This window comes from Bradyrhizobium sp. CCBAU 53338 (assembly GCF_015291665.1).
Lineage (GTDB): Bacteria > Pseudomonadota > Alphaproteobacteria > Rhizobiales > Xanthobacteraceae > Bradyrhizobium.
Genome location: NZ_CP030048.1, coordinates 4,356,469 through 4,409,823 on the forward strand (window position 1 = coordinate 4,356,469; position 53,355 = coordinate 4,409,823).

The following is a 53,355-nucleotide window of genomic DNA, read 5'->3' on the forward strand; positions in this document are numbered from 1 at the left end:
CGCGCCCGCAGGCGAGGCCTGGCGCGTGCGCTATTTCGCGCCTGCCATGGAGGTGCCGTTCTGCGGCCACGCCACCATCGCGCTCGGCGCGGCGCTCGCGCACCGGTTCGGCGACCGCAGTTTCGAGCTGCATCTGAACGCTTCGGTCATTTCCGTCTCGGGGCGGCACGACGGCAACACCATCGCAGCCGCGCTGCAATCGCCGCCGACGCGCAGCGCGCCGCTCGATCCCTCGCTGCGGGACGCCCTGCTGGATCTGTTCGGCTACACAAGCGCCGATCTCGACCCCGAGCTGCCGCCGGCGAAAATCCACGGCGGCGCCGATCACGCCCTGCTTGCGCTGACGTCGCGCGAGGCGCTCGCGGGCATGGCCTATGATTTCGAGCGCGGCCGCGCCCTGATGGCGCGCGAAAACCTCGTCACCATCGCGCTGGTGACGGCGGAGACACCGCGGCTGTTTCACGTGCGCAATGCCTTTGCCGCCGGCGGCGTGGTCGAGGATCCGGCCACGGGCGCGGCCGCCGCCGCGTTCGCCGGCTATTTGCGCGACATCGACTGGCCGCATGGCGGCGCCATCGACATCGTCCAGGGCGAGGACATGGGCGCGCGCTCGCTGATCCGGGCCGAGATCGGTGCGGCCAAGGGCGGCTCGATCCGGGTATCGGGCGCGGCGCGCTTCATGGACGATTGAGGCAGCCCCCCCGGCGTTCGACGCCGTCAATTGCGCTGCAGGCTCAGGATGTACTCCGAGAGCACGTCGGCCTGACCGGGGGCGATCACGAGGTTCGGCATGTCCTGGTGGCTGGTTCGCCAGAACACCTTGAGCGAGAGCGCAGTGGTGCCCCTGCGGTCGGCAATGGCCTGGAAGCTCGGAGCCAGGTCGAAGAAACCGGCCATGCCGGGCTCGACGGCGTGGCACGTCTGGCACCAGGCCTGCGCGAGGCGATGCCCTTCGGTTATCCTGCGCAACGATGGCCTGGTTGCGCCGGCGGCGGTGTGGACGACGCTGAAGAGAAACAGCACCGACAACGGGATCAGGATGGCGAGGCCGATGTAAATTCGAACGCTGCGCGACATCGCTTTGACCTCGCCTTCGCTTCGTTGACTCGGTAAGCGTAGGTCGGCGCGCATGAAGAACGATTGATCTGCGTCAAGCGGCCGGCGCGATGCGCGTAGCAAGAGATGCAGCGCAATTTTGGGAGGGATCACCATGAACGGCAACCGCTATTACGGCGTCCGCGTCGAGGGCGCGAAATACGGCGTCGGCTTCGGCTCGGCGCTCGCCATCGCGATCTCCTACACCAACAACCACTCGATCCTGTGGGCGATCATCCACGGAATCCTGGGCTGGCTCTACGTGGTCTTCGTCGCGTTGTTCCGGTAAACACGCGCCGCCTGCTCCTGCTTCTCCTGCATCGCTTCAAGATCGAGGCTCGACATGACCGACGCCACCAGATGCCCCGCCTGCCAGTCGGAGCACGCCTATCAGGACCGCGATCTCTGGATCTGCCCGGAATGCGGCCATGAATGGAGCGCCGCGTCGAGCGCCGCCGCGGAGGCGCCGGCGGATACGGGCGTGCGCGACGCCCACGGCAACGTGCTCAACGATGGTGACAGCGTCATCGTGATGAAGGACCTCAAGGTCAAGGGCTCGTCCTCGGTCGTCAAGGGCGGCACCAAGGTCCGCAACATCCGTCTCCAGGACGCAAGCGACGGTCACAACATCGCCTGCAAGATCGACGGCATCGGCGCCATGAACCTGAAGTCGGAGTTCGTGAAGAAGGCGTGAGGCGCGGGGTGGATGCAGCGCGGCCGACGACGTCCGTGCCGATCCCGCGCAATCGCCCACCTTGGCATCATGCGCCTGTTTTGCCCGACGAGGCTGGGCAAGAACGGGATTTTTTGAGAGTTGATGTAGGATTCGTCTTATGGCGAATCGCATATTTAAGACCGGCGAGAGCCGGGAGCAACCCAGTCTTCTGCCAGCGCGGATTGAGGACTATGTCGGGCCGGACAATCCGGTGCGAGCGATCGATGGCTTCGTTTGCGCGCTCGATCTTGCAAAGCTTGGCTTCGGCCACGCGGATCGTGGCGCGGAAGAAGTCGGGCAGCCGCCGTACGATCCTGCCGATCTGCTGAAGCTCTATCTTTACGGCTACATCAACCAGGTCAGGTCGTCGCGCCGGCTAGAGCGGGAAGCTGGCCGCAATCTGGAGCTGATCTGGCTGCTGAAGGGGCTGAAGCCGGGTTATCGGACGATTGCCAACTTCCGCAAGGAGAACTGGAAGGCGCTGAAGGCCACGAACCGGAGCTTCGTGCTGCTGGCTCGGGAGCTTGGGCTTGTCGGCGGCACGATCGTAGCGATTGATGGTTCCCTGTTCCAGGGCGACGCCAGCAAGGCTTCCATCTTCACGCGCAGGCGGCTTGGCGAGCAGATCGCAAGGCTGGACCAGGAGATCGAGGCTTACCGCAAGTCTCTTGAAGACAATGATGCAACAGAGGCCAAGAAGCCGGGGACGGATCGCGCGGGCGGTGATGGCCGAGGAGATGGCGGCGATATCGGTGCGAAGGTCGCGGCGTTGATGGCGAAGCGTTCGCGTGCCGAGGCCGATGTGGCTCGGCTGGAAGAGAGTGGCGAGACACAAATGTCGCTGACGGATCCGGATGCCCGGCTTCTGGTCAAGAACGGTCAGGGCATTGCAGGCTACAATGTGCAGACCGCGGTTGACGACAAGCACAAGCTCATTGTCGCGAGTGAGGTGGTCAACGACAGCAGTGATGTTCGACAGCTCTCTGCGATGGCCAAGGCGGCCAAAGAGGCCCTTGGAGCCGAGACACTGCAGGCGCTGGCCGATGAGGGCTATTACAGCAGTGTCGAACTGAAGGCCTGCGAGGACGAGGGCATCATCGCCTATGTGCCGCTGCCCGAAGCTAACGCGCGGCTCGAGAAGCAAGGCCGCTTCGCGCTCAAGGACTTCAACTATGACGGCGCAATCGACGCCTATCGCTGTCCCGCGGGCCAGCTGCTGCATCCGTTCAAGAGCAGGCAAAAGAACGTCAGTGGCCGCGTCGAGATCCGCTACGCGGCCCGCGGAGTGACCTGCAGGAGCTGCCCGCTCAAGGTCCGCTGTCTCTCACCAACCACCACCTACCGCACCATTGGTCGCTGGGAGCATGAAGATGTTCTCGAACGCCACCGCGCACGGATGCAGGGCGCGGGCGAGCTGATGCGCCGTCGTTCGGGGATTGTCGAGCATCCGTTTGGCACGCTCAAATGCCGTGCCGGCTATCGTCATTTTCTGGTCCGCGGCTTCGACAAGGTCCGCGGCGAATGGAGCCTGATGGCGCTCTGCTACAATTTCACCCGTGCGCTCAACATCCTTGGATTTGACGGGTTCCTGGCTGCGCTCGCAAAGACGCTTGTCATTTGCCGAGGTATCCTCGCAGCCCTCCTGCAGCACATCCAGGTCACTCCAGAGGCACTTTGGACCAATATCCGGCCGCCGCTCCCAATTGGCCGCTTCGTTCCAGCCTGAAGCCGCCAACGCCCAATTCTTGCCCAGCCTCGACGGGTCAACAATAATTCGGGATCGCCGAAATCTGCAATTCGTCGGGACTTCTACTGTGCATGGGGTTGTTTTCGCGTTTTCCGGTCCAGCCGGTCGCTGCCGTTTCTCAGCCGGGGGATCTGGTGCTAGGCTCACTGGAGCGGCCGTCCCCCCTCACGTCATGGAGGCGTGAGAGGCTCGAGGCTCGGCCGATGGAGGAGCGCGTGATGAGGCACCTTCCACGATTCCTGCTGGCCCTCGCCGGGTCAGCGCTCCTGCTCGGCGCGGGGTCCGTCGCCAACGCCGATATCATCTGCGGTCCCGGCTGCCATCCCACCATTGCCGGCGTCTGCGTGGTCGACGGCTGGGGCACCGGTGCGCGGGTCCGGAATGAATGCCCGGCCACGTCGCGTCCGCGCCCGCCCTGCGGCGGCTCGGACTATGTCTGGAGCCAGCGCAAGCAGGCATGCTTCCCGAAGGCGAAGGACTGGATCTGAGGCGCGATACCGAGGGGCTGGTCGCGCCGCGCTAGCTCTGCCTCTGTGCCAGATAAAATCCGCACAGCACCGTCACGAGGCCGGCCGCCTGCAACGCCGTCGGCGGCTCGCCGAGCAGCAGCCATCCCGTGAGGACCGTCAGCGCCGGCACGCAGGCCGGAAACACCGCCGCGCGCGCGACGCCGAGGCGCTGCACGGAGACGGCGAACAGATATAGCGCGGCCGGCCCCGCGAGCACGCCCTGCGCCAGCGCCTGGATCGCATTTTCAGTGAGGCCGATCGCGGCGATGTGGGCAAGACCCACGGTCGCGAGGTAGATCGGCAGCAGCAGCAGCGACAGCACGTTGATGACGAGCGCGGCCGACACCGCCGAGACGCGCCAGTGCCGCAGCAGCGCGCCGAAGCCTGCGAACATCAAACCGGTCAGCACGAAGATCAGATCGCCCTGCACGCCGTCGATGCCGATATGCCCGATCGATTCCGCGCCGATCACGCCGAGCCCGCCGACGATGACGATCGCGCCGGTCAGGCGCGAGGCGGAGATCCGCTCCTTCAGGAACGCAGCGGCCAGCAACAGCCCGCCGAGCGTCGCGCAGGACGGCTGGATCACGCTGCCATGGCCGAGCGGCACGAACAGAAACCCGGTGTAGGAGATCAGCGACATCACCGGCCCGCCGAGCACCATCAGCGCAAGGCCCCTCGCCCAGCCGATGCCGCACAGATCCGAGATGCCGGCGCGCAGGACCAGCGGCAGGAAGGCGATGCCCGACCAGACATAGCGATGCACCAGCAGATCGACCGGCGTGAAGCCGACTTTCAGGCCGTGCCGCGTCCCGGCAAAGCCGAGCGCCCAGAACAGCGCAGCCGACAGCCCGCAGACGACGCCGAGCAGCGCCTGCGTCGCGTCGTTGTTTTGAGTGAGAGCGCCAGCGCCGCTCGTCCGCTGATCCATGGACCAAGCGGTACGTCAGCGGACGTTGCCGCTCAACCCACGCAGCTGCAAGGCTGGCGCGCGGAAGGAGCGCGGATGAGAGTCTGCTCAGAAGAAGCCGGGGCTGAGATCGAGCCCGTAGCTCAGGCTCAGCACGAACACGAACAGCGCGGCGGCTGCGAACGTCGCGAGATGCCGAACGATGAATTCGCGCGGCGAGGTGGCGGCAACAACGGCTTTTTGCGCAATGGGCATGACGGACTCCGTTATGAAAACGATTCTTGGCCGCCAATATGCGGCGCCCGCATCAAGCGCCGCGATCCGCAAAACAACTATTAAGGAGATCACACTCGGTTTGAACCGCCGTCCACAGCTCGCACGATGCGCGGCCCTTTCTTGCCGACCGCGGCATATCGATCGTGCGAAAAAGAAACGGCCGGGACAAGCCCGGCCATGATGTCGGCCGCTTCGGTTCCGTCACGATCGCGAGGCGGTGATGCGACTATTTCAACGCAGTCGCCAGCGACTGCAGTTTCGCGACAAGATCGGTGCCGAGCGCATAGATGACTTCGATGATCGCAAGCGCGATCCCCGCTGCGATCAGGCCATATTCGATCGCGGTGGCGCCGGATTCATCGGCCGCAAATTCAATCAAGAGGCATTTCAATTTCACAAGCATGTCCTTCCCAGAATCTACCGGACGTTGCCGGCACGACAGCAATGCACCACTGCAATCCAAGATTGAGTAAATCCGGATCATTCAATTTTATCGGCAAAAGCTGCCGATTCTGTCTGTTTCCCCGTGGGGAACCGGCGTTGCATTCGGGACACACCGGCCTGAAAAGCCGATTATGGGAGGATTTACGCCATTGCACTGCCACATGGTCCTCCGAACAATTGACGTGCCGCGTGCTTGGCTGTGCAATCTGGTTCGCTCTCGAACCTCGGAGGCAGGGATCATGAATGATCGGCGGTCTCTTCTCGTGGCTGTTGCGTGCCCCTCGGCCGTGATGGTCGGCTGGCTGGCGCTCTCCCTGTCCGCCCACGCCCCTGCCTTGATCGAGAACAGCGGCGCCAACGCAGCGGCTGTCTCCCGCGCGAAAGATCTCAGCCGTCTCGAGCTTGCCGACATCCCGCGTGCCGCGACGATCGACGATGGCATCGCCCTGACAGCCGACATCGCCGCAGCGGCGGCTGCCACGCCGAGCATGGCTGCGGTCGAAGCGCCGCCGCCCGAGACACCCGCCCCCACCGTCCAGCTCGCGTCGGCCGATCCCTCCGACATCGTATCGGCTGCCACACCGCCTGACTCTCGGATCGCGCCTGAACCCGCGCCTGTCGCAAGTGAAGCCGTTGAACCTGCGCCCGTCGCGAGCGAAGCCGCGGCCCAGCCCGCGCCGGAGCCCACCGTCAAGCTTGCCTCCGCCGATCCCGGCGATGTCGTGCCAGAGGACGCGCTGTCATCCGCCGCCATCGCGAGCGGACCTGTGGCCGAGAGCAAGCCGTCGCCCCCCGCGGACACCGTGGCGGTGCTCGACGAATGCTTCTCCATGGACGCTTGCGTCGATCGCTATCTCTGGGCGCTCTATCAGCGCACGCCGAAGGAAGACTCGATCAAGGTCGAGGACCGCCGTGCCGTCACCATCAGGCGCAAGGGCAAGATGGTCACGGTGATGCGCAGCTTCACGAAACTCGTCGACGAGGATTTTGCCTGGAAGGATCCGAAGGCGGCCGAACACGCCAACATGCCGCTGATGGACTACGTCATCGGCGGGATGGATAGGAGCTTCAAGCAGAAGCTGTTTCGCATGCTGCTCGCGGCGGAAGCCGCCGGCCTTTCGCCGGGCATCACCAGCGCGTTCCGGGACGACTACCGCCAGGAGATCGCGAGCGGCCTGAAGGCGGCCTCCAACCGCTCCTATCATGGCGGAAGTCTGCGCGGCGGCTACGGCCACGGCATGGCCGCCGACATCGTCAGCACCCAGGGCAACAATCGCGCACAACGCTGGGCCTCGACGGAAGTGCTGTGGAAATGGGTCGATGCCAACGGCAAGGCGCTCGGGATCGGCCGGCCCTATCTCGGCCGCGACCCGCCGCATGTCGGCCCGATCGACGGTGCGGAATATATCTCGAAGCGCGGCGGTGCGACGGATCGCAAGGAAGCAGCCAACGTCAAATCGAAGAAGGCGCGCGCCATGGCCAGCGCCAGGCCGCCGAAGGCCCAGGCCGCGCGCGAGCAGAAGAGCCCGGCAAAGCCGCAGAAATCAGCGCAATCCGCCACGAAGCGGACGACTTAGCCTCGGTCTTGCGTGCCAGACGCCGGCAACGGCACGAGACGCATCTCGGCCGATCCTGCCTGCTGGGTGCGAACGAGCACGGCAAAGATGGTCTCGACCGCAAGCCGCACCGCCGCCTCGATCGCCGTGCCCTTGGCAAGGTGCGCTGCGATCAGGCCGGTGAGGAGATCGCCGGTGCCGTAGGGACGAATCGGCAGGCGAGGCGTCGCAAAGCGTGACAATTGCCCGTCCGCGCACAGGATCGTCTCCACCTGCCCCGCCGGCGTGTCGACAAGCGTGCAGCCGGTGGCGACGACGTCGATGCGGCGATGCCCCGCAAGTGCCGTTGCCGCGGCGCGCAGGCCCTCTGTGTCCGCGATCTTGACGCCGGAAAGCAGCTCCAGCTCGAACTGGTTCGGCGTGATCAGGTGTGCAGCCGGCAACAGGCGGTGTCGCAGCACGTCCAAGATGCCGTCGGCGACATAGACGCGGCCATCGTCCCCGATGACGGGGTCGCAGAGATAGACGAGCTTCGAATTGCGCGACAGCGCACGCTCGATGAAATCGGCGATGACGGCCGCGTTGTCGGACGAACCGAGATAACCGGTGACGAGCACGGCGGCCTCGTCGACGAGGCCCCGCTCCTCGACGCCTCTCAGCAGATCGGCCACCAACTCGACGTCGAGCACCCGGCCGCGCACTGTCTTGTAGCGCGGATGGTTCGACAGCAACGTCGTCGGCACGGCGGCGACGTTGACGCCCTCCGCCTGCATGGCGTGGACCGCCGCGCTGTTGCCGACATGGCCGTGGACCACCTGGCTTTGTATGGAGATGACGAGCATGGGCAGGTCCGTAAAAGCAATCGCGCCGCGGCGCAAGCGTGGCTCTGATATGGACCAGCACGATCATGCGTCCGTCGCGCTCTGTCAGCACGAACGGCACATGCGAGGCTAGCGATTCGTCGCGGGTTCGTCACGTCCGGGTGATATGCCGTCTCAGCATGGCCAGCCCACCGAAAAACCACGACCCCTCGGTTGAACATACCTACCGCGCGGTATCTTTCGAGCGCCACATCTCGACCAGCTCATGACGTCCGCCCTCGCCTCCCATGCAGCGCTTGCCCTCGCCATCGTGTTCGAGGTGACGGCCTCAGCCTTTTTGCAGCAATCCGCGCAATTCACGCGACCATTGCCGACGCTGGCGATGGTGCTGTTCTACGTTGCCTCGTTCTACGCGCTGTCGGTCGCGATCCGGGTGATCCCCTTGAGCATCGCCTATGCGATCTGGGGCGGGGTCGGCATCATCCTGACGGCCACCGTCTCTTTCGTGCTGTTCCGCCAGATGCTGGACGCCGCAGCCTTTCTCGGCATCGGCCTGATCGTGTCGGGCGTCGTCGTCATCAACCTGTTTTCGCGGACGGCGGCGCACTGATGCCGGCGAGCGCGGCTTTGCCACCCTCTGGGCGGCGCTGAGCATGGTCGTCGTCACAGATCCGTCGCGACGCAGATTTTGGAACGACTGGATGAAGGCGCGCCTGAAGCGCCATCGCGCCACCGACACCGCGCCGGAGCTTCAGATCGTGCGTCTCGCCGCCGACGGCGCCTGGCTGTCCTTCGTCATGACGGGACAGACCCGTATGAATGCGAACTTGCGCGCGGTGCATGATCGGCTGATCGCGCAGACCTATCGACGCGGTTAGTCAGGCGACTGTCAGTTCTGCACAGGCTTGGGCGTACGCGGCTTGGATTTCGCTGATTTACGCCCAGGCTTTGCCGCAGCACCCGGCGGCGGGGTATCGACCGACACCAGATAGGCCGCGAGCGCCTTGGCGGTGTCGGGGCCGGCCGAATAATGGTCCTGGAGAAACCAGGACAGCGTCAGGCTGTAGCGCCCTTTTGCAAGCCCCCGCGGGCTGCGATGGCAGGTGGCGCAGCCGTCGGCGAAGAGCTTTTCGGGCGATTTGCCCGCGTCGAGATTTTGCGCGGAGGCGATCGGCGCCGCCAGCACCACAGCAATGGTCCCGAGAATCACCAGAGGCGCGATGACGTCGCGCCCCGGTCGAATGAGCGGTCTCAATGTCGTCCCCCGGCCCGTCCTGCGATCATGCCGCCAGCAACCGATCGAACTCCGGCGGCGCATAGGCCTTGCCGTCCTGATCCGTGATGACGACCTGCCAGCCCTCGCTTGCCCAAACCCTTGCTTTCGCCACGATGAGCAACCGGCTCTCGCGAGCGAAACTGTACTTCTCATTGTCGCGTTCTGCGATCATTTTGTAGGCCAATTCGCATCCCCTTGCGTCGCCCTGCACCCGTCCTCGTGGTGGCAGCGGGCTTTGGCGGCAATTCGCCGGGAGCATGGCAATTTGGTGCCGTCCGCGGCAGCATTGTGCACCGACGCCGGTCCTTTCGGAGCAAAGGGAGCCACGTCATACGCCGCATCTTGAATGTGATTCTGCTTGTCGGGATCTGGTTCGCTGCCTGACCTAAGGCCGGACAGGGGCAGAGCCGTCAGCCGGGTTCCGGCCCATCGCCGCCGCGACGGAACCGATTGGACCCGGAATCCGCTCAGTGTACGCGGATCACATGTGGCCGGCCGAGATCAATCAAACCCTGCACGGCCGACAGACGGTCGTCCAGGGCAGCAATGGTGAGCAACAAATTGTTGCGACGCTCGTCGAGCATGCCCATCTCGGCGCCGGTGAGCTTCGTGCTCGCCCGTTCCTTGTGGATGCCGTCGAGGGATTTGCGCAAGCCTGCAATCAGGCCGGCCAGTTGCTTGGCCTCTTTGGTCATCGACCGCTTCGCGACATTTTGGCGGCGCGACTCCGCCTGGTTCTGTCTCATCATCATCCTCCCGTAGCCCCGCTGCCCCGGAGTGGATGCTTACAGCTTTGAGTAGACATATTACGATCGATGAAATCTGCCGGCGAAGAACTTTCTCAAATTGTACGTGCACGGAACCCGCAGCACACCAGCAGAAAGCCCGGCGCAAGGGCCGGGCTTTCGTTGGCAAATGCTAGTGCTTCTCGTGACCGCCGCCGGGGCCGCCACCGTGCGGAGCGGCATTGACGTGCGGCGCGCCACCGCCACCGCCCGGATGCGGCATCGCGGGGGCGGGCGCGGCCGCACGCGGTGCCGGCATCTGTGCATGCGCATTCATCGGCGGCCCATGGCTGACATTTGGCTGAGCCATGTGTGGCATCGCAGGCCGGGCAGCGGGCGCAGCGGACATCCGCGGCGCTTCATGTGCACGGGCCATCGGTTGCGCCCGCACAGCGGTCCGGGCAGCGTTCGGCTCGTGCATCATGCGCGCCTGCGCATCACGGGGGTTGCGCACCTGCACCGCAGCGCGCTCATGCGCGATGCGCTCGCTCCGCCCGGCGCCGGCACGGTCGGCTGTCACGGCAGCATCGCGCTTCGTGATCGCAGCGTCGTGCCGTGCCGTTGCAGCATCACGCCCGGAGATCGCCGCGGCGCCGTTGACATGGCCCTTGCCGTGGATGCCTTCCCGTCCCAGCGCGACCGCAGCGTCACGCGTTGCCGCGCGGCCGATACGCGCGGCGCGCGGATCGATCGTCATCCGCGTCGCGAAACGCTCATGCGAGGTCCAGTAACTATTCCAGTAGGCGTGACGGCGATACCAGGGACGTCCCTCGTAATAGCTCGACCAGTACGAGCTCAGCACGAACGGAACGACGGGTACGTCGACCTCGTCGACATAATCAGGCAGATAGACGTAGTGATTGCGGTAGAGATATTCGAGATATTGCGACGACACCCAGCCGCGGTCGTCGGAGAAGCTCACGTCACACCAGGCATTGCCGCGCAGGCAACCATGGATGTTGACGCGGGCGCCCTCGGGGACCCGATCGACCAGGGGAAAGCCCGCCCCGGGACCGGCGCGCAGGCCGGTGGAGACGGTGACGACACCGGGCGCGGCCAGTGCAGCCGTCGGTGCAAGCAGCAATGCTGCAACTAAAGCGGTTCTCAGTCTCATGGCGTAATCCTCCTTTGAAAGGCGGAACGCGCGAGCAGATTAAAGCGTTCCGCTCGCGATCGCCGCATCAGCCAAAAGATTGAGATGCACGCCGTGCACAGAGTTCGATATTCATCCGCCGTTCATCGGCGGAGTACGCGTCAGTTCACCTGCAGCATGAAGCCGTCGAAGTATGCCGCGAGCCCCGCAAAATCATGAAGCGGCAGCACCTGCGCGACGTATTGATCGGGCCGCACCACGACCATGCAGCCGGTCGTCCGATCGATCCCGCGCATCCCGAAAACGTCGTGGCCGCCCTTGAGGTCCGGACAGAACATCTTTTCGTAATCGAGCAAACCGTAGCGTCCTTTGCGCGGCAGCAGCGGCGCGGGCATCGCCTCGATCGCGAGTTCGCGATGGTCCTGCTGGAATACGGCACGCAGATCGATCACGGAATCGATGTCGGCGCCGGGGGGGGTGTAGCGCCTGAGCGGGGATTTCCTGGCTTCGGCGAGGAAGTTGCACAGCGCGCGAATGGCCGAACTCGACGCTGCGGGATTCTCAGCGGGGGAAAATGCATAGATCCGGAAGCGTCCGTCAGCTTGCGCCGCGTGGCCGAGATGCATCGGCCTGGCATCTCCAAGCCGGATGGCAGGCGCGGAATGGAAACGCTTGCCGATGACGAAGCCTTGCGCGAGATGCTGATGCGAAGCTGCGCCGGTGAGGATCGACGGCGTGTAATGCGTCGCGGTGCCCGCGGTGTAGCGGCCATGCCTGACGAAATAGTCCTGCGTCTTCGCTGCGTCGGCGCCGCCGGCCTTGGCCGCGGAAGCGAGAATGCCCGCCCATTCGCGATCGAAATCGATGAGCTCCTTGGCCACCGCTTGCCGCTCCGCCGAATAGGAATGCAGCAGGCGTGGGGCGCACCGCTTGCGGAGAACGGCGGCGAGCTTCCAGCCGAGATTGAAGGCGTCCTGCATCGAGACGTTCATGCCCTGCCCGGCCTTCGGGCTGTGGGTGTGGCAGGCATCGCCGGCGATGAAGATGCGCGGCAGACGCGAAGCGATCTCGGTCTCCGGCACGTCGTCGAACTTGTCGGTCAGGCGCTGTCCGATCTCGTAGACCGACCACCAGGCGATCTCCTTCACCTCGAGCGTATGCGGTTGCAGAATCCGCTGCGCTTTCGCAATCACGTCGTCGGCCGTGATGTTGCGGTTGGCGACGCGCTCGCCGACATCGAGCTTTGCCAGTTCGACATAGAGGCGGACCATGTAGCCGCCCTCGCGTGGGATGATGAGAAGACTGCCGTCCTTCGCCGACTGGATGAGGGACTTGAAACGGATGTCAGGAAAATCGGTCACCGCCAGCACGTCCATCACGCCCCAGGCGTGGTTAGCGGAATCGCCATGAAGTTCGCGGCCGATCGATTTGCGCACCGTGCTTCGCGCACCGTCGCAACCGACGACGTAACGCGCCTTGATGGTCTCGACCTTGCCCTCGTCAGCACCGTCGACGCGGTCGATGCGCACCGTCACGGCGTGATCGGCAGGCCCCGCGGCCGGATCGATCTGCAGGTCGAGCAGACGTCTTCCGTAATACGGCTCGAGCTTGGCCGGTGATTTACGCATGACGTCGAGGAAACCGTCGTGGATGCGCGCTTGGTTGAGGATGACGTGCGGGAATTCCGACAGACCGTCCTCGACATCCTGAACCCGGCCGCTGCGGATGATCTTATCCGGCGCCCGCTCGTCCGGCTTCCAGAACGTTGTCTCGTTGACCCAATAGGCTTCCTTCAACACGCGCTCGCTGAAGCCGTAGGCGTGGAACATTTCCATGGTGCGGCAGGCAATGCCGTCAGCCTGGCCGACCGTAAGCCGGCCCGGCTTCTGCTCGACAATGCAGGTCTTGATGTCACCGAATTGCGCGAGCTGGGCCGCGAGCGTCAGGCCGGCAGGGCCGCAGCCGACGATGAGGACATCGACCTCGCCGGGCACTGCGCCAACGGCGCCCGGAGCCTGAATGCGCTCGGCGGGATCGGCGATCTCAGGATCGCCCGGCTGGAATCCATTGAGATGGAATTGCATGAGCACCTCTCCCGGGAAACGTTCTGTTTGGATATTGCTCAGTATGCTGACTATCAGTATACTTGTCAATCATCCCCTCCGTCCCCGCATCTCGAGGAGAATTCGGTGAGCGAACCCAACGACATGCCAGGCCACTTGGCGCGCCGGTTCCAGCAGATCGCCGTGGCCGTGTTTCTGGCCGAAGTGGAAGAGGCCGGCTTCGACCTCACCCCGGTGCAATATGCGGCGCTTGCGACCATCAAGGCCAATCCGGGCCTCGACCAGGTCACGCTCGCCGGCCTGATCGCCTATGACCGCACCACCATCACCGGTGTGGTCGATCGGCTGGTGCAGAAGGGCCTTGCCGAGCGCCGCGCCAGTTCGCGCGACCGCCGCGCCCGCGAGCTCGAGATCACCGACGAGGGCCGCCGTACGCTGCGCAAGATCACACCGGCCGTCGAATCCGCGCAAGCGATCATGCTGCGCGGTCTCAGCGCCAAGGAGGGCGAGGAGCTGATGCGGCTGCTGCGCAAGGCCATCGCCGCCGGCAACGAGCTCAGCCGTGCGCCCTTGCGCGAGGCGCAGGCCTGAGCGGCATTCTGCACGTATTTGTCGCAGTGCTGCGAAACCTGGAACTAACCTTCGGCTGTTACGGTCGGCGTCAATTCCGCGCTTAACGCGCAATTAACTTTGCCGGTTTGGAGTTTCGGATGTTCAGGTTCGTTGTTGCGACCGCAGTCATCGTACTGTCCGCCGGCCATGCGCTCGCGAACGGCCACGGCGGCGGTGAAGCCCCTCCTCCGCCGAAGCCCGACGCGACGATCGCGCCCGCGAAGGTGATCCTGACCAAGCAGGGTCCCAAGCTCGTCGATCTCAAGGGGATGACGCTCTACACTTACGAGCGCGATACCACCGGCAAGACGTCGAACTGCAACGGCAAGTGCACCCAGAGCTGGGTGCCGCTCGCCGCAACCGCCGAAGCCAAGGCCATCGGCGACTTCACCGTGATCGACCGCGAAGACGGCAGCAAGATGTGGGCGTATCGCTATCGCCCGCTCTACACCTCGCCGGCCGACAAGGCGCCGGGCGATGCCAACGGCAACGCCACGACGCTGCAATGGCGCATCGCGCGGCCTGAAAATTGAGCTCTGCTAGCGCGCCAGGTCAGTCGGGACCGGCTTCCAGACCGGTATCTTCGCGCTCGGCTGAAGCGGTTTGACTTCCGCGTTCACCACCACCGGTCCGGTCAAGAACCAGACCGCTGCCACGGCCGTGATCGCCACCGCTACGCCAAAAGCCGCAAACCCCTTCATCTTTCCGTCCCTTCCGTCTCTGGCACTCAGTTGCTGAGAACGACGCCGTGCTGATGGCGCGACGGATGATCGGCGCCGACCAGCGAGTCCGGATCGGCAACGATCACCACCTCCGGCAAAGGCACCGGCTCGAGGCCGGCGAAGCGGCGATACAGCGCGCCCATGATGGCCCCGCAGAAGGCTGCCGGCACCAGCAGGGCAGCGAAGACCGGCACGACCAGCACCAGCAACAGCGCGCAGCCGAATGCCGCCGCGCCTCCGATCGCCGCGTATTGCCACGCGCTGCGGCGGCTCATCGCGCGCGCGATGTGGTGCACGCAGAGCATGAAGATGCACGACGGAATAACCGAAATCACTATCATGACCATGAAGGTCTGCGCCGGGATCACGGCCGCGAAGATATGGGCGGTGCTCTTGTCCGCGAAACCGTTCATCAGGAGCGGCATCAGCGTATAGGGCAGAAGCGTTGCAAGCACGGTCGGCATCAGGGCGGCAATCGCAATCCCCGCGACCGACGTGCGGACGCGCACCGGTCCGTCGAAGACCCTTGGCGGAGCCGCCGGCGTGCCGGCGGCGGCCGCACCGGTGGCACCCAAAACCGGGCTCAGGCCGGCGAACTGGCCATAGAGGAAGCCGCCGAACATTCCCGCGATTGTCGGCAACAGACCGATCGTCACCACCGCCCCGTCGCCGGGCGCGGCCAGCTGGATGTGGTTGCGGACCGCGATGCCGTAGCTTGCGGCGGCCACGATGCCGCCCATCAGGCCATAGGCGAGACGGCTCGATATCGTCCACTGCCGCAGCACGATGTGCCCGGCGAACAGAAAGGCTGCATTGATCGCCATGCGGCCCGCGAAGAACGCCAGGATCTGGTCCGGCGCAGGCACGCCAGCGGGATCGGTCACCTGCCCGCCCGCGATGGCGAAGGCCATCAGCACGGCTTCGACGATGGCCAGCGGTATCAGCGCGGCGAACAGCGCGCGCGGCGAGTTCTTGACGACATGCATGCGAGCAACCCCTTGCTCGCTGCACGCTAGACGCGAAGCGTTACGGCCTGCGCAAGACAATGCCTAAAATTGTCGGCAAGCACGTCACCCGCGCCAGTTGGGTCCCGTCTCGATCTGCGCGCTCTGGCCCGGCGGCAGCACCACGACGGTCGCGTCGAGCTTCACGCGATCGAACAGATCGATCACGTCCTCGTTGCGCATCCGGATGCAACCCGACGAGATTGCCTGCCCGATATATTCCGGCTGGTTGGTGCCATGGATGCGGTAGAGCGTGTCCTTGTTGCCGACATAGAGATAGATGCCGCGTGCGCCCAGCGGATTGGCCGGACCACCGGGAACGCGCGCCGGATACGGCCCGAGCCGCGCCTGGATTTCCGGCGTCGGCACCCAGTCCGGCCATTCGGCAAGGCGTCCAACGCGCGCAACGCCCGAGAAGGCCATCGCCTCCTCGCCGACCGCCACGCCATAGCGGATCGCCTTGCCGTCGGGCAGAACGTAGTAGAGGTAGCGCGCATCGGTATCGACCAGGATCGTGCCCGGCTGCTCCTTGCGCGGATAATCGACGATGTGACGGAGATATTGCTCGGGCACGCTCGCCTGCGCGTAAGGCGCGTGCGCGAGCAACTGCCGGTCGCGCGGCGTCATGCTCGCGTCCGTCGACGGCGAGAGTGTCGTCTGCATGCAGCCGCCAAGCGGCAGCAAGGCAACGACGAACCAAGCGAGTCTAGATTTTGGCACCACCGGCCCCCCGATAGCGGATAGCAGCGCCCCCAGCAGAGCGAGATGCTGCCCAAATCGTGCTGAAAACAAGGCAACGCGGAACACGTGACCGTGTCCGGCCGGTCCGGTTCCATCACCACATCTGGCGGAAGACGGCCGCGATGTCTCCATCGCCTCGCCTTGCTTTGGTCAAACGCGGCTGGACTCGTGCGCCATCGGGCCAGCCTCGTCGGATGTGGATGGGCTCACGCAACGGATCGGCTCGCGCCAATGCGAACGACCAAGGGGTCAAAGGAGCTGCGATGCTCGCGACGTTGAACAGCCGGCAAATCGTTGATGAGATCGTGAAGGACACGGTCAAGGACAATGACCCGCATGACGCGGTGCAGATTTCAACCGACGTGATCAGGGCATCGCGCACCGGCAGCGAGGCGCCAACGCTGGCACCGGAGTTCACGGCTCGCCCCGAGCCGAAATTCGGGCCCGAGCCCAAAGTGACGATGGAGCCGAAGCTCAGCCCCGCGCCGGAGCCGCAAGCAGTTGTGCCCTCGGTCGACACTGCCGTGCGCATGACCGCGAGCGATGATCACATCAGGCCGAAGCGATCGGCCGCCGGCAGGTGGCTGCGCGGCGCCTTCGTGACGTTCGTGTTCGCGGGCGGCAGCGCTGCTGCCACGGTCGCCTGGGAGAAGCACGGCGACACCGCGACCAGGATGCTCGCCGAATGGACACCGGCACTGGCGTCGCTGCTGCCCTCGCCATCGCAGACGACACCGGTCGCGGCCGCACAGGCCGCGCCGCCGGCTGCGCCGGATCAGACCGTCGATCAAGCTTCAACGCCGCCCGCGACGACGCCGGTTGCGACGGACGCAGCCGCGCCAGCAGCAACGCAAGCCGATGCCGCGCCATCGGTGGAATCGATGACGCGCGACATGGCCGCGATGGCGCAGCAGATCGAGCAGCTCAAGGCGAACATCGCCGAGTTGAAGGCCGGTCAGGAGCAGATGGCGCGGGAGATGGCAAAGCCCCCTGCGCCAAAGCCGGTGGCTGAAGCGCGACCGCCGGTCAATCCGCCCACGCGTGTATCTGCACTGCCGCAGCGACCTCCGGCGCCCAAGCAGCCGGTTCGCAAACCGAAACCGGTCGTGTCGCACACCTATATGCCGGCCTACTCGCCGCCGCCCGCACCTCCGCCGCCGCCTTCGCAGGCTGCCGCTGTCCCACCGCCACCGGTCGCAACGACGCAAGCCGTTGCCGACGATGACGGACCCGTCGTGCGTCCGCCAATGCCGGTGCATTAGAGCTGCGTCGAGAGATCTGCCTCGAATGACGACGCAAGCTGTCCGACTCGATGCGGTCGGTTGAGTCCGTGCAACTACGGTGATGCGTCGCTCGCGCAAAGAGAAAAGGCCGTCGGGATCTATGCCGCCGGCCTTCTCTTGCAGCTGCCGGTTCCCGGAGCCCGGTTCTGCTGCAATTCCATGCCTCATGATCAGGCCGACATATTTAATAAAATCTTAAGGCGCGCGAACGATGCACATCATTTCTGCGCCATAAGCACAGAGATTACGCGCTCCGTTCGTCGGCTGGATATCGACTCAGTGGTACGATCCAGCATGTCTTGAAGACTTCCGTTGAAGGCTTCTTTCGAGACATTGGGTCGTCACACCGGGGAATTCGGATGCCTTACTATTCCTTCGATCTCGTTGACGGTGAAGAGTTCAAGAACCAGGGCGGAATCATCCTCGAGGGTATCGAGGTCGCTTCCGATCGCGCCGTTCAACTGGCCAGCGAGCTGTCACAGGTGAAGCCTGAGTTGCAGCGGAAGGGTTGCGCCGTGCGCGTCACCGATCGCGATCACAACGAAGTCTATCGCACGCCGCTCGATCCCGTGCCGGCCTGGCGTCGCTAGCTACTCGCCGACGTCAGGCGCTTCGAACCAGTTCGTCAGCGACAATCCGCCGTCGACGACGAAAGCTGCGCCGGTGACGTAGCCGGAGAGCTTGTTCGACAGCACGGTAAGCGCGACAGGCACGAGGTCGCCTGCCTCGCCGAGACGCCCGAGCGGAATGTGCTTCGCCAGCGAAGCACCCGCGACGAATCCGCCGGCCGCGATCGCCCCCGGCACCAGCGCGTTGACGCGGATGCCGTGACGGCCGAACGTCTTCGCAAGCTCCTTCACCAGCATCGCCATCCCCGCCTTCGCCGTCGAGTAGTGCGGCAGGTTGCGCGGCGTGCCCGCATGCAGCGACGTCAGAAACAGGAATGAGCCCGATCGTTTCGCCGCGATCAGCCGCTTTGCGATCTCGCGCGCCAGATGAAAGCCGGCTTCGAGATTGACGGCGTGCATCTCCTGCCATGTCTGGCGATCGACCGCGAGCGCGTGATCGGCCTCGCGCCGCGGCGGAGAGGCACTGTGCACGAAATGCGTGACCTCGCCGAGCTCGACATCGGCGGCCGCAAGCAGTTCGTCGCACGCCTCCAGTCTGGAGAGATCGCCGATCCAGGGCAGCGCCAGGCCGGGAGTCTTGCTCGCACCGATGGCGGCCTTCACCCGCTCGGCATTCACATCGGCAAACAGCGTCCTGACACCCTCCCCGACCAGGCCCAGCGCGATGGCGCGGCCGATGCCGTTGCCGGCACCGGTGACGAGCGCCCGGTCGTGCGCAGGATCGAACGGCGTGCTGAACAGGCTCATGGCGTTCTCCGGAGGCCGGGGACAGCTAATCTAGCGCGCCCCACGAACTGGCGACAATCGGCCCCGGCAACCATTGCGGAGCGGCGCGCCGGACGATAGCCTCCCCAAAAAACGAGGAGGACCCAAGGATGCGCTACCCCTTGCTGATGGCAGGCCTGTTACTGATCGCAGCTCCCGCCCAGGCGGCTGACGACCACACGCGCTCGACCTATGTGACGATGGTCTTGCAGGCCTTTGCCGCCAAGGTCGAATGCCCCAATACGGACGTCGTCTATCAGGATCTGGTGCAGAAGGCGCAGCAGATGCAGCTGCCCGACGGGACCACCGAACAGGTTCGCAAGGCCATTGCCTGGATGCACACCGGCGGCAAGATGGGCGAGAAGCAGGCCGACGACGTCATGGCGGAGGTTGCAGTCGCGACCCAGATGACCGATCTCGACCAGCGCCGGCTCGGCATGAGCAATTGGTGCGAGAAACAGAAGACCAGCCTTGCCGGCCTGATCCGCAGCAAGGGCAGTTAGGCCTTTCTCACCGTTAAGGACGCTGGGACGGAACCTGCGTCCCGGCCCATAATCGTCACATTCCTGGCCAGCATGCGGGCGTCTTAAATCTGGAGAATCCCATGCGGATCGCTCATTTCGTCTTCGTCGGCGTACTCGTGGCGAGCGCCGCGCTGGCCGCGCCAGCGCTGGCGAAGAATTACAAGGCCCAGAAGGGCGAGGACAAGGAGACCTCGTCGTCGTGCAGCGCCTATCAGCAGGCGCCGGACGGATCGTGGGAGCAGCTCCCCTGCAACGAGACCGGCGAGCGGGCGCAACCACAAACCCAGCACAAGCCGGTGACGCCGGGCGCCGACCAGGGCGAGCGCTAAGCCCAACGCGCGAGCGGGAACCGGCCGGCTTCATCAGGGTTGAGCCCGGCAGCTTGCCGCGGTCCGCAGGCCGATTAAAGTGCCGTGGGCAGGGCTGAGGAGCAGCCCTCTGGAAACGCCAACCCCGCGAGCGCTTGTGGATTCGATCGAGTTTGATGACCTGCAACGCCGCCTGAAGGCGCTTGAGGAGGAAAACGCACGCCTCAAGGCGCAGGGCATCGCCGTCGTCAGCGAGCGGCAAAAGGCGGAGTCAGCGCTCGCCGAAAGCGAGGAGCGCTATCGGACGCTGTTCAACTCGATCGACGAAGGCTTTTGCATCATCGAATTCTTCGATGGTCCGCACGGCCCGCTCAGCGACTACATCCATGTCGAGGCCAATCCCGCCTACACTCAGCATGCCGGCATTCCCAACGTGGTCGGGCAGAAGGTCCGCGAGATGGTGCCTGCCGAGGCGGACGGCTGGGTGGAGCTTTATGGTGGTGTCCTGCGTACCGGTATACCGATCCGCTTCGAGCGCGAGCTGGTTGCGACCCGGCGGCACCTCGAACTGGCCGCCTTCCGGGTCGAGCCGGCCAGCCGCAAGCAGGTCGCGGTGCTGTTCCAGGACATCACCGCGCGGAAGCGTGCCGAAGTCGAGCTTCAGCGTCTCAACGAGACGCTGGAGGCGCGCGTGGTCGCAGCGCTTGCGGAACGCAAGCTGATGGCCGACATCGTCGAGGGCACCAACGCCTTCGTGCAGGTCGTCGATCCCGATTTCCGCTGGCTCGCCATCAACGGCGCCTCGGCCGAGGAATTTCAGCGCATCTACGGCATCATGCCGAAGGTTGGTGACGACATGCTTGAGCTTCTGAAGGACCAGCCGGAGCATCGCGACGCCATTCGCGCCGTCTGGTCCAGAGCTCTTGCGGGTGAGGAATTCGTCGAGATCGGCGAATTCGGCGATCCCCGGCGCACCCGCCGATCCTACGAGATGCGCTTCAATTGCCTGCGCGATGGCGAAGGCCGGCTCATCGGCGCCTATCAGTTCGTCTACGACGTCACCGAGCGCCTGAAGGAGCAGGAACGCCTGCGTCAGGCCGAAGAGGCGCTGCGCCAATCGCAGAAGATGGAGGCGGTCGGCCAGTTGACCGGCGGCATCGCGCACGACTTCAACAATCTGCTCACCGGCATCACCGGCTCGCTGGAGCTGCTGCAGACCCGACTCGGCCAGGGACGCGTCAAGGAGATCGACCGCTACGTGACCGCTGCCCAAGGCGCAGCCCGGCGCGCAGCGGCCCTCACCCACCGCCTGCTCGCCTTCTCGCGGCGGCAGACGCTCGATCCGAGGCCCACCGACCTGAACCGGCTGGTGATGGGCATGGAGGAATTGATCCGCCGCACCGTCGGACCCGAAATCGCGCTGGAGGTCGTCACCGCGGGCGGATTGTGGGCGACGCTGATCGACGCCTCGCAGCTCGAAAACGCGCTGCTCAATCTCTGCATCAATGCCCGCGACGCGATGCCCGGGGGTGGCCGCATCACCATCGAAACCGCCAATCGCTGGCTCGACGAGCATGGCGCCGGCGAACGCGATCTCGAACCCGGGCAATACGTCTCGCTGTGCGTCACCGACACCGGGACCGGCATGGCGCCCGACGTGATCGAGCGCGCCTTCGATCCGTTCTTCACCACCAAGCCAATGGGCCAGGGCACCGGGCTCGGTCTGTCGATGGTCTACGGCTTCGTGCGGCAATCCGGCGGCCAGGTGCGCATTTATTCGGAGGTCGGCCAGGGCACCACCATGTGCCTCTATCTGCCGCGCCATTACGGCAGGGAGACCGAGAAGCCCTCGGCACTCGTCAGCAAGAGCACGGTGCGCCCGCAGGCGAGCCACACGATCCTGATCGTCGATGACGAGCCGTCGATCCGCATGCTGCTGACAGACGCGCTGGAGGAAATCGGCTTTGACGTCATCGAGGCGCATGACGGCCCGACCGGCCTGAAAATCCTGCAATCGGACGCGACCATCGACCTGCTCATCACCGATGTCGGCCTGCCCGGCGGCATGAATGGCCGCCAGCTCGCCGATGCGGCGCGCGCGACCAAGCCCGAACTCAAGGTGCTGTTCATCACCGGCTATGCGGAGAACGCGATCATCGGCAACGGCCAGCTCGCGCCGGGCATGCAAGTGCTGACCAAGCCGTTCGTCGTCGAGGCGCTGGCGGGCCGCGTGCTCGATATGATCAAGGACGGAACCGGGTCGGGCTGACGGATCCGGTTCCAGCGCGTCAGCTAAGGGCCGGTCCGCGCATGATCTTCATGGCGTCGGCGATGTGGCGCCACTCCTTGGCCTCTTCGGCATCGCCGCGGCCTTCGCAAGCCTGGGCCTGTTCGGAGGCCTTCGCAATCGCAGCGAAACCATGCTGTTCCAGCATCTGCCGGGCGACGGTGTGAACCTGGACCTCGGACATCATGGGCGCTTCTCCGGATTTGACGATACCGCGGAGCCTGGCTCACGCGGGTCTCGGACAACGATTTCGCCGCAGATCCTGTTCCGCCATGCACGCAAAACAAAGGCGGCCCGCCGTGCCCGGCGGACCGCCTTCACCCACCCCAAAGTCTTCGGCCGCGCCCCCTACGCGACCGCCACTTTCTTGCGCTCGAAGTCGTTGGGCACCTCGATGTCGACCTCGAGGGTCGAAACCTCGTCGCCGCGCTCGAGCCTCACGATCACCTTGGTCGGATCGAGCGTCACGTGCCTGGAGACGACGGCGAGAATTTCCTCACGCAGCACACCGAGCAGATCGGGCTGGCCGCGCATTCCGCGTTCATGGGCCAACAGGATCTGCAGCCGTTCGCGAGCGACGGGTGCGGACGCCTTGTTGCCGCGGAGAAGCCGGAGCAGACCCATGCTCATGCAGCCCTCCGTCGCAGCAGACGATCCATGAAGCCCTTGCGCTCGGTCGGCACCTGCATGGCGACGGTCTCGCCGCAGAGCCGCCGCGCCGCGTCGATATAGGCCCGCGCGGGAGCGCCATCGGCGTTCGACAGCGTCACCGGCGTGCCGACGTTGGAGGCGCGCAGCACGTCCTGGCTCTCGGGAATGATGCCCAGCAAGGGCGTCGCGAGGATTTCGAGGATGTCGTCGATGGTCAGCATCTCGCCGCGCGCGGCGCGCGAGGGATCGTAGCGGGTGATGAGAATGTGCTTCTCGACGCGCTCGCCCTTCTCGGCCCGCACGGTCTTGGAATCGAGCATGCCGATGATGCGGTCGGAATCGCGCACCGAGGAGACTTCCGGATTGGTGACGATCACGGCTTCATCCGCAAAGCGCATCGCCATCGAGGCGCCGCGCTCGATGCCGGCCGGGCTGTCGCAGATCACCCAGTCGAAACGGCTGCGCAGGTCGGCGATGACCTTGCCGACGCCCTCTTCCGTCAGCGCGTCCTTGTCGCGGGTTTGCGAGGCCGGCAGCAGCCAGAGGTTCTCCAGCCGCTTGTCCTTGATCAGCGCCTGCGGGAGTTTTGCAACGCCCTGCACCACGTTGATCAGGTCGAACACCACGCGGCGTTCGGCGCCCATCACGAGATCGAGGTTGCGCAGGCCGACGTCGAAATCGACGACGACGACCTTGTCGCCGCGTTGCGCCAGCGCAGCCCCCAGTGCGGCGGTCGTCGTCGTCTTGCCGACGCCGCCCTTGCCTGATGTCACGACCAGTACCTTGGCCATCTCAAATATCTCCTTCTGGTCAGTTCAGCGCAGTAATTCGCATGGTGTTGCCCTGCAGCCAGGCCTGGGCTGGCCGGCCGCGCAAGGCTTCGTCGATGTCGTCGGCAGTCTGATAAAATCCGTCGATTGCAAGCAGCTCGGCCTCGATCTTCTGGCAATAGATGCGCGCGCTCGTGTGACCGTTCACGCCCGCCATGGCGCGGCCGCGGAGCGCGCCGTAGATGTGGATGGACCCGCCGGCAACGACCTCGGCGCCGGAGCCGACCGAACCGAGGATCGTGACGTCGCCTTCGGGGAAGATCACGGTCTGGCCGGAGCGCACGGGGCTCTCGAGCAGCAGCGAAGTCGGCCTGGTCTCGGCCTTCGCATCCGGTTTCCTGGGTGCAGTCTGCTCGATCACGCAGCTCCGTCCGCCCGAGAGCAGCGGCGGCATGGATGGCGTGAGCCGACCCTCCTCCACGCCCTCGATGCCGAGCACGCGGATGTTGCGGTCCTGCAGGCTGGTGAGCAGATGGCCGATGCCCGATTGGCTGAGGTCGACCGAGGACAGGTCGACCACCACGGGCCGTCCGGCGAAGAAGCCCGGCGAGCGCGCGATCGTGGCGTCGATCTCCTGGAGCCAGTCCTGGATCGGAACCGTCGGCACGAACACGAAGGCCACATAGGAGCGCCCGCGCAGGCGCACCATCTGGCGTTGGACTTTTGCTGCAGCCTCCATGGCGGCCGACTCGTTCCCTGTTATTGAATGGTTAACGATGCCTCCGATATGGTTAACGCCCGGTTAATCTCTCCGTGGGGTTACGTGGGTGGCGCGGGGCCAGCGCCCTGCCCGTAGCCCGGATGGGCAAGGGCGCCGCGGAGACCGCCGTGCCCTTCTCATCATCAAGTCTTGTTGCGCATCTTGCTCAGCAGATCGTTGTCGTGAAAATTCTCCGCGATCTGTGTGTAGAACAGCCGGATTCACGCCGTCGTATTTCTCGAGCATCCAGGCGCCGGCGGCGGACGCGGCCTGCTTGACGATTGCCTGGTTACTGTGCGGCGTTTCATGACGGGTCTCTCCCTCGGCGTCAGGCTTGAAATGGATGGCGTAAGCCGCGGTCTTCGCGGACCGGTTGTCCGTTCCAGCCACGCAGTTCAAGCCATGATCAAGGAGGGGCGACCTGCCGAATCGCCGCCGTCGCACGCCCCGAGGATCGCTCAGGCGTCCCCCACGAAGATCGACAACGCCTGTCGCAATTCCTTGTAGGCGCGCGGTCCGATCTTGGCTGCGAGCGCCTTGTCACTCGCGGCGGCCGCCGGCCTCAGCCGGCCCAGCAGCGCCGTGCCGGTCTCGGTCAGGTAGAGCACGTAATAGCGGCGGTTGATCGCCGACGCCGTGCGCCGAACGAGGCCGCGGCCTTCAAGATGATCTACCAGCCTGCCGAGCCCTGCCCGCTCGATCGACAGAAGCTGCGCGACGGCGAGTTGGTTGACGCCGGGATTGGCGTCGATCACGCAGAGCACGGAAAACTGCGCGGGGCTGATCTCGAAGGCCGCCAATTGCCGGCTGAACTCCTTGAAGATCCAGAGCTGCGCCCGGCGGATGGAATAGCCGAGCAACTGCGAGAGATCTCCGAGCGCAAGCGGTTTCGCCCGGACCGGCGTCGCGCCGGACGCGACGCGCGGTGCGGCTCGCGAGGGCTTGGTCACACGCGCCTGAGGTCGCTTGGATGGGACCCGTTTTCTCACCGGTGCCTTGCCTGGCTGCATCGTTGCGCGTCTTTCGCAAAGCCTGTGCACGCGCACCCGGCTGGGATGTGTGGATTCGGGCAATGAGTCTAACGCAACGCCGCCCGATCGAGAAGCCGAGCGAAACCCGCCATCGGGCCGGCAGCTTCTACGACAGGTTGCACGGCAATATCGCGCAATGCGTCATGTTGACACGGCAACATGGCTCGCCTAAGGATCGTGAAAGCCCGCCGTGACACGAGCGGGTTCAAGGGGAGCGAACGTCCGTGCCGTCATCTGGGGTGGGCACCGATCCGCATGCCATTGCGCATCGCGTCGGGAGACTTTTCACGCGACCGAAGCTGCGTCGTGGCTCATCGCCGGCGCGCGCGTATCTCGAAACGGCAATTCCAAGGATGCTTCCGATCACGTGACGCTTCGCCGGGCGGCGGGCGCCAGGCGCTTTCGTTCGATCATCAGCAATGAAACCGGGAGGGCATGACATGAACCGACTTTTCCTCGCCTCGTCGATCATCGCCACATGGGCATCTGTTGGCCCGCAGGCCGCCGCGCACGGGCTACCGCCGAGCGGCGTCGCCCCGCGCGCGTCCTGCACCGCCCTCACCGGCCTCATGCTTCCGAACACGCAGATCCTGAGCGCGACGCAGAAGCCGGGCTATTGCAACGTGGTCGGCATCATCAACAAGCGCGTCTCCACGCAGGACCCCGATCATTTCACCTACGGCATCGGCTTTGCGCTCAACCTGCCCAACACCTGGCACGGCCGCTTCGAGATGATGGGCGGCGGCGGCACCGACGGTAGCCTCAATGCCGACCCGCAGGGCGCGGCCGGAGTCGAGGTCGGCCAGGGCTGGGCGGTCGCGGCCGATGACGGCGGCCACGAGGACAGCGCGACCAATGTGGTCGGCGGCCATCAGGACGACGATGCCAATGCCGGCGGCTCCGCACATTTCGCGATCGATGCGCAGGCACGCCGCGACTACGGCTACAACGGCATCGAGAAGACCGCGACGACCGCCAAGCAGATCATCTCCTATTTCTACGGCCTCGACACCGTCCATTCCTACATCATGGGCTGCTCGAACGGCGGACGCGATGCGATGGTCGCCTCGCAGCGGTCACCCTGGCTGTTCGACGGCGTGATCTCGCAGAACCCCGGCTTCAACCTGCCGCAGGCGGGCCTTGCCGAAGCCTGGAACGAACAGGTGCTCGGCACGCTCTCAACCAGCAAGGATGTCAACGGCCAGCCGTTCATTCCCGACACCTTCCCGCAACAGGACCTTCAGGTGGCGTCGGCCGCGATCCTGAGCGCCTGCGACGCGCTCGACGGCCTCGTCGACGGCATCATCGACAATTACCACGCCTGCACGGCGAAGAAGGTTTATCCGGCACTCGCGAGTTACACCTGCGGCACCGGCACGCACGGCGGCACGCCGCATGGCGGCACCTGTCTCACAGGCGCGCAGGTCGATGTGCTGAAGAAGATCTATACCGGCCCGGTCAATTCAAAGGGCGAGCGGCTCTATTCGAACTGGTTCTGGGATGCCGGCATCTGGACGCCGCCCACCGCGCCCGGTGCAGGCTGGCAATTCTGGAACGTCGTCACCGCCCCGGTGCCCGGCGTCAACACGGCGATCAATTTGACGCTCGGCGCCGGCGCGATCCCGATGATCTTCCAGACGCCGCCCGTGGTCACGCCCGTCAACGGACCGAACGGCCAGGAAGCCTTCGTGTTCAAGTTCAGCTTCGACACCGACGCGCCGAAGATCTTCACGAAGACGGCGGCCTATCCGGAAAGCTCGATGGACTTCATGGCGGCGGTCTCGACCGATTTGCGCCCGTTCAAGTCGCGCGGCGGCAAGCTGATCATCTCGTCCTCGGTCAATGACGGCATCTTCTCGGGCGCCGCGATCGCACGCTGGTATCGTAAGATGAACCAGCGCATGGACAATCATGCGAGCGATTTCGCGCGGCTGTTCATGATCCCCAACATGGCCCATTGCGGCGGCGGCGCGGCCACCACCAGCTTCGCCACCAACGAGCTCAAGGCCATCACGGACTGGGTCGAGAATGGCATCGCACCGGAACGCATCATCGCGGCCAACACCAACACCGCCTCGCCCTACCCGACCGGCGGCGTATTCGATCCGCGAATTGCCCAGAACTTCCCGGCCGGAGGCACGCGACCGCTCTGCGTCTATCCCAAGATTGCATCGTACAAGGGCAGCGGCCTGACCAGCGATGCCGCCAACTTTGCGTGTATCGATCCCGGCTTCAGCCGTGGCGGCGACCACGACTTCCACGACGATGACGACGGCCGCAGCCGCGATCAGCATTGACCATCGCGCCTCCGTATCGTGTCCCGACGCGCTGCAACGCTCTTAGCATTGCCGCGCTGCGTCCGGGGCGCAAGCGGACAGAGCTCGCGCTAAAACTCAGAGCAGCTTGGCGCTCACGAACAGCGCGCGCACCGCGTTGGTCGCCTGGACCGCAAGCATGGCATTGCCGGCGGCGCCCTCCAGCGCGTGGACTGCGTCGTCATGCAGGGAGCGGAATTCCATCCACTCGACCGATTTGAAGTTGGTGAGGAATTGATAGGCCTGGCCGACCGTCGCGATCGCCAGCGTGTCACCGTTCAGCTTGATCTTGAACGTGGTGCGCAGCGGGGTCTCGGAGCTTGCTGGATCACTCATGGGCTGCTTCTGGACGACAACGGCTTAACGAAGGGAAAACGGCAGCCCCGCCGTCCAGCGAATATCAGGAATCGGTGCTGCCGCGCTGCGAGGCGGTGGTCGCGCCGCTCAGGCTCGGCACCACCACCAGGCGGTTGAACTCGCCATTGTCGTAGGCCTTGAGGAAGCGATCATAGTCCTTGATCGAGACGCAGCCGTTGGAATCGCCGCGCGGCCCGAGCATGTAGGTGTGGGTGAGCAGGCCGACGCGGCCGAGCGCGCTGGTGCCGTCGGTCGGCGTCATGCGCAGCGCCCGCACGCCGTGGAACAGTTTTTCGCGCGGCTTGAGGTCGTAGGTCGCAGGCGGGGTCGCGCCGACCATGCGCTGGTCGACATGGTCAGGATCGTCCATCAGCGCGCCCATGCCCGAATGGGCCTCGATGGTGACGCCGCTCGGCAAGTAAAGCGCCTTGGCCTTGATGTCATAGACCGCGGTTCGCGAATCGTAGCCGAGCGCGGCGAGGTCCGGCGCCTTGCCGAACAGGCCGCTGTCGGGTGTCAGCGAGGCCAGCCTGATCTTGTCGGTGAATTTCTCGAAGAAGTTGCGATTGTCGACGCGAGGATTGCTCTCGGCATAGGCCTGGCTGGAGGCAATCTGGGCGCTGAAGTCCGCCTGCACCGGCCGCGAGCGCGGCATCGGGACAGCGTCGGCGTGCTGCGAGGACTTCGCGGTCTCGTCGGTTGCAGACGGGTCGTTCTCGGCGAGGGTGGAGCGCCAATCGTCGCCCTGGAGCTTTTGGGCGAGCATCGCCTTGGCATCGCGCAGCTTGAGCTGGACAGCGTTCAGGGCGGAGCGCTCCATCGTCCGCAGACCAAGCTCGCGCGCAGGCGGGTTGCCCGACAGCGAGGCGAAGCGGTCTTCGAACGACGGTGCATTGGCCGGCGGCAGTGCAGCAGTGACCAGCGGGGTCGAGTCGCCGATATCGGCGACCCACGCAGCGGCGCCGAGCGCCAGCGCGATGGCAGCCATAGACAGCAGTATTGTCTCGGCTCGCCCAATACGGCGGCGCGACAACAGCCTCTCGGCGCGTACGCGGTCGGAAACCATCAGATCCCCAAATCAGCCCCCGGGGGACCCAACCCCCACCCGGAGACTCTCTATACCAGCTACCACATTGGGAGCCAAAAGTTAGGCATAATCGCGGCCGGCAAGTCGCCCGGAGGTATCCTATGACCGATCCTTTCGATCTAGAGCGCTTCCTGAGAGCCCAAGACCCGGTTTTTCGCGCCGTCCAGGGTGAGCTGGCCGAGGGACGGAAGCAAAGCCACTGGATGTGGTTCGTCTTTCCGCAAATCACCGGCCTCGGAATCAGCGCCATGTCCCAGCGCTACGCCATTGGCTCGCGGGCGGAGGCCAAGACCTATCTCGCCCACCCCGTCCTCGGCCCGCGCCTGATCGAATGCACTCGCCTCGTGCTCGCCGTGCAAGGGCGAACCATCAATGCGATCCTCGGCGCGCCCGACGACGCCAAATTCCGCTCGTCGATGACGCTGTTCGGCGAGGTCGCCGCAGAACCCGTTTTCGGCGAAGCGCTCGCCAGATATTTCGACGGTGAGCGCGATGATGCGACGCTGGAGATCCTCGCAGCCCTTGATCGAAAGACCTAGCCGGCACCCGTCTCGCGGCCGGCAGCGTAAACCCGCAATTAAGACGGTCGCTCTATTTTTCGGAGAATTTCCTTCTCCGCCTGCGCAATTGCTGGACGAACCATGAAAATCGGTACGCTGCTGACCACTGCCATCGTCTCGCTCTCGACCGTCGGCGGAGGTCTTGCCGTCTACGTCGCCGTGACGAAATACCAGACGATAGAGCGCATCACCGAGGCGCAGGGCCGGCTCGCCATCGTGCGTGCCGTCAGCGACATCCCGCGCTATCTCAACCCCGAGCGCGGTTTTGCCACCAACATCCTCTATGGTCCTGCGACTGTCGACCCTGCCCAGCTGTCCGAGCACGACAAGCTTCGCAAGCAGACCGACGGCGCGCGCGACAAGATGAACGCGCTGCGCAAGGAGCTGCCCGGCGCGTTCGATGACGGCGGCACCATCGGCAGCAACATCGACGCCATCAATTCGAAATTCACTTCACTGCGCGAAGCCGTCGACCAGGCCATCGCGGGGCCGGCAGACGCACGCAAGGACGCCGCCAGAAAGATCGTCGCCGACAATGCCGTGCTCAACGCCGGCGTTACCGCGCTGCTCAACGAGCAGGTCCGCCGCATGGCGATCCTCAATGGCGATGCCTACCGCCAGGCGAGCTATGCCAACATCGCGATGACGCTGCGCGACATCGGCGGCCTCAATGCCAGCGTGCACAAGAACCTCGTCGGCGGCAAGAAGGTGGCGACCGATGCCGAGAAGGCCGATGTTGCCCGCATGCAGGGTCGCAACGACCAGATCGTGATGTCGCTCCAGGAACTGCGCGGTAACCCCACCACGCCCGCGAACGTCGCATCCGCCCTGGAGAGGATGAACACCGTCTATGTCGAAGGCTTCGGCCGCGAGCTGAAGCTCGTCAAGGACGGCGCGGTCAGCGGCAAATACGAGCACGACGTCGGCACCTACTACGCCGCATCGCAACTCGGTCTCAGCGCGATCATCGGCGTCCGCGACGCCTTCTACGACAATGCCGAGCAGATCCTCGCCGGCGCGTCCGCCGCCGCGCGCACCAGCTTCACGATCGCACTGGTCGGCCTGCTCGCCGTGCTGATCGCCAGCGCCGGCCTCATCGTGATGGTCCGCCGCCGCGTCTGCGCTCCCATCGTCAGCCTGACGACCCGGATGTCGCAGCTCGCCGACGGCGAAGTTGCGGATGCCATCCCCGGCGCCGAGCGTTCCGACGAGATCGGGGCGATGGCCGCGGCCGTGCAGGTCTTCAAGGACAACATGATCCGCGCCGACAGGCTCGCGGCCGAAAAGCAGGCCGAGAACGACGGCAAGATGCGCCGCGCCCAGGCGCTCGACGAATTGACCCGCGCCTTCGAGGCCAAGATCACCGAACTGGTCGGCGGCCTGTCGCAGGCCTCCTCCACCATGGAGAGCACCGCGCAGTCGATGACCTCGACGGCGGCCCAGACCAACAGCCAGGCCGCGGTCGTCGCTGCCGCCTCCGAGCAGACCTCGACCAACGTGCAGACCGTCGCCAGCGCGACGGAAGAGCTGACCTCCTCGATCGCCGAGATCGGCCGTCAGGTCGCTCAATCGACCGAGATCGCGGCCCGCGCCGTCGACAACGCCCGCCGCACCGGCGACACCGCGCGTGCACTTGCCGAAGGCGCGCAGAAGATCGGCGACGTCGTCACGCTGATCCAGAGCATCGCCGAGCAGACCAATTTGCTGGCGCTCAACGCCACCATCGAGGCCGCGCGTGCCGGCGACGCCGGCCGCGGCTTTGCGGTCGTCGCGTCCGAGGTGAAGTCGCTGGCCGGACAGACCGCCAAGGCCACCACCGAGATCTCCGAGCAGATCACGGCGATCCAGGCCGCGAGCGACGAGACCGTGAACGCGATCCGCAACGTCGCCGACGTCATCGCCGAGATCGACCAGATCGGCACCGCGATTGCGGCCGCGATCGAGGAACAGGGCTCGGCGACCCGGGAGATCTCCCGCAGCGTCCAGGAAGCCGCGCGCGGCACCCAGGAGGTCAACACCAACATTTCAGGCGTGCAGCGCGCGGCAGACGACACCGGCACGGCCGCGCAGGAGGTTCTCGGCGCCGCCGAACAGCTCTCGACCCAGTCGCGCGACCTTGCCGGCCAGTTCGACCGCTTCCTCGGCGAAGTCAGGGCGGCTTAGGGCAGCAACGACGTCAGGCGGGTTTTGTCACCATCCGCCTGCGGCCGACCTCGATGAAAGGCACTTCGACAAAGCGCCACATCAGCCAGGCCGCCGGCGTCGTGATCAGCACCCCGGCCGCGAACAGGATCGCCGCGCGCACGACCGACTGCTGGTCGAACGGCAGAAGACGGGCCGCAAGCGCAAGCCCGATCATGTGCAGAAGATAGAAGCTGTAGGATATGCGTCCGTAGAACCGGACGACATCGAGATCGAACGGCCGCAGCACGGCAAGTGTGCGCGGACCGGCCGCAAGGCAGATGAGTACGGACGCGCAAAGCGTTTCGAACGCGATCGTGACTGCGGTCTGCTTCCGGAACGCGACAATGAACATGACGGCGAAGGCGGCGCAGGCAACGACGGTCGCCAGGGACGGTCGCAATCTCGATTGCGATGCATCGGTCAGCACGGTTCCGCTCGACTGCATGAGCAGACCGACGACGAAAGCATACAGCGGCGCAAGATTGGTGGCGCCGTCCAGCAGGTGCACATAGGGGCCCCAGAACGAGAGCGCGACGAGAATCGCGACCAGAATCCATACCGCCGTCGTTCCGTAACGCCGCAGCAAGGCATGGGACATCAGGATCACCGGAACCGCGACGCATTCCACGGTCAGGGACCACATCACGCCGTTGATGTCGCTCTTGATGAGAACCGCATTGAGGATCACGTTGAGCGGGTCGAACGAGGGCGGGCTCGAGCCCATGTAGAAGCCGAAGCTCTGATGGGCGAGCGCCAACAGCAGCACTGTCGCGATTGCGGCCGGCAGCAGCCGGAACAGCCGGTGACGCACGAAGGTGAACGGATCGGGATCCCGATCCAGCGATCGGGCCAGCAGGAATCCGCTGAGCGCGAAGAAGACGACAACCGGCGCCATTCCGGTGGCAATTGTGTCCCAGGACAGCGCGCAGGCGTGGAACGCAAGCACCGACAGGGCAGCGTACCCACGCATGGCCTCAAGCCGCGGCAAGAACGCCGAATTCCGTTGCGCTTCCATTGCGGTCAACGCATAGCCCAGCGGATCGCCGACGACAACCGCGCCCGGCGCCACAGCCCGTCATGCGCTCAATACGGCGGCGCCTTGCGCGCGCGTTGCGCTTTCGCTGCCTCGATCCACCAGAGAAGATCATCGGCGAAGCGCGGGAACGAGCGTTCCAGCGCCTTGCCACCCTCGCCGATCGGCTCGCTGTCGGCCGACAAAGTCTGCGCGATCGGTCCGACGCCGATGGTGCTCGAGATCACCACCATGCCCATTTCCGACAGCGTGCCGTGCCAGGCGGTCGAGGCACGCGCGCCGGACAGGCGGCCAGCGGAATAGCTCACGATCGCCGCCGGCCGCCAGAACCACTCCTCCAGGAAATGGTCGGTGAGATTCTTCAAGCCTGGCTGAATGCCCCAATTGTATTCCCCAGTGACGAAGACGAAGCCGTTGGCGCCGCGGATCTGGCCGGCGAGTTTTTCCAGCGCCTCCGGAGCCGCACCCTTGGGATATTCCTTGTACATGCGGTCGAGCATCGGCAGGCCGATCGCCTTGGCGTCGATGAACTCGACCTCCTCGCCGCGGCTGCGCAGGCGATCGACGACGAAATTCGCAAGGCGGATGCCCATGCGGTCGGAACGGTAGGAACCGTAAAGGACGAGAATGCGGTTGCTCATGGCGGCAGGCTAGCATGAAACGGCGGAACGTGCCGCAGCCGATTGGCCGCGCTATCGTTTTCGCCCGAATTCCAGCGTCTGCGACGGCGTCTCGCCGAACTGGTCGCGGTAGCTTCGCGAGAAGTCGGACAGGTGCCAGAAACCGAAGGCCAGCGCCACCGCCTTCACGCTTTCGGCGCCGGCCAGCAGCCGCTGGCGAACCAGCCACAAGCGGCGCAGGCGCAGATAGCGGTGCAGGCTCATGCCGCGATAGCGCCGGATCACCTCATGCATGGTGCGAACGGACAGACCAAGCTTGCGCGCAACCTCCTCGCTGTAGATGGGCTGGGCGAGATCGTCCGACAGCAGCGCGCGGATCTGCTGGAACGTCCTGAAGTTCCGCTCGTCATTGGGCCACAGCGTCCAGCGCGCCGGAACGATGTCGGCGATCGCCGCGTCCGCCGCGCCGAACAGGGACTCCCGCATGGCCGCCGCCTTCAGCGGCACCTCGGCGGCCTCGATCGGCTCGGATGCGGCCGCCACGACCTCCGTGACGGTTCGCCGTAACCGGTACAGGGCCGTGGTGCTGGTCTCGAACAATTTGAAGCTCGATGGCGCTTCCGGCCAGCCGCGATCCGTCACGCGCGGCCTGAATACGATCGAGGCAATCTGGCGCTGCACTTCCTCGATGGTGTTGTAGGAAGCACCACCGTCCCCGATGACGAGGACGGAGCGATCGCGCTGCGCGCCGTTGAAGCGAATGGGCACGTCGAGATCGTCCATTGCAAATCCGATCGCGGTGCAATCGGCGACGAGTTGTGCATCGACCACGCGCGGGAAGGCGCGCGTGACGTTCACGTCGCAACCGGGCAGACGCAGGATGATCTGCTCGGCAGAAATCCTTCGCACGAACGGCGTGAACTCCACGTTCAGGCCTCGGATGGAACTGCGGAACTCATCGACGTCTGAAAAGCGAAATATGCTCGGCGCCAATCCGGGCGCATCATCAATACTGGTCATGACAAAATGAAACGCGGCACCGCGAAGCGGCGCGCATCCGGTAATATCACCGGCTCGATTTCCCCCTCCGAATGCCCCTGCAAGACCGAAAGAATCACTTTCCCCTGCCGATCAGTTGGCGGAGGTTCAATGCAAAGGACAAGCAAACGGATCGTATCCTGCCAATTTTCGATATCGTTTCCAACACGCAGAAGGTGCATTGATACCCGAAGACGCGGGGATATAAAATTCAAATTAACGCCCATGGCGCGCAATGGCGGGCGTTGGATAGTCGAAATTTATTTGAGTTCAGGCCCTGCCATGACGGCAAATTCGCCTGCCGATATTCTGATCGAACTGGAAGAGGCGGTCGCGTCATGTCCTTTGGACCGCTGTGCACGCATCCTCGAAGGTATCGTCCGATTGCTCACCGGCAGTCGCGACCGGCCTCAGGAACTGCTCGCGAGTGTCGTTGACGGCGTTCTGCTTCGTTTGACGGAGCGGGTCGAGACCGGCGCGCTGGTCCAGCTCAGCACCGCTCTTGCCGAGCTCGGGGTGGCGCCGCCCGAGACGTTGCGACGTCTCGCATCGCACAACGAACCTGATGTGGCGTGCCCTATCCTGCTCAAATCGCAGGCACTCGCTACGACGGATCTCGCGGCGATCGCAGCCTGCTGCGGCGAACGGCAGCAACGCGCGATCGCGGCGCGCCAGTGCATCGAGCCTGACGTGACCGAGGCGCTGATCGCGCGCGGCGACCAGATCTGCCTTGCGCTGATCAAGAACCCAGGAACAAAATTCTCCGAGGCCGCCTATGCCACGCTGGTCGCCGGCGCGGACCAGGACGGCGAGGTTGCGAAGGCGCTGGTGCTCCGGCCCGGTATCCCCGATCCAGTGGTGCGGAAATTGCTCGCCGCCCCTTCACGCAAGATCGCGCCGGCCAAGCCCACCGCATCCTCCGTTCCGCCCGCACAGGGCGCCGCGCCGGCCCTGCCCTGCGCGGACGACTACGCGAACGCAAGACCCGAGATCGTCGCGCTCAGCCGCGTCGGCAAGCTCAACGATTCCACGGTGAACCGTTTCGCAATCCGCGGCGAGACCGCCAAGCTGCTCACGGCCTTGTCGGTGCTGTCGGGTGCTCCGATCGAGATCGTCGAGCATGTCATGATCGACGACGATTGCGAGGGCCTGGTGATGGCCTGCCGGGCCTCGCGACTGAACTGGGCGACCACGCTCGCGATCCTGAGCAACCGCAACGGCACACGGCTCTCCTTCGCCCAGCGCGAACGCGCGCAACTGACCTTTAATACGCTTCTCTTGTCGACCAGCCAGTGGACGGTGCGCTGGGGGGAGATCTCAGCGGGCGCAAACACGCGCGATCCGGGACATCGTGGCGCCGGAATGGGGAAATAGTCGATGAAGCTCGATGGCCGCAAGGACGCTCGCGTGAAAATGGATCACCGGCAACCCGTCAATCTGATGGGGTCGGACGGCACCTGGCGACGCAGTTGCGTCTTGCTCGACGTGTCGAACACCGGCGCCAAGGTCGAGGTCGAGGGCACGCTCGACGTGCTGCAAGCCAAGGAATTCTTCCTGGTGCTGTCGTCGACGGGGCTGGCCTATCGGCGCTGCGAACTGGTCTGGATCGACGGCACCACCGCCGGCATTCACTTCGTCACAGCGGACGGTAAGAAGAAGTCGGTGAACGCAAAGGCGCTGGGCGCACAGGCCAAGTAGACAATCCGGCTCGAGGCAGCTTGGGGCCGGTTCAACTCTCATACAGTCCAGGCACTCCGTGCGGAATGCGCGAACCATCCCCAGCCCCGTCAAAAGCGAGGGCGGCACCCGAGCGGCGCGATCGGCGCGGCCCTTCGTACACGTGCTGGCCGACTCTTCCGACAAATTGTCGGGCATCTGCGCGGCACTCGAGCCGCAATTCGCAGTCGCGGGCGAACGGCTCGACGCGGAAGCGAAGCTGTCGCAAGTTCCGTCCGCAATCGTCGTCCGGGCCGAGCTGCGTGACGTCGACACCATCGCAGCGATCAAGAGGCGGTCCGCGCGACTGATCAAGGCGACGAAGCGCATCTTCCTCGTCGAGCATCTCTCCCACATCTGCATCTCGCAAGCCTACGCACTCGGCGCGACGCTCGTACTTCCCGGGCTGACCCACAAGGCCAGGCTGCTGGCGGCGCTGGCTGATCCAGCCGGGCCGACGTCGGATTCGCCTGCCGGCTCGGCGGAGCCGGACAACGCCGTCGAAACCGCGGCGACCGCCATCGCGTCGATGTTCACGACCGTCACCGTGGGCCAGCCGCTCGATGTCGATGGCACCAGGGAGGCCGGCCGCAGGATCGCCGACCGCATCACCGAACACGGCCTGTCGGAATGGCTCACGACGGTGCGGCGTCATCACGAGGGCACCTATCAGCATTGCCTGCTCGTCACCGGGGTGGCGATCGACTTCGGACTAAGCCTCGGTGTCCGACGCGCCGATCTGGAGCGGCTGTATTCGGCAGCCATGTTCCATGACATCGGCAAGGCCCGGATCCCGCTCGCGATCCTGGACAAGCCCGGCCGGCTCGACGCCGCCGAGCGAGCCATGATCGAAACGCATCCAACCGCAGGCTACGACTTTCTCAAGGACCACGAGAACATCTCGCCGGAGATCCTCGATGCCGTCCGGCACCACCACGAGTATCTCGATGGCAGCGGCTATCCCGACGCGCTGGCCGGCGAGAGCATCAACGACATCGTGCGCATCCTCACGATCTCGGACATCTTCGCCGCGCTGATCGAGCACCGGCATTACAAGCCGACGATGCCGCGATCGGACGCCTACGACATTCTCTGCGGGATGACGGGAAAGCTGGAGAAGGCGCTCGTGAAGGCTTTCAAGGAGGTCGCACTCTCACGCTGAGCGCGCGCAAGGTCGGCGGGCTGCGACGACGTCACGAGCGCGTGCCGATTAGTGCGTCGCCCGGTATTTGATCCGGCGCGGGATCGAGCGACAGGCCAGCCCCTCGGCGAGTTGCTTCATGTCCTCGCGCTTGCCGCTGCGGATCAGCCTGCTGAATTCTTCAGGGGTGAAAGGAAGCGTGGGATCATCATCGATCGGGCGCCGCATTCGCGGGCCGAAGAACCATCGAACCAGGCTAGCCAGCCGCCGCATGTCAATTCCCTCGCGCCAGCAACAAACCCTTCAGTCCGCGTATTGTTCCTCCTGCACGGTGGAGATTGCAAGAGGCGCCGAGGAGTCCGCACGAAAAATTTCGCGAGGGAATAATCTCCTCCGGCCTCGCAATTCAGTCGGCGAATCCGACGTAGCGCACGAACTCGTCGTTACCTTCGCGATCCGAACGAACGGCGTTCGCGGCAAAGTTGTCGTCGGGATAATCCATCGCAACGCAGGTCATGATGACCTCGTCTTCCGGAATCCGCGCGACATCGCGCACGATGTCGGAGCGCATGATGCCTCGCCGTCGATGACGGAGCCGAGACCGCGGTCCCAGGCCGCCAGCACGATCCCGCAGCATCGCAATTGGTGCATGCGAGCCGTTGCCGATGCGGCGCGCCAAATCTATGCTGGCCCACAAGCAAGACAAAGAACCCTGTGAGGACCCGGCAAATGCCCGCACCGCTCGATCCCGTCATAGCAGAGATCATTCCGAAGCTGCCGCTGCGCGATCCCGCGACGATGACGCCACAGAGCGCCCGCGAATCCTTGCGCGCACTGGCTGCCGCGCGCGCGGCCGTGCCGCCGCCATCAGTCGATACCGTCCAGGATATCACGGTGAAGGGCGGCGCCGGCCCGCTGGATGCACGGGTCTACCGGGTCGGCGGCGCCACCGCGCCCACGGTCGTGTTCTTCCATGGCGGCGGCTGGGTCGCGGGCGATCTCGAGACCCACGACCGGCAGGCGCGCAATCTCGCGATCGAGACCGGCGCCGTCGTGGTCTCGGTCGACTATCGCCGCCCACCGGAGACCCGCTTCCCCGGCGCCTTCGAGGACGCGTTTGCTGCCGCAAGCAACATCTTCAACCGCGTTGCGGAATTTGGCGGCGATGCCAAACGTCTCGGCGTTGCCGGCGACAGCGCCGGCGGCAACCTCGCCGCCACGACCGCGATCGCATCTCGTGATGCCGGTATCAGGCTCGCCGCGCAGCTGCTGGTCTATCCCGTCACCGACGCCGTCGGCCTCTATGCGGACGCGCGCGAGAACGCACGCTTTCCCTCACGCATGGAGAATGCCGACGGCTACTTCCTCACGCGGGCCACCATGGAGTGGTTCTGCGGCCACTACTTCACCGATCCGGGAGATGCCACCGACTGGCGGGTGTCACCGCTGCGCGCCAGCTCGCTCGCGGGCCTCGCGCCCGCGATCGTGACCACCGCCTGGTTCGATCCGCTGCGCGACGAAGGCGCCGCCTATGCGAAAGCGCTGGAGGCCGCCGGTGTCCGCGTGAAGCATCATGAGGGCGCCGGCCTGATCCACGGCTATTTCGGGCTCGGCGACGCCTCCGACGTCGCCCGCGCCGAGGCCAGGCGAGCGCGCGCCGATTTCAAGGCGTTGCTGGCCCGCGGGGTCTGATCGCGTTGCGGCCCGGCGCATTCGCCTTGCGATCCCGTCTTGGCCATATCGTCGGCCTGATCGCAGCCTTGCTGCTATCGGTGCAGGCGGTCCTGGCCGCACCGCAGACTGTCTATTTCCGTAGCGCCGATGGCCGCACGGCGCTTACCGGCTATCTGTTCCAACCGAGCAAGCCCGGCCCTTGGCCCGCCATCGTCATGCTGCACGGTCGCGGCGGCCCATATTCCAGCAATGACAATGAAGATTGCAGCTTCGTCGGCGCCGGCACCGTTTCGCCCTGCAATGCAAATACCTTGTCGAAGCGCCACGCGATGTGGGGCGCGTACTGGTCGACACGCGGCTATCTCGCGCTGCTGCCGGACAGTTTTGGCCCGCGCGGCAAGGCGCATGGCTTTGGCCGCTTCACCCATGGCGACCCTGACCGCGCCGACGTCAACGAGATCAGTGTGCGCCCGCTCGACGCCGAGGGCGCACTGGCTTACCTGCGCGGCCGCAGCGACGTCGTCGCCGGTCAGATCTATCTCCAGGGCTGGTCCAACGGCGGCAGCACCGCGCTGAACGTGATGATCCGGCAAGGTCGTCAGGCCGGTTATCGCGGCGCCCTCGTGTTCTATCCCGGCTGCGGGCAGAGCGCGCTGCTGGCATCGACGATCCTGACGACGGCGCCGATCGCGATGTTCATGGGCGCCGATGACGAGGAGGTCTCGCCCGCGCTCTGCCAGCGCGTCGCCGACCGCTCGCGGCAGGCGGGCAGTCCGATCGACGTCACCCTCTATCCCGGCGCGACCCATGATTTCGACGAGCCCTCGTCGCGCCGGCAAGCGACGCCGGGGAATCAGGCCGCCATGAACGATGCCCTCGTCAAGGCCGCAAGCTGGCTCGATCGCTGGAAAAATTGAGCCGCACGCGGATGCACCGCTTGATTGCGCCACGATTCCGGGCTCCAATCCGCTCGCCATTTTTGGTTTAGGGAGACACCCAATGATGAAACGGATTTTCCTGGCTGCGATCCTTGCCACCTTCGCGGCAGGCTCGGCTCTTGCGGACGACACCTGCGAGAGCAAGGCGGTCGGCAAGGACGGCAAGGCGCTCGCCGGCGCGGCCAAGACTTCGTTCATGAAGAAGTGCAAGGAAGACGCCTGCGCGCCCAAGGCCGTCGGCTCCGACGGCAAGCCGCTCGCCGGCGCCGCCAAGAACAGCTTCATGAAGAAGTGCGAGATGGGCGCGTAACGCTCTCCGGATTTCGACCGCGCCCGATACGCCCGCCGCAGCGCGGGCGTATCTTTTTTCATGACCGCCTGAACCGGTAATCGAACGCATCGCCGAACGGCTTGATCAGGCCGACCGTCGGCGCCGGAAAATGGATCGGCAGGATCAGCGTGTCGGTGTCGGCGACCGACGCGAAGAACTTTCGCCGCGACACTGCCGACTGCTTCGCATCCCAATCGGGCCTCGCCGACCAGTCCGGCTCGCGGCACTGGATCTGGTGATGCATGAGATCGCCGGCGACCACCGCGCGCTGGCCTTTCGAGAAGATGTTCACGCAGCAATGACAGGGTGAATGCCCCGGCGTCGGCGTCAGCGTGACGGTGTCGTCGAGCGCGTAGTCGTCGTCGACCAGGAGCGCCTGCCCCGCCTCGACGATCGGCAGGCAATTGTCGCGAAACACGGTGCCGGGCGGGTTGTTGCCTTTGGCGTTCTCGGCCTCCCAGGCCGCGTACTCGCCCTTGTGAAAGACGTATTTCGCGTTCGGGAAGGTCGGCACCCAGCGACCATCTCGTAACGTGGTGTTCCAGCCGGTGTGATCGATGTGCAGATGGGTGCAGAAGACATAGTCGATCTGCTCGAAGCCGATGCCGAGCGCGAACAATTCGTTGCGCCAGCGCTCCTTGCCGGGAAAGTCGAACGGCGGCGGATGGCCCTTGTCCTCGCCGGTGCAGGTGTCGACCAGGATGGTGTAGCGCGGCGTCCGCACGACAAAGGTCTGATAGGTGATCACCATCATGCCGCGCGCGGCGTCGAACACTTCAGGCTCCATCGTCGGCAGATGGCGCTTGAACACGGCGTCGTCATATCCAGGGAAAAAATCCTGCGGCCGCCGCCACGGCCCTTCCCGCTCGATCACCGCGTCGATGGTGATGTCGCCGATCCGCAGTTGCTTCATGGTTGTTCGCTCCCTTTTTGAGGGAGCGTAGCGGCAGGCGCCAACGCGTCAAGACGCGCGGAGGAATGCTAGCTCCGCAGCCCCGGCGCTTCCTGCCCGGTGCGTGCGACGTATTCGGTATAGCCGCCGCCATATTGGTGGATGCCCTCGGGCGTCAGCTCCAGCACGCGGTTCGACAGCGTCGCCAAAAAATGCCGATCATGTGAGACGAACAGCATGGTGCCTTCGAAATCCGACAGCGCATTGATCAGCATTTCCTTGGTGGCGAGGTCGAGATGGTTGGTCGGCTCGTCCAGCACCAGAAAATTCGGCGGGTCGAACAGCATCTTTGCCATCACCAGACGCGCCTTCTCGCCGCCTGACAGCACGCGGCAGCGCTTCTCGACGTCGTCGCCGGAGAAGCCGAAGCAGCCGGCGAGAGCGCGCAGAGATCCCTGCCCCGCGGTCGGAAACTGGTCTTCCAGCGACTGGAACACGGTGCGCTCGCCGTCGAGCAGATCCATCGCGTGCTGGGCGAAATAGCCCATCTTGACGCTGCCGCCGAGCGCCACGGTGCCCTCGTCCGGCTCGCTCGCGCCCGCAATGAGCTTGAGCAGCGTCGACTTGCCGGCGCCGTTGACGCCCATCACGCACCAGCGCTCCCTGCGGCGGATCATGAAATCCAGCCCGTCATAGATGCGCTTGCTGCCATAGCCCTTGTGGACACCCTTGAGCGCCACGACGTCCTCGCCGGAGCGGGGCGCGGGCAGAAAGTCGAACGCAATCGACTGGCGGCGGCGCGGCGGCTCCACGCGCTCGATCTTGTCGAGCTTCTTCACCCGGCTCTGCACCTGAGCGGCATGCGAGGCGCGCGCCTTGAAGCGCTCGATGAACTTGATCTCTTTCGCCAGCATCGCCTGCTGACGCTCGAACTGCGCCTGCTGCTGCTTCTCGTTCAGCGCACGCTGCTGCTCATAGAATTCGTAATTGCCGGTGTAAGTCGTGAGTGAGCCGGAATCGATCTCGACCACCTTGGAGATCACGCGGTTGATGAACTCGCGGTCATGCGAGGTCATCAAGAGCGTGCCTTCGTAGTCATGCAGAAACTTCTCGAGCCAGATCAGGCTTTCGAGATCGAGATGGTTGCTCGGCTCGTCGAGCAGCATGACGTCGGGGCGCATCAGAAGAATACGGGCCAGCGCCACGCGCATCTTCCAGCCGCCGGAGAGTTTTCCGACGTCGCCGTCCATCATCTCCTGGCTGAAGCCGAGGCCCGACAGAGCTTCGCGCGCGCGACCGTCGAGCGCGTAGCCGTCGAGCTCCTCGAAGGCGTGCTGGACCTCGCCATAGCGCGCAATGATCTCGTCCATCTGGTCGGCCTTGTCGGGGTCGGCCATGTCAGCTTCGAGCTGACGCAGCTCGGCCGCGACCTCGCTGACGGGGCCTGCGCCATTCATCACCTCGGCCACGGCGCTGCGGCCACTCATCTCGCCGACGTCCTGGTTGAAATAGCCGATGGTGATGCCGCGATCGGTCGAGACCTGACCCTCGTCGGGCAGCTCCTCGCCGGCAATCATCCGGAACAGGGTGGTCTTTCCGGCGCCGTTCGGGCCGACGAGGCCGATCTTCTCGCCCTTGTTGAGGGCGGCGGAGGCTTCGATGAACAGGATCTGGTGGCCGGCTTGCTTGCTGACGTTGTCGAGGCGGATCATGTGGTCTTTTAGGGGGATTTTTGCGTTGCAGCGTCATATTCCATGCCGGCCTCCAGGGGAAGCCCGGCGGGGTACGGATTCTTCCACCATGTCCAGCCCGTTGAGACCTCGCCCCTAGCCCTTCGCAGCGGGAACAGGCGGCACCGGCAGAATGATTTCGGAAGCAACCTTCCAGTCCTTCCCGACCCGAAGCCAATTGATGATCATCAGAAACGGCTTGGGCGTTCCATCCTGCCCCGCATAGGAGACCGTGATGTTCATCGGCACGTAGGACTCGGCGACGTCGTGCGTCAGGCCGACCACCCTCAGCTTCGAATAATCCGGCGCGAGCACGACCGGACCGGAGGTCCCGATATCGCGCAGCTTTTGATCAATCGCCTCGTTGCCCCAAAAGCCGGCCCAGTTCCCCTCGGACGGGATCGCGCTCTTGGCCACCAGCAGGGCCGAGGGCGATTGCCAGAACATCTCATGCAATGCCACAAAATCGTGCTTGTTGGCCAATTCCATCAGTGTGCCGAACTTCGACTTGATCGTGTTGAGGGTGGCGACATCCAGCGGCTCTTTCTCGGCGGCGGAAGCGGATGCGACAGTCCCGGTGGAAAGAGCCAAGGCGGCGATGGCGACGGCAAACCTCTTGTACATGCAAGAATTTCCCCTTCATCGGATGCGTGAGCGCTCCCGGCACGAAAGCGCCGGGAGCGATACCGTCACTTCGCGAGCGCGGCCTTTTCGATGACCTCGGCGACTTGCTTCGCATGGACGACCAGCGAGGCGTGACTGCCGGCGACTTCCGTCGTCTGGGCCTTGATCCTGGTTGCGAACGACTTCTGGGCCTCGGGCGCGAGGACCTTGTCCTTCGTGCTGATGACGTAGAACGTCGGCTTGTCGTGCCAGGCCGCGACGTCCACGGGCGCTTCGAACGCAACATGGTTCAGCGGAAGCTGCGAGTTGGCCAGGTGCGTCGCGATCTCCGCAGGAAGGTCGGCCGCAACGGCCGACGGAAACACCTTGGGGTCGATGTACAAATTGCCTTTCGCGTCGGGATGGATCGCGCTGCCGCCCTCGGTCGGCGGGCCGGCCTTGGCCAGCGAGGCCAGGGACTCGCCAACCTCCGGCGCGAAAGCTGAGACATAGACCAGTGCCGAGACCTTGGGATTGTTGCCGGCTTGTGTGATCACCACGCCGCCCCAGGAATGGCCGACCAGCACGGTCCTGCCGTCCTGCTTTGCCAGCGCCTGCTTGGTGGCATCGACGTCGGCGGCGAGCGAGGTGAGCGGATTTTCCACGAGCGTGACGTTGTAGCCCCTCTTCGTGAGAATATCGGCGACTGGCTGCCAGCTCGTCTGGTCCACGAAAGCGCCATGCACGAGCACGATGTTGTGCGCCGCGCCCTTGGGTGGTTCGGCGTGGGCGGAGCCGACCAATGTCGATCCGGCAAGGAGTACGGTGGCGGCTGAGAAAAGAATGTTTCGCATCGATCGTTCCTGTTGGCATGTCGGACGAAATCAGTCCGGGGGAATGGACAGGCGTTTCCAGCAAGGCCGCGGTTCTTCCATCTGCCGTCGGCGAAATGGTTGCCGCACGTCACGTCGGCCCGCTGCGACATGACCTATGGCGCGGACCTCTTGGACGATAGGGATCAATCGTCCGGATGTTGTGTCCGATCGTCCACCAGTCTAGTCTCGGCGCCATGGACATCCTCGCCCAGGTGCTCGATCGCGTTCGTCTCGGCGGGACGCTGCTGTTTCACTTCGAGCTCGGCCATCCCTGGCATATCGAGTTGCCGGCGCGGCCCTACGCCCTGTTTCACTATCTGAGCCAGGGCTCGACGACCCTCGCGCTCGGAGAGGGACAGAAAATCGAGATGACCGCGGGCGATTTTGTCGTGATCACACGCGGCGAGCCCCATGTGTTCTATTCGGACCGCCAGGCCAAGCCGTTGCGGATCATCGATATTGATCGATCGTCGCCGCGTCTTGGCGTCATCAGTCACGGCAGCCGTGCAAAACCGCACTCGACCATGATCTGCGGCAATTTCACCGTCTCCCGGCCAATGTTCGGCAGCGTGCTGGAATTACTGCCGCCCGTGCTTCTGCTGAAGCCGACGGCGGACGGTGGCTGGCTTGAAGCCATCCTGCGCCGCATGGTCAACGAGTCCGCTGCTGAGCGTCCCGGCCAAAGCGTCGCGTTGTCACGACTGACGGAAGTGCTCTTCGTCGAGGTGCTGCGAAGCTGGATCGCGTCTCTCGGTCCCGGAGAAGGCGGCTGGCTCGGCGCCATATCCGACCCGCAGATCGGACCGGCGCTCAGGCTCATTCACGAAAACCCGGAGCGACCGTGGTCCCTGAGCGACCTCGGCCAGCGCGTCGGGCTCGGCCGCTCGGCATTTTCGGCGCGCTTTACCAAGCTCGTCGGCCAGTCCATGCAGCGCTATGTGATCGAACGGCGGATGGCGGAAGCCGCGTTCCTGCTGGAAACCAGCGATGAGCCGATTGCGCGGATTGCCAGCCGGGTCGGCTACGAGACCGCCGCGGCGTTTTCAAAACTCTTCCATCGACATCATGGCTTGTCGCCTGGTCGGTACCGGACAGCTCGGCGCGCAGACAGCGGCGAAACGCAAGGCGACGTTGAGAAAGCAGAAGCCGCCGGTTGAGTTGCAAAAGTTCGTGCCGTCTTGTCGCTTTCTGAACAGAGCATCCGCCGCTCCTACGCGTACACGTCCTACGCCCTACGCATCAGCTTCAGCGAGGCCGCCAGCCGCAGGCTGCGTTTGCCCGCGAGCGCGATGCCTTCGAGCTCGCCGCTGTCTTCCGTGCAGGTCCCGGAGAAGCCGATCCCGACCTCGTAGCCGCCGAACACGGGATTGTCGCCCTTTGCCGGCGTGTGCTCCTGGTTGAGCATCTCGCCCTTCCAGCGACCGTCCACCGAGGAATAGGAACCGAGATAGTAGAAGAACGCGTCGCCGCCGAGGATGCGGCCGTCGAGCAGCAGCATCACGCCTGACAGCGCGGCATCGACGCCGTCGAGTGCACGGAGCTGCATCGCATAGAGCCCGTTGGCGATGCCGCCCTCTCCGATCACGCCGCGCGGCGGCAGCGCCGCGTCGTCGAGCGGCGCGAGGTTGGCCCAGAACACGCCGTCGGGCATCGCGTCCGCTTTGCCCTCGAGCAGGATCGTCGATCCCTCCGTGCGTCCGCGCACCTTGATCCCAGTGACGTCGGCGCCCATCAGCGGCTTGAAATGCGGATCGTCATTGTGGCGCTCGGTGATGACCTCGGCTTCGATCACGCCGTTCCTGACGTCGTAGCTGCCGAGATGGGCGAAGGCGGAATTGCCGCCCAGCATCTTGCCGTCATGCAGGCACATGATGCTGCGGCCGAAGGCGCCGTTGATGCCGTATTCAACTTTGTAAAGTCCGTCGAGCAATGTCCTGAACCCGCAAAATCAATAAAGAATCGCGGGGTACCTAGCACCGTCGCCGCACCGATGCCATCCGGCTTATCCGCGCAGGGACTCGCGGAACCGGTCCGGCCATCGTCCCATCATGCACCTGTTTTGCCCGACGGATCAACAAAATTTCGTAAAAACAGCAATCGCGGTTTCCGAAGGTCCGGCTGCCTTGAACTTCAACCACTTGCCTACTGTGCATGGGGTTGTTTTCGGCTTTGCGCCGGCCCGGTTCACCACCGGCATCGCTGCGCGCGTCAGTGGCGCTTGAAATATTGCACGTCGCGCTCGTGCTTCTCGGCCGCCGCGCGGCTCTTGAACGTGCCGAGGTTGCGGCGCTTGCCGGTCTTGGGATTCACCTTGCGCGAATACAGCCGGTATTCGCCGGATGCGAGCTTGCGGATCATGGTTGCGCCTCCTGTCATGCCGCGAGGTCAACCAGCTTGGCTCGCGTTGCGTTCCTTTACGGCTTGGCCTGTGGTGCGAACTGCTGGTTGGCGAACGGCTGCGGATCGGTGGGAACCTTGATGACGACGAAGCTGCGCCCCATCGACCGGTGGCAGGCATTGCAGCCCTCGGTCAGATCGCCCAGAGCTTTTGCGAATTTGCGTCCGTCTTTCGCCGCGATCGCGCCGGTGACGGATTGCAGCGACGGTTCCAGTGTCGTGACGTTGCTGACGGGGATGCCGGAATACAGCACCGCGGCCTCGACCAGGCTCGCCGTGAGCTGGCGCAGCTCGAAGGCCGCCAGCTCCCAGTTCTGCGCCCGGCCCGCAAGCCAGAGCTTCTGATGGCGCGTCTGCGCGGCGCTCATGATGTCGCCGAGCCGCGGCACGTACAGGTCGGTCGACGGCGACTTGAGATCTTGCGCCGCCACGGCGGTGGCCGCTCCCAGGCCGGCCAGCGCCAGCATCCACATCCGAAGCTTCATCGCAGATCTCCAGTCCTTCTGAAGACCCAGTCTACGACGTGCCGATCCCGAAGGACCTTGCGCTCGATCAAGGACCGCGAGCTAGAAGCACAGCGTGGTGACGAGCTTGCCCTGCTTGTCCTTGATCGCGTAGGGGCAGCGCAGCCGCTCCAGCGCCTTCTTGGCGTCCTCGTCGCCGAGCGCAGCCGCGCGCTCGTAATAGGCCTTGGCCGCGTCCTTGTCCTTCGGACCGCCGCGGCCTTCCTGCGCGAAGGCACCCATGCGCTCCAGCGCTCCTGGGTGATTTTGCGCAGCCGCCTTCTCGAACAGTGCGCGCGCGGCGAAATCGTCCTTCTCGCCGCCATTGCCATTGGAGAGCATCAGGCCGAGCTGGTACTGCGCCTCCGCATTGGTCTCCGCCGCCTTGCCCAGCAACGCGCGCGCCTGCGCGGGATCGGCAGGTGCTCCCCCGCCGGCGCTGCCGAGCGCGGCGAGGTTGGAGACGCCGCGGGGATTGCCCGCTTGAGCAGCCTTCTCGAACAGCCTTCGCGCCTGCGCTTCATCTTTCGCGATGCCGGCACCGGTGCCGTAGGCGACGCCGAGCTCGACCATCGCAGCACTGGAGCCCTTGTCGGCCGCCTTGCGCCAGGCGGCGATCGCCTCCGCCGTCTGCCGGTTGGCCGCATAGGCGCGCCCGAGCGCATACATCGCGCGCCGCGATGAAGCCGACGCCTGCCTGCAGAACTTGATCGCGGTTGCGATGTCCGAGGCTGCAATCTCCGGCACGCCCTTCACGTCGGCCGGCTTGTCGGGATCGCTGGGGTCGGCGGCGACACGGTCGCACAGCACGAGGTCGGCCGATTGCGCATGCGCGATGACAGGCGCGGCAAGCACAACGAGGATGGCAAAAAGAAAAATCCGCATGGCGATCACGTTGCGTCCGCGCTCCGGCGAATTCAAGGCTCGAGCCCCGACTGCCGCAACACAGGCACCACCTCCGGCGAGGCCAGATAGCGCAGCAACCTGTCGGCAGCCTCGGCCTGCTTCGCGTCCACCATGCGGCCGGCGGAGAACACGGCCGGAATCTGCAGATCGTGCGGCACCGGGCCGATCACCTCGATGCCGCCAACCTGCTTCAGCTCGCTGATCTGCTGCACGGCGAGGTCAGCCTCGCCGCTGACGAGCCGCTCGGCGGTGAAGCCCTGCTCGACGATGGTCGCCCTGGCGTTGATCTCGTCGGCGATGCTCATCCGCACGATCAGCTGGGCGAAGTAGACCCCGCTCGCCCCCAGCCGCGAATAGGCGACGGAGCGCGCCGCGAGCAGCGTCTTGCGCAGTGCGGCTTCATTGGCGATGTCGGGGTGCGGTGCGCCTTTCCGCACGGCAAGGCCGACATAGGAGCGCGCGAGATCAGCTGCGCTGGCTGCGATCACCCGCCTCTCGCCGATCATGTCGTCGAGCCCCTCGCGCGTGAGGATCACGAGATCGGCGGCCTCGCCGGCGCGCAGGCGCTTGAGCAGCGCCAGCGTCGGCGCGAAATCGGCATCGACGTGAATGCCCGTTGCGGTCTCGAACGCGGCGGACAGGCTGCGCATCGCCCCCATCAGGCCGAGCGTCGAGAGCATGCGAACTTTTTCCATGGGCGGCTTCCCTGTCGCGATCAGGCGCGATGCATGAGCTTGAGCGCGGCGGTGAGGCGCAGGCTGCGCTTGCCGGCGAGCGCGGTGGCTTCCAGCACCGCGCCCTCGCCGTCATAGCTGCCGGAGAAGCCGATGCCGACCTCGTGGCCGCCGAAGATCGGATCGTCCTTGGCGGGCGTGTGCTCCTGGTTGAGGATCTGTCCCTTCCAGCGGCCGTTCGCGGCCGCGTAGCTGCCGAGATAGTAGAAGGACGCATCGCCGCCGAGGATGCGGCCCTTGTTCAGCAGCATCACGCCGGTAAGTCCGCCGTCGACGCCGTCGAGCATGCGCAGGTGAACCGAGTAGAGGCCGTCGATGATGCCGGCCTCGCCGATGCCGCCGGCGATCGGTACCTCGTCGTCGGTGATCGGCGTCATCAGCGACTGGAAGGGCACGCCGGGCAGCTCCTTCAGCTCACCCTTGAAGCGGTAGAGATCGCCGTCCGCAAATCCCTTTGCGATCAGCGTCGCATCGTCGGTGCCGGCCATGGCGCGGTAGTTCGGATCGGGGTTGTGGCGGACGGTCTTGATGATGGTGTCAACGCCGCCTTCGGTCTTCTCGTAGGTGCCGATATGGGCGAACGCCGAATTGCCGCCGAGCATCTTGCCATTGCCGGCATGCATCACGCTCCGGCCGACGGCGTCGCCGAGCTGAAATCGAACCTTGTAGAAACCTTCAAACACCAGCCGTCCCCGGCCCTGCGCACATCGAGAAACAGTCTATCCCGCTTTCGCCGATGATGGGCAGGTTTCGCGCGGCGCAGCCCCGCGCTGCACAGGAATGGCCGTCATTTGAATGTAAAAATCCGCCGGAGCAGTTCTGCTCCGGCGGATTGAAAGCCAACCCGGACCAAGCCCCCAAGGTCCGGGCCGGGAGGATCTTAGGCCGCGGCCTTCTTGTCAGCCGGGACGGACGCGATCGTCTTCAGGATCTGCGAAGCGATCTGGTATGGGTCGCCTTGCGAGTTCGGACGGCGGTCTTCCAGATAGCCCTTGTAGCCGTTGTTGACGAAGGAGTGCGGAACGCGGATCGACGCACCACGATCAGCCACGCCGTAGCTGAACTTGTTCCACGGAGCGGTCTCGTGCTTGCCGGTCAGACGCTTGTCGTTGTCAGGACCGTAGACGGCGATGTGGTCCATCAGGTTCTTGTCGAAGGCCGCCATCAGCGCCTCGAAGTACTCCTTGCCGCCGACCGTACGCATGTACTCGGTGGAGAAGTTGGCGTGCATGCCCGAGCCGTTCCAGTCGGTGTCGCCGAGCGGCTTGCAGTGGAACTCGATGTCGATGCCGTACTTTTCGGTCAGGCGCAGCATCAGGTAACGGGCCATCCACATTTCGTCAGCGGCCTTCTTGGAGCCCTTGCCGAAGATCTGGAATTCCCACTGGCCCTTCGCGACTTCCGCGTTGATGCCTTCATGGTTGATGCCGGCAGCCAGGCAGAGGTCGAGATGCTCTTCGACGATCTTGCGGGCGACGTCGCCGACATTCGAATAGCCGACGCCGGTGTAGTACGGACCCTGCGGGGCCGGATAGCCAGCCTCGGGGAAGCCGAGCGGGCGGCCGTTCTTGTAGAAGAAGTATTCCTGCTCGAAGCCGAACCAGGCGCCGGCGTCGTCGAGGATGGTGGCGCGCTTGTTGGACGCGTGCGGGGTCTTGCCATCGGGCATCATGACTTCGCACATCACCAGCACGCCGTTGGTGCGGGCACCGTCCGGGAACACCGCGACCGGCTTCAGCACGCAATCCGAGCTGTGGCCTTCGGCCTGCTGGGTGGAGGAGCCATCGAAGCCCCAGAGCGGAAGCTGCTCGAGCGTCGGGAACGACGCGAATTCCTTGATCTGAGTTTTGCCGCGCAAGTTCGGAGTCGGCGTATATCCGTCGAGCCAGATGTACTCGAGCTTATACTTGGTCATTGAGCCTCTCTGTAGATGATGCGAAAGGTGGGGTTGAGAGCCCCGCACGTTTGTACCCGGCCATCATCGGCCGGCCCCTTACAAGCATGTTGCGTGCCAAAAGGCCGCAGCGCGGGAGGTTTTCCACTGCGTCCCGAACCAGGCGGCTGATGGAAAACCGTCCACAGCGGCATGCGGCATAGCCGCGCACCTTCCCGTGAAGCTGCACTGCAAAAATCCCGCGGAAAACGCCTGATTCTGGAGCAGGCAGGCGCAGGTCCAAGGTTGCCGATCAAACGCGCATCAACGTCCGGCAACTTTCGAAAAGGGTCCCGGCCCTGCCCAGCAACCTTTGGAATGGCCCAGGCGTTAGTCACTCAGACGGTGCCTTGGAGGGTGCAGATGGTCGTCTGCCCAATAATTGGGCGGAAACTGATTTCCTTTTCAGCACTTTCCAATCCGGGAGGCGCGGCCGATATGGGGATTCCAAGTAACCACATCAGAACGAGTCGGGCGCACCATGGAGGCCAAGGCGCTTCGACCAAGGAGCAATCGCAATGATGAACAATGGTCTAAGTCACGGATCTGCGAAGATCTATCAGTTCCCCGTCGGGGGCCGCGCGGCTCTCGCCGGACGCCGCCACGACGAGACCCGCCTTCCCACCGACCACGCATCGCTTCCCGCGAACGCGTCGATCTGCAGCGACAGCTGGTACCACCAGGACGCGGTCGACGAAGCAAAGCCCAAATGGGAACGCTAATGCCAGTGTCTGGTTCGAGGCCGCCGCGCTCGATCAACCGCTCGGCGGAAGTTTGAAAAAGGGTCGAAACAACGACGTTTCGACCCTTTTTGATTCCGGACCCGACGCCGTCGTCAGATCACGGCGCAGGCCGTCGCCGGCCGCTTCAGATGCTTGACCGTGGTGGCCCCGGTCTTGTCGACCCGCAACGTGATCCCCGCCCCCGAATAGCGCGCGCCCGTAACGGCCAATCGCTTGGCAAGCGTCACCGGCTCGCCGTCGATCTGGAGAAACGCGCGCTTGTCGTCGTCATAAAACGCAACGATGAACTGGGTACCGTCGGCGCAGCGATAGGTGCGGAACGTCTGCGCCTCGGCCTGCCGCCCGCCGGACATTCCAGCCGCCAGCATGATGATCCCCCAAAGAATGGCCTTGTGCCGGCCCATGATCGCCCCCTGTAATAGACCTCAAGGACGCCCTCAGTGCGTCCGGTGGAACCATAACCCAAGCTGAGCCCAACCTAACCCATGTCAGATTCCCCTGCCCGTCACCTCGCTTTGCAAGGCGCCAGCAATTTTCGCGACCTCGGCGGCTATGCCACCCGTGACGGCCGCACCACGCGCTGGCGCCACATCTTCCGCTCCAACCACCTCGGCCAGCTCACCGCTGACGATATCGCGATCGTCCGCGCACTCGGCGTGAAAAGCGCGTTCGACTTTCGTGGGCTCGAGGAGCGCACGGCCGGCATCTGCGTCGTCAACGAGATCACCGTGCATTCGCTGCCGATCGAACCGACCGTTGTCGCCGCGCTGCGCGCTGAACTCGCGAGAGGCACGCTCACCGGACCGGTCGCGCTCGAGCTCATGCGCGAGTCCTATCGCAACTATGTCCGCCACAACACGCACAGTTTCCGCATGTTGTTCGGCCATCTGCTGGAGGACCGCGCTCCTCTCGTGATCCACTGCACCGCCGGCAAGGACCGCACCGGCTTTGCCAGCGCCCTGATCCTGCATGCGCTCGGCGTGCCCGATGACGTCATCGCGGAGGACTATCTGCTGACCAACCGCCACTACAAGCGCGACGTGTCGAGTGTCTCCGATCTGCCAGCCGACGTCCTCGACGCCATCGGTTCGGTCAACGCCTCCTATCTCGATGCAGCCTTCGACGCCGTCGGCCGCGACTATGGCGATGTCGAGACTTACTTGCGCGATGGCCTCGAGCTTGGCGCGGCCGAGCGGACCGCGCTGAAGGAACGCTATCTGCAATCATAGGCGACCGCGCCCGGGAGATCGACGATGCAAGGCAAGGTTTTGATCGTGACCGGCGCGCTCGGCGCGCTTGGCAAGGTGGTCACTGAGGCCGCGCTCGCGCGCGGCGCGCGGATCGCCGGCATCGATCACGCGCCCTCTCAGGTTGCGGCAACAGCCGAGCGCATCGAAATCGGCGGCGTCGACCTGTCCGACGCGGCGCAGGCGAAGACGGCCGTCGAGGCGGCCGCGAGGCATTTCGGCAAGGTCGACGCATTGGTGAACATCGCCGGCGGCTTTGCCTTCGAGACCGTCGGCGACGGCGACATCAAGACCTGGCACCGCATGCATGCGCTGAACCTGCTGACGGCGCTCAACACTTCGCACGCGGCGCTGCCGCATCTTGCCGCGTCGAAGGCCGGCCGCATCGTCAATATTGGCGCGATGGGCGCGCTACAGGCCG

The 53,355-nt window shown here is 64.9% G+C and carries 66 protein-coding genes and 1 pseudogene (2 of these 67 cut by a window edge); 28 read left to right on the top strand and 39 right to left on the bottom strand.

Annotated features, from left to right (window positions below):
• On the top strand, positions 1-691 hold the 3' portion of the coding sequence (locus XH90_RS20485) for a PhzF family phenazine biosynthesis protein (RefSeq protein ID WP_194476160.1). 143 nt of this gene lie to the left of the window's left edge; only the last 691 of its 834 coding nucleotides appear in the window; its start codon lies beyond the left edge, outside the window; its stop codon occupies positions 689-691.
• Positions 692-717: 26 nt separating this feature from the next.
• On the opposite strand, the gene XH90_RS20490 is transcribed toward XH90_RS20485, so the two are convergent.
• Positions 718-1,077: a cytochrome c gene (locus XH90_RS20490; RefSeq protein ID WP_246755536.1), complete on the bottom strand. Its 360-nt coding sequence runs from the start codon at positions 1,075-1,077 to the stop codon at positions 718-720.
• A gap of 133 nt (positions 1,078-1,210) precedes the next feature.
• Between XH90_RS20490 and XH90_RS20495 the strand changes: the two genes are divergently transcribed.
• The 4 genes from XH90_RS20495 to XH90_RS20510 all read left to right on the top strand — a co-directional run bounded on the left by XH90_RS20495 (position 1,211) and on the right by XH90_RS20510 (position 4,045).
• Positions 1,211-1,384, top strand: coding sequence for a hypothetical protein (locus XH90_RS20495; RefSeq protein WP_194476161.1), 174 nt, complete (start codon positions 1,211-1,213; stop codon positions 1,382-1,384).
• A 54-nt stretch (positions 1,385-1,438) separates the two neighbouring features.
• Positions 1,439-1,789 carry a zinc ribbon domain-containing protein YjdM gene (locus XH90_RS20500; protein ID WP_194476162.1) on the top strand — a complete coding sequence of 117 codons (351 nt, stop codon included), beginning with the start codon at positions 1,439-1,441 and terminating at the stop codon, positions 1,787-1,789.
• 139 nt (positions 1,790-1,928) lie between these two features.
• Entirely contained in the window at positions 1,929-3,536 is a 1,608-nt protein-coding gene (locus XH90_RS20505; RefSeq protein ID WP_194476163.1) for an IS1182 family transposase, read from the top strand.
• Positions 3,537-3,775: 239 nt separating this feature from the next.
• The gene (locus tag XH90_RS20510; RefSeq protein WP_194476164.1) at positions 3,776-4,045 is read left to right on the top strand and encodes a hypothetical protein; all 270 of its coding nucleotides are present in this window, start codon (positions 3,776-3,778) and stop codon (positions 4,043-4,045) included.
• 31 nt (positions 4,046-4,076) lie between these two features.
• Here XH90_RS20510 and XH90_RS20515 read toward each other — a convergent pair whose 3' ends face one another.
• The 3 genes from XH90_RS20515 to XH90_RS20525 all read right to left on the bottom strand — a co-directional run bounded on the left by XH90_RS20515 (position 4,077) and on the right by XH90_RS20525 (position 5,643).
• Positions 4,077-4,997: a DMT family transporter gene (locus XH90_RS20515; protein WP_194476165.1), complete on the bottom strand. Its 921-nt coding sequence runs from the start codon at positions 4,995-4,997 to the stop codon at positions 4,077-4,079.
• 87 nt (positions 4,998-5,084) lie between these two features.
• Positions 5,085-5,231 (bottom strand): hypothetical protein, encoded by a 147-nt coding sequence (locus XH90_RS20520; RefSeq protein ID WP_194476166.1) that lies wholly within the window; start codon positions 5,229-5,231, stop codon positions 5,085-5,087.
• A 247-nt stretch (positions 5,232-5,478) separates the two neighbouring features.
• Complete coding sequence (locus XH90_RS20525; RefSeq protein ID WP_194482748.1) at positions 5,479-5,643, bottom strand: Flp family type IVb pilin; 165 nt, start codon at positions 5,641-5,643, stop codon at positions 5,479-5,481.
• Positions 5,644-5,935: 292 nt separating this feature from the next.
• On the opposite strand from XH90_RS20525, the gene XH90_RS20530 reads away from it, so the two are divergent.
• Positions 5,936-7,273 carry a hypothetical protein gene (locus XH90_RS20530; protein WP_194476167.1) on the top strand — a complete coding sequence of 446 codons (1,338 nt, stop codon included), beginning with the start codon at positions 5,936-5,938 and terminating at the stop codon, positions 7,271-7,273.
• Here XH90_RS20530 and pdxY read toward each other — a convergent pair.
• Entirely contained in the window at positions 7,270-8,094 is an 825-nt protein-coding gene (gene pdxY, locus XH90_RS20535; protein WP_194476168.1) for a pyridoxal kinase, read from the bottom strand. The two genes, XH90_RS20530 and pdxY, sit on opposite strands and share 4 nt — an antisense overlap.
• A 244-nt stretch (positions 8,095-8,338) precedes the next feature.
• Between pdxY and XH90_RS20540 the strand changes: the two genes are divergently transcribed.
• Both XH90_RS20540 and XH90_RS20545 read left to right on the top strand, forming a co-directional pair.
• Positions 8,339-8,683, top strand: coding sequence for a multidrug efflux SMR transporter (locus XH90_RS20540; protein ID WP_194476169.1), 345 nt, complete (start codon positions 8,339-8,341; stop codon positions 8,681-8,683).
• A 31-nt stretch (positions 8,684-8,714) separates the two neighbouring features.
• Positions 8,715-8,951 (top strand): annotated as a pseudogene (locus tag XH90_RS20545) (TetR/AcrR family transcriptional regulator); the annotation flags it as partial.
• A gap of 11 nt (positions 8,952-8,962) precedes the next feature.
• Here the strand turns inward: XH90_RS20545 and XH90_RS20550 are convergent.
• From XH90_RS20550 to XH90_RS20570, 5 genes are all read right to left on the bottom strand, one after another.
• Positions 8,963-9,328, bottom strand: a complete 366-nt coding sequence (locus tag XH90_RS20550; protein ID WP_371748255.1) for a hypothetical protein — start codon at positions 9,326-9,328, stop codon at positions 8,963-8,965.
• A 25-nt stretch (positions 9,329-9,353) separates the two neighbouring features.
• Positions 9,354-9,560 (bottom strand): hypothetical protein, encoded by a 207-nt coding sequence (locus tag XH90_RS20555; RefSeq protein ID WP_194476170.1) that lies wholly within the window; start codon positions 9,558-9,560, stop codon positions 9,354-9,356.
• Positions 9,561-9,816: 256 nt separating this feature from the next.
• Entirely contained in the window at positions 9,817-10,044 is a 228-nt protein-coding gene (locus XH90_RS20560) for a hypothetical protein (protein ID WP_246755538.1), read from the bottom strand.
• 223 nt (positions 10,045-10,267) lie between these two features.
• Positions 10,268-11,248, bottom strand: a complete 981-nt coding sequence (locus tag XH90_RS20565) for an SH3 domain-containing protein (RefSeq protein WP_194476172.1) — start codon at positions 11,246-11,248, stop codon at positions 10,268-10,270.
• A gap of 140 nt (positions 11,249-11,388) precedes the next feature.
• Positions 11,389-13,311, bottom strand: coding sequence for an FAD-binding monooxygenase (locus XH90_RS20570; protein ID WP_194476173.1), 1,923 nt, complete (start codon positions 13,309-13,311; stop codon positions 11,389-11,391).
• A gap of 105 nt (positions 13,312-13,416) precedes the next feature.
• Between XH90_RS20570 and XH90_RS20575 the strand changes: the two genes are divergently transcribed.
• Together XH90_RS20575 and XH90_RS20580 are read left to right on the top strand one after the other, a co-directional pair.
• Entirely contained in the window at positions 13,417-13,881 is a 465-nt protein-coding gene (locus XH90_RS20575) for a MarR family winged helix-turn-helix transcriptional regulator (RefSeq protein ID WP_194476174.1), read from the top strand.
• Between the two features lie 119 nt (positions 13,882-14,000).
• Positions 14,001-14,435 (top strand): hypothetical protein, encoded by a 435-nt coding sequence (locus tag XH90_RS20580; protein ID WP_194476175.1) that lies wholly within the window; start codon positions 14,001-14,003, stop codon positions 14,433-14,435.
• A 6-nt stretch (positions 14,436-14,441) separates the two neighbouring features.
• On the opposite strand, the gene XH90_RS20585 is transcribed toward XH90_RS20580, so the two are convergent.
• From XH90_RS20585 to XH90_RS20595, 3 genes are all read right to left on the bottom strand, one after another.
• Positions 14,442-14,603, bottom strand: coding sequence for a hypothetical protein (locus tag XH90_RS20585; RefSeq protein WP_194476176.1), 162 nt, complete (start codon positions 14,601-14,603; stop codon positions 14,442-14,444).
• 26 nt (positions 14,604-14,629) lie between these two features.
• A complete protein-coding gene (locus XH90_RS20590; RefSeq protein ID WP_194476177.1) occupies positions 14,630-15,610 on the bottom strand; it encodes a hypothetical protein in 981 nt (326 codons plus the stop codon).
• Positions 15,611-15,694: 84 nt separating this feature from the next.
• On the bottom strand, positions 15,695-16,291 hold the full coding sequence (locus XH90_RS20595) for a L,D-transpeptidase (RefSeq protein WP_194476178.1): 597 nt from the start codon (positions 16,289-16,291) through the stop codon (positions 15,695-15,697).
• 341 nt (positions 16,292-16,632) lie between these two features.
• Here XH90_RS20595 and XH90_RS20600 point away from each other — a divergent pair, with 341 nt between their 5' ends.
• Both XH90_RS20600 and XH90_RS20605 read left to right on the top strand, forming a co-directional pair.
• Positions 16,633-17,631: a hypothetical protein gene (locus XH90_RS20600; protein ID WP_194476179.1), complete on the top strand. Its 999-nt coding sequence runs from the start codon at positions 16,633-16,635 to the stop codon at positions 17,629-17,631.
• 380 nt (positions 17,632-18,011) lie between these two features.
• Positions 18,012-18,242, top strand: a complete 231-nt coding sequence (locus tag XH90_RS20605; RefSeq protein WP_194476180.1) for a hypothetical protein — start codon at positions 18,012-18,014, stop codon at positions 18,240-18,242.
• On the opposite strand, the gene XH90_RS20610 is transcribed toward XH90_RS20605, so the two are convergent.
• Positions 18,243-19,028 carry an SDR family NAD(P)-dependent oxidoreductase gene (locus tag XH90_RS20610; RefSeq protein WP_194476181.1) on the bottom strand — a complete coding sequence of 262 codons (786 nt, stop codon included), beginning with the start codon at positions 19,026-19,028 and terminating at the stop codon, positions 18,243-18,245.
• Between the two features lie 128 nt (positions 19,029-19,156).
• On the opposite strand from XH90_RS20610, the gene XH90_RS20615 reads away from it, so the two are divergent.
• The 3 genes from XH90_RS20615 (at position 19,157) to XH90_RS20625 (ending at position 22,147) form a co-directional block, all read left to right on the top strand.
• Entirely contained in the window at positions 19,157-19,549 is a 393-nt protein-coding gene (locus XH90_RS20615) for a hypothetical protein (protein ID WP_194476182.1), read from the top strand.
• Between the two features lie 101 nt (positions 19,550-19,650).
• Positions 19,651-19,899, top strand: coding sequence for a hypothetical protein (locus XH90_RS20620; RefSeq protein WP_194476183.1), 249 nt, complete (start codon positions 19,651-19,653; stop codon positions 19,897-19,899).
• A 136-nt stretch (positions 19,900-20,035) separates the two neighbouring features.
• Positions 20,036-22,147 carry a PAS domain-containing protein gene (locus XH90_RS20625; RefSeq protein ID WP_194476184.1) on the top strand — a complete coding sequence of 704 codons (2,112 nt, stop codon included), beginning with the start codon at positions 20,036-20,038 and terminating at the stop codon, positions 22,145-22,147.
• Positions 22,148-22,166: 19 nt separating this feature from the next.
• Here XH90_RS20625 and XH90_RS20630 read toward each other — a convergent pair whose 3' ends face one another.
• From XH90_RS20630 to XH90_RS20650, 5 genes are all read right to left on the bottom strand, one after another.
• Positions 22,167-22,352, bottom strand: coding sequence for a hypothetical protein (locus XH90_RS20630; protein WP_194476185.1), 186 nt, complete (start codon positions 22,350-22,352; stop codon positions 22,167-22,169).
• Positions 22,353-22,513: 161 nt separating this feature from the next.
• Positions 22,514-22,795 carry a cell division topological specificity factor MinE gene (minE, locus tag XH90_RS20635; protein ID WP_100175708.1) on the bottom strand — a complete coding sequence of 94 codons (282 nt, stop codon included), beginning with the start codon at positions 22,793-22,795 and terminating at the stop codon, positions 22,514-22,516.
• A complete protein-coding gene (minD, locus tag XH90_RS20640) occupies positions 22,792-23,607 on the bottom strand; it encodes a septum site-determining protein MinD (protein ID WP_194476186.1) in 816 nt (271 codons plus the stop codon). Before minD ends, minE begins: the two co-directional genes overlap by 4 nt.
• A gap of 19 nt (positions 23,608-23,626) precedes the next feature.
• Positions 23,627-24,325 carry a septum site-determining protein MinC gene (gene minC, locus XH90_RS20645; protein WP_194476187.1) on the bottom strand — a complete coding sequence of 233 codons (699 nt, stop codon included), beginning with the start codon at positions 24,323-24,325 and terminating at the stop codon, positions 23,627-23,629.
• Positions 24,326-24,804: 479 nt separating this feature from the next.
• Positions 24,805-25,296 (bottom strand): MarR family winged helix-turn-helix transcriptional regulator, encoded by a 492-nt coding sequence (locus XH90_RS20650; protein WP_246755539.1) that lies wholly within the window; start codon positions 25,294-25,296, stop codon positions 24,805-24,807.
• Between the two features lie 521 nt (positions 25,297-25,817).
• Here XH90_RS20650 and XH90_RS20655 point away from each other — a divergent pair.
• Positions 25,818-27,674 carry a tannase/feruloyl esterase family alpha/beta hydrolase gene (locus XH90_RS20655; RefSeq protein WP_194476189.1) on the top strand — a complete coding sequence of 619 codons (1,857 nt, stop codon included), beginning with the start codon at positions 25,818-25,820 and terminating at the stop codon, positions 27,672-27,674.
• 96 nt (positions 27,675-27,770) lie between these two features.
• Here XH90_RS20655 and XH90_RS20660 read toward each other — a convergent pair whose 3' ends face one another.
• Complete coding sequence (locus XH90_RS20660; RefSeq protein ID WP_194476190.1) at positions 27,771-28,028, bottom strand: hypothetical protein; 258 nt, start codon at positions 28,026-28,028, stop codon at positions 27,771-27,773.
• 64 nt (positions 28,029-28,092) lie between these two features.
• Complete coding sequence (locus XH90_RS20665) at positions 28,093-29,046, bottom strand: DUF2778 domain-containing protein (RefSeq protein WP_371748370.1); 954 nt, start codon at positions 29,044-29,046, stop codon at positions 28,093-28,095.
• Positions 29,047-29,237: 191 nt separating this feature from the next.
• Here XH90_RS20665 and XH90_RS20670 point away from each other — a divergent pair, with 191 nt between their 5' ends.
• Both XH90_RS20670 and XH90_RS20675 read left to right on the top strand, forming a co-directional pair.
• Positions 29,238-29,675: a DUF1810 domain-containing protein gene (locus XH90_RS20670; protein ID WP_194476192.1), complete on the top strand. Its 438-nt coding sequence runs from the start codon at positions 29,238-29,240 to the stop codon at positions 29,673-29,675.
• A 102-nt stretch (positions 29,676-29,777) separates the two neighbouring features.
• Positions 29,778-31,859 (top strand): methyl-accepting chemotaxis protein, encoded by a 2,082-nt coding sequence (locus XH90_RS20675; RefSeq protein ID WP_194476193.1) that lies wholly within the window; start codon positions 29,778-29,780, stop codon positions 31,857-31,859.
• 13 nt (positions 31,860-31,872) lie between these two features.
• Here the strand turns inward: XH90_RS20675 and XH90_RS20680 are convergent, their stop codons facing one another.
• From XH90_RS20680 to XH90_RS20690, 3 genes are all read right to left on the bottom strand, one after another.
• The gene (locus XH90_RS20680) at positions 31,873-32,850 is read right to left on the bottom strand and encodes an acyltransferase (protein ID WP_194476194.1); all 978 of its coding nucleotides are present in this window, start codon (positions 32,848-32,850) and stop codon (positions 31,873-31,875) included.
• Between the two features lie 113 nt (positions 32,851-32,963).
• Positions 32,964-33,554: an NADPH-dependent FMN reductase gene (locus XH90_RS20685; RefSeq protein WP_194476195.1), complete on the bottom strand. Its 591-nt coding sequence runs from the start codon at positions 33,552-33,554 to the stop codon at positions 32,964-32,966.
• A gap of 51 nt (positions 33,555-33,605) precedes the next feature.
• Positions 33,606-34,553: a helix-turn-helix domain-containing protein gene (locus tag XH90_RS20690; protein WP_194476196.1), complete on the bottom strand. Its 948-nt coding sequence runs from the start codon at positions 34,551-34,553 to the stop codon at positions 33,606-33,608.
• A gap of 300 nt (positions 34,554-34,853) precedes the next feature.
• Here XH90_RS20690 and XH90_RS20695 point away from each other — a divergent pair, with 300 nt between their 5' ends.
• Genes XH90_RS20695 through XH90_RS20705 form a run of 3 tightly spaced genes read left to right on the top strand, consistent with a single transcriptional unit; the run spans position 34,854 to position 37,449 of the window.
• Positions 34,854-35,945, top strand: coding sequence for a DUF2336 domain-containing protein (locus XH90_RS20695; protein ID WP_194482750.1), 1,092 nt, complete (start codon positions 34,854-34,856; stop codon positions 35,943-35,945).
• A gap of 3 nt (positions 35,946-35,948) precedes the next feature.
• On the top strand, positions 35,949-36,269 hold the full coding sequence (locus XH90_RS20700; protein WP_194476197.1) for a PilZ domain-containing protein: 321 nt from the start codon (positions 35,949-35,951) through the stop codon (positions 36,267-36,269).
• 58 nt (positions 36,270-36,327) lie between these two features.
• The gene (locus tag XH90_RS20705; protein ID WP_194476198.1) at positions 36,328-37,449 is read left to right on the top strand and encodes an HD-GYP domain-containing protein; all 1,122 of its coding nucleotides are present in this window, start codon (positions 36,328-36,330) and stop codon (positions 37,447-37,449) included.
• 48 nt (positions 37,450-37,497) lie between these two features.
• Here the strand turns inward: XH90_RS20705 and XH90_RS20710 are convergent, their stop codons facing one another.
• Together XH90_RS20710 and XH90_RS20715 are read right to left on the bottom strand one after the other, a co-directional pair.
• Positions 37,498-37,701 (bottom strand): hypothetical protein, encoded by a 204-nt coding sequence (locus XH90_RS20710; RefSeq protein WP_194476199.1) that lies wholly within the window; start codon positions 37,699-37,701, stop codon positions 37,498-37,500.
• 133 nt (positions 37,702-37,834) lie between these two features.
• Complete coding sequence (locus XH90_RS20715; protein WP_246755540.1) at positions 37,835-37,999, bottom strand: hypothetical protein; 165 nt, start codon at positions 37,997-37,999, stop codon at positions 37,835-37,837.
• A 158-nt stretch (positions 38,000-38,157) separates the two neighbouring features.
• Here XH90_RS20715 and XH90_RS20720 point away from each other — a divergent pair, with 158 nt between their 5' ends.
• The 3 genes from XH90_RS20720 (at position 38,158) to XH90_RS20730 (ending at position 40,350) form a co-directional block, all read left to right on the top strand.
• Complete coding sequence (locus XH90_RS20720; RefSeq protein WP_194476200.1) at positions 38,158-39,120, top strand: alpha/beta hydrolase; 963 nt, start codon at positions 38,158-38,160, stop codon at positions 39,118-39,120.
• A gap of 26 nt (positions 39,121-39,146) precedes the next feature.
• Entirely contained in the window at positions 39,147-40,019 is an 873-nt protein-coding gene (locus tag XH90_RS20725; protein WP_194476201.1) for a dienelactone hydrolase family protein, read from the top strand.
• A gap of 82 nt (positions 40,020-40,101) precedes the next feature.
• Positions 40,102-40,350: a hypothetical protein gene (locus tag XH90_RS20730; RefSeq protein ID WP_194476202.1), complete on the top strand. Its 249-nt coding sequence runs from the start codon at positions 40,102-40,104 to the stop codon at positions 40,348-40,350.
• 58 nt (positions 40,351-40,408) lie between these two features.
• Here the strand turns inward: XH90_RS20730 and XH90_RS20735 are convergent, their stop codons facing one another.
• The 5 genes from XH90_RS20735 to XH90_RS39650 all read right to left on the bottom strand — a co-directional run bounded on the left by XH90_RS20735 (position 40,409) and on the right by XH90_RS39650 (position 44,740).
• Entirely contained in the window at positions 40,409-41,284 is an 876-nt protein-coding gene (locus XH90_RS20735) for an MBL fold metallo-hydrolase (protein WP_194476203.1), read from the bottom strand.
• Between the two features lie 68 nt (positions 41,285-41,352).
• A complete protein-coding gene (locus XH90_RS20740; protein ID WP_194476204.1) occupies positions 41,353-42,975 on the bottom strand; it encodes an ABC-F family ATP-binding cassette domain-containing protein in 1,623 nt (540 codons plus the stop codon).
• 114 nt (positions 42,976-43,089) lie between these two features.
• Positions 43,090-43,617: a hypothetical protein gene (locus XH90_RS20745; RefSeq protein ID WP_194476205.1), complete on the bottom strand. Its 528-nt coding sequence runs from the start codon at positions 43,615-43,617 to the stop codon at positions 43,090-43,092.
• A gap of 65 nt (positions 43,618-43,682) precedes the next feature.
• A complete protein-coding gene (locus XH90_RS20750; protein ID WP_194476206.1) occupies positions 43,683-44,450 on the bottom strand; it encodes an alpha/beta fold hydrolase in 768 nt (255 codons plus the stop codon).
• A gap of 164 nt (positions 44,451-44,614) precedes the next feature.
• Entirely contained in the window at positions 44,615-44,740 is a 126-nt protein-coding gene (locus tag XH90_RS39650; RefSeq protein ID WP_256442522.1) for a hypothetical protein, read from the bottom strand.
• Here XH90_RS39650 and XH90_RS20755 point away from each other — a divergent pair.
• Positions 44,684-45,628 carry an AraC family transcriptional regulator gene (locus tag XH90_RS20755; RefSeq protein ID WP_246755890.1) on the top strand — a complete coding sequence of 315 codons (945 nt, stop codon included), beginning with the start codon at positions 44,684-44,686 and terminating at the stop codon, positions 45,626-45,628. The two genes, XH90_RS39650 and XH90_RS20755, sit on opposite strands and share 57 nt — an antisense overlap.
• Before the next feature lie 68 nt (positions 45,629-45,696).
• Here XH90_RS20755 and XH90_RS20760 read toward each other — a convergent pair whose 3' ends face one another.
• The 7 genes from XH90_RS20760 to XH90_RS20790 form a co-directional block, all read right to left on the bottom strand.
• On the bottom strand, positions 45,697-46,401 hold the full coding sequence (locus XH90_RS20760; RefSeq protein WP_194476207.1) for a GrlR family regulatory protein: 705 nt from the start codon (positions 46,399-46,401) through the stop codon (positions 45,697-45,699).
• A 278-nt stretch (positions 46,402-46,679) separates the two neighbouring features.
• On the bottom strand, positions 46,680-46,829 hold the full coding sequence (locus XH90_RS20765) for a hypothetical protein (protein WP_084292415.1): 150 nt from the start codon (positions 46,827-46,829) through the stop codon (positions 46,680-46,682).
• A gap of 56 nt (positions 46,830-46,885) precedes the next feature.
• Positions 46,886-47,341 (bottom strand): hypothetical protein, encoded by a 456-nt coding sequence (locus tag XH90_RS20770; RefSeq protein WP_371748256.1) that lies wholly within the window; start codon positions 47,339-47,341, stop codon positions 46,886-46,888.
• 93 nt (positions 47,342-47,434) lie between these two features.
• The gene (locus XH90_RS20775; RefSeq protein WP_194476209.1) at positions 47,435-48,256 is read right to left on the bottom strand and encodes a tetratricopeptide repeat protein; all 822 of its coding nucleotides are present in this window, start codon (positions 48,254-48,256) and stop codon (positions 47,435-47,437) included.
• Between the two features lie 32 nt (positions 48,257-48,288).
• The gene (locus tag XH90_RS20780) at positions 48,289-48,972 is read right to left on the bottom strand and encodes a substrate-binding domain-containing protein (protein WP_194476210.1); all 684 of its coding nucleotides are present in this window, start codon (positions 48,970-48,972) and stop codon (positions 48,289-48,291) included.
• A 20-nt stretch (positions 48,973-48,992) separates the two neighbouring features.
• Entirely contained in the window at positions 48,993-49,694 is a 702-nt protein-coding gene (locus XH90_RS20785; protein ID WP_194476211.1) for a GrlR family regulatory protein, read from the bottom strand.
• A 197-nt stretch (positions 49,695-49,891) separates the two neighbouring features.
• On the bottom strand, positions 49,892-50,926 hold the full coding sequence (locus tag XH90_RS20790) for a glutamine synthetase beta-grasp domain-containing protein (RefSeq protein ID WP_063683952.1): 1,035 nt from the start codon (positions 50,924-50,926) through the stop codon (positions 49,892-49,894).
• A 536-nt stretch (positions 50,927-51,462) separates the two neighbouring features.
• Here XH90_RS20790 and XH90_RS20795 point away from each other — a divergent pair.
• Positions 51,463-51,666: a DUF2735 domain-containing protein gene (locus XH90_RS20795; protein WP_194476212.1), complete on the top strand. Its 204-nt coding sequence runs from the start codon at positions 51,463-51,465 to the stop codon at positions 51,664-51,666.
• Positions 51,667-51,779: 113 nt separating this feature from the next.
• Here XH90_RS20795 and XH90_RS20800 read toward each other — a convergent pair whose 3' ends face one another.
• Positions 51,780-52,091: an MliC family protein gene (locus tag XH90_RS20800; RefSeq protein WP_194476213.1), complete on the bottom strand. Its 312-nt coding sequence runs from the start codon at positions 52,089-52,091 to the stop codon at positions 51,780-51,782.
• 81 nt (positions 52,092-52,172) lie between these two features.
• Here XH90_RS20800 and XH90_RS20805 point away from each other — a divergent pair, with 81 nt between their 5' ends.
• Positions 52,173-52,916, top strand: coding sequence for a tyrosine-protein phosphatase (locus XH90_RS20805; protein ID WP_194476214.1), 744 nt, complete (start codon positions 52,173-52,175; stop codon positions 52,914-52,916).
• Positions 52,917-52,940: 24 nt separating this feature from the next.
• Positions 52,941-53,355: the 5' portion of an SDR family oxidoreductase gene (locus XH90_RS20810; protein WP_194476215.1), read on the top strand. Its footprint extends 266 nt past the window's final position; only the first 415 of its 681 coding nucleotides appear in the window; it begins with the start codon at positions 52,941-52,943; its stop codon lies off the right edge, out of view.

Excerpts from the sequence above, each read along its gene's own strand:
- XH90_RS20600 (WP_194476179.1), top strand. The coding sequence starts at position 16,633 with ATGCTCGCGACGTTGAACAGCCGGCAAATCGTTGATGAGATCGTGAAG.
- XH90_RS20775 (WP_194476209.1), bottom strand. The coding sequence starts at position 48,256 with ATGCGGATTTTTCTTTTTGCCATCCTCGTTGTGCTTGCCGCGCCTGTC.
- XH90_RS20565 (WP_194476172.1), bottom strand. The coding sequence starts at position 11,248 with ATGAGACTGAGAACCGCTTTAGTTGCAGCATTGCTGCTTGCACCGACG.
- XH90_RS20655 (WP_194476189.1), top strand. The coding sequence starts at position 25,818 with ATGAACCGACTTTTCCTCGCCTCGTCGATCATCGCCACATGGGCATCT.
- XH90_RS20800 (WP_194476213.1), bottom strand. The coding sequence starts at position 52,091 with ATGGGCCGGCACAAGGCCATTCTTTGGGGGATCATCATGCTGGCGGCT.
- XH90_RS20735 (WP_194476203.1), bottom strand. The coding sequence starts at position 41,284 with ATGAAGCAACTGCGGATCGGCGACATCACCATCGACGCGGTGATCGAG.
- XH90_RS20745 (WP_194476205.1), bottom strand. The coding sequence starts at position 43,617 with ATGTACAAGAGGTTTGCCGTCGCCATCGCCGCCTTGGCTCTTTCCACC.
- XH90_RS20515 (WP_194476165.1), bottom strand. The coding sequence starts at position 4,997 with ATGGATCAGCGGACGAGCGGCGCTGGCGCTCTCACTCAAAACAACGAC.
- XH90_RS20795 (WP_194476212.1), top strand. The coding sequence starts at position 51,463 with ATGATGAACAATGGTCTAAGTCACGGATCTGCGAAGATCTATCAGTTC.
- XH90_RS20660 (WP_194476190.1), bottom strand. The coding sequence starts at position 28,028 with ATGAGTGATCCAGCAAGCTCCGAGACCCCGCTGCGCACCACGTTCAAG.
- XH90_RS20490 (WP_246755536.1), bottom strand. The coding sequence starts at position 1,077 with ATGTCGCGCAGCGTTCGAATTTACATCGGCCTCGCCATCCTGATCCCG.
- XH90_RS20605 (WP_194476180.1), top strand. The coding sequence starts at position 18,012 with ATGCCTTACTATTCCTTCGATCTCGTTGACGGTGAAGAGTTCAAGAAC.
- XH90_RS20780 (WP_194476210.1), bottom strand. The coding sequence starts at position 48,972 with ATGGAAAAAGTTCGCATGCTCTCGACGCTCGGCCTGATGGGGGCGATG.
- minC (WP_194476187.1), bottom strand. The coding sequence starts at position 24,325 with ATGGAGGCTGCAGCAAAAGTCCAACGCCAGATGGTGCGCCTGCGCGGG.
- XH90_RS20620 (WP_194476183.1), top strand. The coding sequence starts at position 19,651 with ATGCGGATCGCTCATTTCGTCTTCGTCGGCGTACTCGTGGCGAGCGCC.
- XH90_RS20530 (WP_194476167.1), top strand. The coding sequence starts at position 5,936 with ATGAATGATCGGCGGTCTCTTCTCGTGGCTGTTGCGTGCCCCTCGGCC.
- XH90_RS20520 (WP_194476166.1), bottom strand. The coding sequence starts at position 5,231 with ATGCCCATTGCGCAAAAAGCCGTTGTTGCCGCCACCTCGCCGCGCGAA.
- XH90_RS20685 (WP_194476195.1), bottom strand. The coding sequence starts at position 33,554 with ATGAGCAACCGCATTCTCGTCCTTTACGGTTCCTACCGTTCCGACCGC.
- XH90_RS20765 (WP_084292415.1), bottom strand. The coding sequence starts at position 46,829 with ATGATCCGCAAGCTCGCATCCGGCGAATACCGGCTGTATTCGCGCAAG.
- XH90_RS20720 (WP_194476200.1), top strand. The coding sequence starts at position 38,158 with ATGCCCGCACCGCTCGATCCCGTCATAGCAGAGATCATTCCGAAGCTG.
- XH90_RS20510 (WP_194476164.1), top strand. The coding sequence starts at position 3,776 with ATGAGGCACCTTCCACGATTCCTGCTGGCCCTCGCCGGGTCAGCGCTC.
- XH90_RS20595 (WP_194476178.1), bottom strand. The coding sequence starts at position 16,291 with ATGCAGACGACACTCTCGCCGTCGACGGACGCGAGCATGACGCCGCGC.
- XH90_RS20680 (WP_194476194.1), bottom strand. The coding sequence starts at position 32,850 with ATGCGTGGGTACGCTGCCCTGTCGGTGCTTGCGTTCCACGCCTGCGCG.
- XH90_RS39650 (WP_256442522.1), bottom strand. The coding sequence starts at position 44,740 with ATGGCCGAGCTCGAAGTGAAACAGCAGCGTCCCGCCGAGACGAACGCG.
- XH90_RS20500 (WP_194476162.1), top strand. The coding sequence starts at position 1,439 with ATGACCGACGCCACCAGATGCCCCGCCTGCCAGTCGGAGCACGCCTAT.
- XH90_RS20730 (WP_194476202.1), top strand. The coding sequence starts at position 40,102 with ATGATGAAACGGATTTTCCTGGCTGCGATCCTTGCCACCTTCGCGGCA.
- XH90_RS20540 (WP_194476169.1), top strand. The coding sequence starts at position 8,339 with ATGACGTCCGCCCTCGCCTCCCATGCAGCGCTTGCCCTCGCCATCGTG.
- XH90_RS20695 (WP_194482750.1), top strand. The coding sequence starts at position 34,854 with ATGACGGCAAATTCGCCTGCCGATATTCTGATCGAACTGGAAGAGGCG.
- XH90_RS20740 (WP_194476204.1), bottom strand. The coding sequence starts at position 42,975 with ATGATCCGCCTCGACAACGTCAGCAAGCAAGCCGGCCACCAGATCCTG.
- XH90_RS20610 (WP_194476181.1), bottom strand. The coding sequence starts at position 19,028 with ATGAGCCTGTTCAGCACGCCGTTCGATCCTGCGCACGACCGGGCGCTC.
- XH90_RS20700 (WP_194476197.1), top strand. The coding sequence starts at position 35,949 with ATGAAGCTCGATGGCCGCAAGGACGCTCGCGTGAAAATGGATCACCGG.
- pdxY (WP_194476168.1), bottom strand. The coding sequence starts at position 8,094 with ATGCTCGTCATCTCCATACAAAGCCAGGTGGTCCACGGCCATGTCGGC.
- XH90_RS20495 (WP_194476161.1), top strand. The coding sequence starts at position 1,211 with ATGAACGGCAACCGCTATTACGGCGTCCGCGTCGAGGGCGCGAAATAC.
- XH90_RS20770 (WP_371748256.1), bottom strand. The coding sequence starts at position 47,341 with ATGTGGATGCTGGCGCTGGCCGGCCTGGGAGCGGCCACCGCCGTGGCG.
- XH90_RS20585 (WP_194476176.1), bottom strand. The coding sequence starts at position 14,603 with ATGAAGGGGTTTGCGGCTTTTGGCGTAGCGGTGGCGATCACGGCCGTG.
- XH90_RS20670 (WP_194476192.1), top strand. The coding sequence starts at position 29,238 with ATGACCGATCCTTTCGATCTAGAGCGCTTCCTGAGAGCCCAAGACCCG.
- XH90_RS20505 (WP_194476163.1), top strand. The coding sequence starts at position 1,929 with ATGGCGAATCGCATATTTAAGACCGGCGAGAGCCGGGAGCAACCCAGT.
- XH90_RS20580 (WP_194476175.1), top strand. The coding sequence starts at position 14,001 with ATGTTCAGGTTCGTTGTTGCGACCGCAGTCATCGTACTGTCCGCCGGC.
- XH90_RS20715 (WP_246755540.1), bottom strand. The coding sequence starts at position 37,999 with ATGCGCTCCGACATCGTGCGCGATGTCGCGCGGATTCCGGAAGACGAG.
- XH90_RS20690 (WP_194476196.1), bottom strand. The coding sequence starts at position 34,553 with ATGACCAGTATTGATGATGCGCCCGGATTGGCGCCGAGCATATTTCGC.
- XH90_RS20630 (WP_194476185.1), bottom strand. The coding sequence starts at position 22,352 with ATGATGTCCGAGGTCCAGGTTCACACCGTCGCCCGGCAGATGCTGGAA.
- XH90_RS20590 (WP_194476177.1), bottom strand. The coding sequence starts at position 15,610 with ATGCATGTCGTCAAGAACTCGCCGCGCGCGCTGTTCGCCGCGCTGATA.
- XH90_RS20750 (WP_194476206.1), bottom strand. The coding sequence starts at position 44,450 with ATGCGAAACATTCTTTTCTCAGCCGCCACCGTACTCCTTGCCGGATCG.
- XH90_RS20805 (WP_194476214.1), top strand. The coding sequence starts at position 52,173 with ATGTCAGATTCCCCTGCCCGTCACCTCGCTTTGCAAGGCGCCAGCAAT.
- XH90_RS20790 (WP_063683952.1), bottom strand. The coding sequence starts at position 50,926 with ATGACCAAGTATAAGCTCGAGTACATCTGGCTCGACGGATATACGCCG.
- XH90_RS20710 (WP_194476199.1), bottom strand. The coding sequence starts at position 37,701 with ATGCGGCGGCTGGCTAGCCTGGTTCGATGGTTCTTCGGCCCGCGAATG.
- XH90_RS20675 (WP_194476193.1), top strand. The coding sequence starts at position 29,778 with ATGAAAATCGGTACGCTGCTGACCACTGCCATCGTCTCGCTCTCGACC.
- minE (WP_100175708.1), bottom strand. The coding sequence starts at position 22,795 with ATGAGCATGGGTCTGCTCCGGCTTCTCCGCGGCAACAAGGCGTCCGCA.
- minD (WP_194476186.1), bottom strand. The coding sequence starts at position 23,607 with ATGGCCAAGGTACTGGTCGTGACATCAGGCAAGGGCGGCGTCGGCAAG.
- XH90_RS20560 (WP_246755538.1), bottom strand. The coding sequence starts at position 10,044 with ATGACCAAAGAGGCCAAGCAACTGGCCGGCCTGATTGCAGGCTTGCGC.
- XH90_RS20570 (WP_194476173.1), bottom strand. The coding sequence starts at position 13,311 with ATGCAATTCCATCTCAATGGATTCCAGCCGGGCGATCCTGAGATCGCC.
- XH90_RS20615 (WP_194476182.1), top strand. The coding sequence starts at position 19,157 with ATGCGCTACCCCTTGCTGATGGCAGGCCTGTTACTGATCGCAGCTCCC.